Source organism: Dietzia sp. NPDC055877, from assembly GCF_053615975.1.
The window spans coordinates 1-57671 of sequence record NZ_JBSHCV010000004.1; the positions used below are offsets into that span (position 1 = coordinate 1).

Annotated in this window: 47 protein-coding genes and 1 riboswitch (1 of these 48 running past the window's edge); of the genes, 25 read left to right on the plus strand and 22 right to left on the minus strand. The window is 70.6% G+C overall.

All coding sequences use genetic code 11. The features are described 5' to 3' along the window. Positions 1-187 precede the first annotated feature (187 nt). Positions 188-2584, minus strand: coding sequence for a 4-alpha-glucanotransferase (malQ, locus tag ACWGLC_RS06235; protein ID WP_452099079.1), 2397 nt, complete (start codon positions 2582-2584; stop codon positions 188-190). A 134-nt stretch (positions 2585-2718) separates the two neighbouring features. Between malQ and ACWGLC_RS06240 the strand changes: the two genes are divergently transcribed. The 8 genes from ACWGLC_RS06240 to ACWGLC_RS06275 all read left to right on the plus strand — a co-directional run bounded on the left by ACWGLC_RS06240 (position 2719) and on the right by ACWGLC_RS06275 (position 13171). Continuing rightward, positions 2719-3930 (plus strand): acetyl-CoA C-acetyltransferase, encoded by a 1212-nt coding sequence (locus tag ACWGLC_RS06240; protein WP_452099080.1) that lies wholly within the window; start codon positions 2719-2721, stop codon positions 3928-3930. 42 nt (positions 3931-3972) lie between these two features. Beyond that, the gene (locus ACWGLC_RS06245) at positions 3973-6162 is read left to right on the plus strand and encodes a 3-hydroxyacyl-CoA dehydrogenase NAD-binding domain-containing protein (protein ID WP_452099081.1); all 2190 of its coding nucleotides are present in this window, start codon (positions 3973-3975) and stop codon (positions 6160-6162) included. Positions 6163-6475: 313 nt separating this feature from the next. After that, positions 6476-7603 carry a heme/hemin ABC transporter substrate-binding protein gene (locus tag ACWGLC_RS06250; protein WP_452099082.1) on the plus strand — a complete coding sequence of 376 codons (1128 nt, stop codon included), beginning with the start codon at positions 6476-6478 and terminating at the stop codon, positions 7601-7603. Further along, a complete protein-coding gene (locus ACWGLC_RS06255) occupies positions 7600-8727 on the plus strand; it encodes a FecCD family ABC transporter permease (protein ID WP_452099083.1) in 1128 nt (375 codons plus the stop codon). Before ACWGLC_RS06250 ends, ACWGLC_RS06255 begins: the two co-directional genes overlap by 4 nt. Then, entirely contained in the window at positions 8724-9593 is an 870-nt protein-coding gene (locus tag ACWGLC_RS06260; protein WP_452099084.1) for a heme ABC transporter ATP-binding protein, read from the plus strand. Before ACWGLC_RS06255 ends, ACWGLC_RS06260 begins: the two co-directional genes overlap by 4 nt. Beyond that, the gene (locus ACWGLC_RS06265) at positions 9590-11041 is read left to right on the plus strand and encodes a hypothetical protein (RefSeq protein WP_452099085.1); all 1452 of its coding nucleotides are present in this window, start codon (positions 9590-9592) and stop codon (positions 11039-11041) included. Before ACWGLC_RS06260 ends, ACWGLC_RS06265 begins: the two co-directional genes overlap by 4 nt. Further along, positions 11038-12465, plus strand: a complete 1428-nt coding sequence (locus tag ACWGLC_RS06270; RefSeq protein ID WP_452099086.1) for an HtaA domain-containing protein — start codon at positions 11038-11040, stop codon at positions 12463-12465. Before ACWGLC_RS06265 ends, ACWGLC_RS06270 begins: the two co-directional genes overlap by 4 nt. 1 nt (position 12466) lies before the next feature. Beyond that, on the plus strand, positions 12467-13171 hold the full coding sequence (locus ACWGLC_RS06275) for a hypothetical protein (protein ID WP_452099087.1): 705 nt from the start codon (positions 12467-12469) through the stop codon (positions 13169-13171). A gap of 157 nt (positions 13172-13328) precedes the next feature. Here the strand turns inward: ACWGLC_RS06275 and ACWGLC_RS06280 are convergent, their stop codons facing one another. From ACWGLC_RS06280 to ACWGLC_RS06295, 4 genes are all read right to left on the minus strand, one after another. Next, positions 13329-14075, minus strand: coding sequence for a biliverdin-producing heme oxygenase (locus ACWGLC_RS06280; protein ID WP_452099088.1), 747 nt, complete (start codon positions 14073-14075; stop codon positions 13329-13331). A gap of 104 nt (positions 14076-14179) precedes the next feature. Next, on the minus strand, positions 14180-14980 hold the full coding sequence (locus ACWGLC_RS06285) for an HtaA domain-containing protein (protein ID WP_452099089.1): 801 nt from the start codon (positions 14978-14980) through the stop codon (positions 14180-14182). 364 nt (positions 14981-15344) lie between these two features. Next, the gene (locus ACWGLC_RS06290; RefSeq protein ID WP_452099090.1) at positions 15345-16493 is read right to left on the minus strand and encodes a MalY/PatB family protein; all 1149 of its coding nucleotides are present in this window, start codon (positions 16491-16493) and stop codon (positions 15345-15347) included. A gap of 60 nt (positions 16494-16553) precedes the next feature. Further along, complete coding sequence (locus ACWGLC_RS06295; RefSeq protein ID WP_452099091.1) at positions 16554-17114, minus strand: hypothetical protein; 561 nt, start codon at positions 17112-17114, stop codon at positions 16554-16556. A gap of 169 nt (positions 17115-17283) precedes the next feature. Between ACWGLC_RS06295 and ACWGLC_RS06300 the strand changes: the two genes are divergently transcribed. The 4 genes from ACWGLC_RS06300 to ACWGLC_RS06315 all read left to right on the plus strand — a co-directional run bounded on the left by ACWGLC_RS06300 (position 17284) and on the right by ACWGLC_RS06315 (position 23626). Continuing rightward, on the plus strand, positions 17284-18720 hold the full coding sequence (locus tag ACWGLC_RS06300) for an MFS transporter (protein ID WP_452099092.1): 1437 nt from the start codon (positions 17284-17286) through the stop codon (positions 18718-18720). Next, positions 18717-20873, plus strand: a complete 2157-nt coding sequence (locus ACWGLC_RS06305; RefSeq protein ID WP_452099093.1) for a molybdopterin oxidoreductase family protein — start codon at positions 18717-18719, stop codon at positions 20871-20873. Before ACWGLC_RS06300 ends, ACWGLC_RS06305 begins: the two co-directional genes overlap by 4 nt. Then, complete coding sequence (locus ACWGLC_RS06310; RefSeq protein ID WP_452099095.1) at positions 20870-22393, plus strand: FAD-dependent oxidoreductase; 1524 nt, start codon at positions 20870-20872, stop codon at positions 22391-22393. Before ACWGLC_RS06305 ends, ACWGLC_RS06310 begins: the two co-directional genes overlap by 4 nt. Before the next feature lie 66 nt (positions 22394-22459). Then, positions 22460-23626 carry a uroporphyrinogen-III synthase gene (locus ACWGLC_RS06315; RefSeq protein ID WP_452099096.1) on the plus strand — a complete coding sequence of 389 codons (1167 nt, stop codon included), beginning with the start codon at positions 22460-22462 and terminating at the stop codon, positions 23624-23626. A gap of 230 nt (positions 23627-23856) precedes the next feature. On the opposite strand, the gene ACWGLC_RS06320 is transcribed toward ACWGLC_RS06315, so the two are convergent. From ACWGLC_RS06320 to ACWGLC_RS06340, 5 genes are all read right to left on the minus strand, one after another. After that, complete coding sequence (locus ACWGLC_RS06320) at positions 23857-24294, minus strand: nitrite reductase (NAD(P)H) small subunit (RefSeq protein ID WP_452099097.1); 438 nt, start codon at positions 24292-24294, stop codon at positions 23857-23859. Between the two features lie 118 nt (positions 24295-24412). Continuing rightward, complete coding sequence (gene nirB, locus ACWGLC_RS06325) at positions 24413-27052, minus strand: nitrite reductase large subunit NirB (protein WP_452099098.1); 2640 nt, start codon at positions 27050-27052, stop codon at positions 24413-24415. A gap of 166 nt (positions 27053-27218) precedes the next feature. Next, positions 27219-27968, minus strand: a complete 750-nt coding sequence (locus ACWGLC_RS06330) for a DUF3239 domain-containing protein (RefSeq protein ID WP_452099099.1) — start codon at positions 27966-27968, stop codon at positions 27219-27221. A gap of 98 nt (positions 27969-28066) precedes the next feature. Further along, positions 28067-29734 carry a DNA repair helicase XPB gene (locus ACWGLC_RS06335; protein WP_452099100.1) on the minus strand — a complete coding sequence of 556 codons (1668 nt, stop codon included), beginning with the start codon at positions 29732-29734 and terminating at the stop codon, positions 28067-28069. Between the two features lie 599 nt (positions 29735-30333). Further along, on the minus strand, positions 30334-32865 hold the full coding sequence (locus ACWGLC_RS06340) for a helicase-associated domain-containing protein (protein WP_452099101.1): 2532 nt from the start codon (positions 32863-32865) through the stop codon (positions 30334-30336). Between the two features lie 116 nt (positions 32866-32981). Here ACWGLC_RS06340 and ACWGLC_RS06345 point away from each other — a divergent pair, with 116 nt between their 5' ends. Next, positions 32982-33179, plus strand: a complete 198-nt coding sequence (locus tag ACWGLC_RS06345; RefSeq protein WP_230930117.1) for a hypothetical protein — start codon at positions 32982-32984, stop codon at positions 33177-33179. A gap of 132 nt (positions 33180-33311) precedes the next feature. Here ACWGLC_RS06345 and ACWGLC_RS06350 read toward each other — a convergent pair whose 3' ends face one another. Together ACWGLC_RS06350 and ACWGLC_RS06355 are read right to left on the minus strand one after the other, a co-directional pair. Further along, positions 33312-33944: a transglycosylase family protein gene (locus tag ACWGLC_RS06350; protein WP_452099102.1), complete on the minus strand. Its 633-nt coding sequence runs from the start codon at positions 33942-33944 to the stop codon at positions 33312-33314. A gap of 13 nt (positions 33945-33957) precedes the next feature. Beyond that, a riboswitch (cyclic di-AMP (ydaO/yuaA leader) is annotated at positions 33958-34112 on the minus strand. Between the two features lie 180 nt (positions 34113-34292). Beyond that, the gene (locus tag ACWGLC_RS06355; protein ID WP_230930119.1) at positions 34293-34595 is read right to left on the minus strand and encodes a hypothetical protein; all 303 of its coding nucleotides are present in this window, start codon (positions 34593-34595) and stop codon (positions 34293-34295) included. A gap of 129 nt (positions 34596-34724) precedes the next feature. Here ACWGLC_RS06355 and ACWGLC_RS06360 point away from each other — a divergent pair, with 129 nt between their 5' ends. Next, the gene (locus ACWGLC_RS06360; RefSeq protein ID WP_452099103.1) at positions 34725-35132 is read left to right on the plus strand and encodes a cold-shock protein; all 408 of its coding nucleotides are present in this window, start codon (positions 34725-34727) and stop codon (positions 35130-35132) included. 86 nt (positions 35133-35218) lie between these two features. Here ACWGLC_RS06360 and ACWGLC_RS06365 read toward each other — a convergent pair whose 3' ends face one another. From ACWGLC_RS06365 to ACWGLC_RS06375, 3 genes are read right to left on the minus strand one after another with little or no spacing between them, the layout of a single operon-like run. Beyond that, complete coding sequence (locus tag ACWGLC_RS06365) at positions 35219-35761, minus strand: DUF2771 family protein (RefSeq protein WP_452099104.1); 543 nt, start codon at positions 35759-35761, stop codon at positions 35219-35221. Then, a complete protein-coding gene (locus tag ACWGLC_RS06370) occupies positions 35758-37284 on the minus strand; it encodes an MFS transporter (RefSeq protein ID WP_452099105.1) in 1527 nt (508 codons plus the stop codon). Before ACWGLC_RS06370 ends, ACWGLC_RS06365 begins: the two co-directional genes overlap by 4 nt. After that, a complete protein-coding gene (locus ACWGLC_RS06375) occupies positions 37277-38209 on the minus strand; it encodes a glutaminyl-peptide cyclotransferase (protein WP_452099106.1) in 933 nt (310 codons plus the stop codon). Before ACWGLC_RS06375 ends, ACWGLC_RS06370 begins: the two co-directional genes overlap by 8 nt. Positions 38210-38266: 57 nt before the next feature. Between ACWGLC_RS06375 and ACWGLC_RS06380 the strand changes: the two genes are divergently transcribed. Further along, positions 38267-39232, plus strand: coding sequence for a DUF3027 domain-containing protein (locus ACWGLC_RS06380; protein ID WP_452099107.1), 966 nt, complete (start codon positions 38267-38269; stop codon positions 39230-39232). 153 nt (positions 39233-39385) lie between these two features. On the opposite strand, the gene ACWGLC_RS06385 is transcribed toward ACWGLC_RS06380, so the two are convergent. Next, the gene (locus ACWGLC_RS06385; RefSeq protein WP_452099108.1) at positions 39386-39760 is read right to left on the minus strand and encodes a DUF2530 domain-containing protein; all 375 of its coding nucleotides are present in this window, start codon (positions 39758-39760) and stop codon (positions 39386-39388) included. 76 nt (positions 39761-39836) lie between these two features. Here ACWGLC_RS06385 and ACWGLC_RS06390 point away from each other — a divergent pair, with 76 nt between their 5' ends. Both ACWGLC_RS06390 and ACWGLC_RS06395 read left to right on the plus strand, forming a co-directional pair. Beyond that, positions 39837-41306, plus strand: coding sequence for an NCS2 family permease (locus ACWGLC_RS06390; protein ID WP_452099109.1), 1470 nt, complete (start codon positions 39837-39839; stop codon positions 41304-41306). Positions 41307-41358: 52 nt separating this feature from the next. After that, positions 41359-42195 (plus strand): TrmH family RNA methyltransferase, encoded by an 837-nt coding sequence (locus ACWGLC_RS06395; RefSeq protein ID WP_452099110.1) that lies wholly within the window; start codon positions 41359-41361, stop codon positions 42193-42195. 31 nt (positions 42196-42226) lie between these two features. On the opposite strand, the gene ACWGLC_RS06400 is transcribed toward ACWGLC_RS06395, so the two are convergent. From ACWGLC_RS06400 to serC, 4 genes are all read right to left on the minus strand, one after another. Then, positions 42227-42556, minus strand: coding sequence for a YnfA family protein (locus ACWGLC_RS06400; RefSeq protein WP_452099111.1), 330 nt, complete (start codon positions 42554-42556; stop codon positions 42227-42229). Beyond that, entirely contained in the window at positions 42553-43527 is a 975-nt protein-coding gene (locus tag ACWGLC_RS06405; protein ID WP_452099112.1) for a DUF6928 family protein, read from the minus strand. The genes ACWGLC_RS06400 and ACWGLC_RS06405 overlap by 4 nt, the downstream gene beginning before the upstream one ends. A gap of 9 nt (positions 43528-43536) precedes the next feature. Next, positions 43537-44583 carry a septation protein SepH gene (gene sepH, locus ACWGLC_RS06410; RefSeq protein WP_452099113.1) on the minus strand — a complete coding sequence of 349 codons (1047 nt, stop codon included), beginning with the start codon at positions 44581-44583 and terminating at the stop codon, positions 43537-43539. A 154-nt stretch (positions 44584-44737) separates the two neighbouring features. Beyond that, a complete protein-coding gene (serC, locus tag ACWGLC_RS06415; protein WP_452099114.1) occupies positions 44738-45862 on the minus strand; it encodes a phosphoserine transaminase in 1125 nt (374 codons plus the stop codon). An 86-nt stretch (positions 45863-45948) separates the two neighbouring features. Here serC and pdxH point away from each other — a divergent pair, with 86 nt between their 5' ends. The 3 genes from pdxH (at position 45949) to ACWGLC_RS06430 (ending at position 48596) form a co-directional block, all read left to right on the plus strand. Further along, a complete protein-coding gene (gene pdxH, locus ACWGLC_RS06420; protein WP_452099115.1) occupies positions 45949-46671 on the plus strand; it encodes a pyridoxamine 5'-phosphate oxidase in 723 nt (240 codons plus the stop codon). A 154-nt stretch (positions 46672-46825) separates the two neighbouring features. Beyond that, positions 46826-48115 (plus strand): citrate synthase, encoded by a 1290-nt coding sequence (locus ACWGLC_RS06425; RefSeq protein WP_452099116.1) that lies wholly within the window; start codon positions 46826-46828, stop codon positions 48113-48115. 124 nt (positions 48116-48239) lie between these two features. Further along, the gene (locus ACWGLC_RS06430; protein ID WP_230930133.1) at positions 48240-48596 is read left to right on the plus strand and encodes an FKBP-type peptidyl-prolyl cis-trans isomerase; all 357 of its coding nucleotides are present in this window, start codon (positions 48240-48242) and stop codon (positions 48594-48596) included. 446 nt (positions 48597-49042) lie between these two features. Here ACWGLC_RS06430 and ACWGLC_RS06435 read toward each other — a convergent pair whose 3' ends face one another. Beyond that, positions 49043-50965, minus strand: coding sequence for an acetate--CoA ligase (locus tag ACWGLC_RS06435; protein ID WP_452099117.1), 1923 nt, complete (start codon positions 50963-50965; stop codon positions 49043-49045). A gap of 63 nt (positions 50966-51028) precedes the next feature. After that, complete coding sequence (locus tag ACWGLC_RS06440; RefSeq protein WP_452099118.1) at positions 51029-52585, minus strand: carboxyl transferase domain-containing protein; 1557 nt, start codon at positions 52583-52585, stop codon at positions 51029-51031. A gap of 120 nt (positions 52586-52705) precedes the next feature. On the opposite strand from ACWGLC_RS06440, the gene ACWGLC_RS06445 reads away from it, so the two are divergent. The 5 genes from ACWGLC_RS06445 to ACWGLC_RS06465 all read left to right on the plus strand — a co-directional run. After that, positions 52706-53452, plus strand: a complete 747-nt coding sequence (locus tag ACWGLC_RS06445; RefSeq protein WP_452099119.1) for an enoyl-CoA hydratase — start codon at positions 52706-52708, stop codon at positions 53450-53452. 180 nt (positions 53453-53632) lie between these two features. Next, positions 53633-55270, plus strand: coding sequence for a substrate-binding domain-containing protein (locus ACWGLC_RS06450; protein WP_452099120.1), 1638 nt, complete (start codon positions 53633-53635; stop codon positions 55268-55270). Positions 55271-55560: 290 nt separating this feature from the next. Continuing rightward, positions 55561-55851, plus strand: a complete 291-nt coding sequence (locus ACWGLC_RS06455; RefSeq protein ID WP_452099318.1) for a DUF485 domain-containing protein — start codon at positions 55561-55563, stop codon at positions 55849-55851. Beyond that, on the plus strand, positions 55851-57470 hold the full coding sequence (locus tag ACWGLC_RS06460) for a solute symporter family protein (protein WP_295649163.1): 1620 nt from the start codon (positions 55851-55853) through the stop codon (positions 57468-57470). The genes ACWGLC_RS06455 and ACWGLC_RS06460 overlap by 1 nt, the downstream gene beginning before the upstream one ends. Before the next feature lie 138 nt (positions 57471-57608). After that, positions 57609-57671: the 5' end (the start) of a hypothetical protein gene (locus ACWGLC_RS06465; RefSeq protein WP_295649165.1), read on the plus strand. 498 nt of this gene lie beyond the right edge of the window; the window shows 63 of its 561 coding nt (coding positions 1-63); the start codon lies at positions 57609-57611; its stop codon lies off the right edge, out of view.

Genomic DNA, 57671 nt, shown 5'->3' on the forward strand with positions numbered 1-57671 from the left:
GCCGATGGTACTGCACTCGCGAGGGTGTGGGAGAGTAGGTCACCGCCGAACACAACTTCACACGCGAGAACCCCAACCCCTCACGGGTTGGGGTTCTCGCCATTTCACCACCCCGCCTCCAACCACCCCCAAAACCCGCATCCCACCGGCACCAGCCCACCGGCACCAGCCCGCCAGCCCCGGACCACTACCCACCACCCACCACACCCACAGCGGCGAACACCCGCTTCGGCAAGCTACAGCGCACCACATCCTCCAACAACAGGGCCCGTCCATCCCCATCCGCCAGAGGTACCGACCAGTTGGGGTACTCGGTCGAGGTACCGGGCATGTTCACAGGTCTGCGGTCGCCCACCAGATCCGCGAGCGAGACAGTGAGCAACAGAGACGGCGACGTCGCTAGGAAAGCGTGCAACGCGACGATGAGGTCGTCTGGGGAGTCGCCCTCGAGTAACCCGCGCTCTCGAACCGCGGTGACGAACCCATCCACCTCCGCGGCCGCGTCCCGGCGCTCGTCGGCCACGTCGCGGGTGAGTTGGCCGAGCTCGTCACGGATATCGACATGGACGAGATCGATGTACCCGGCGGTCGGCGCCAGGTCATGGGTGGTCACGGACGCCATGCACAAGCGGCGGTATTCCTCCGGTGGCAGTGGCCGAGCGGGAGCGTTGTCGTCGTCAAACTCGTCTCCAGCGTGTCGGGCGCCGCCGGAGATGCCCGGGTCGTGGGCGTCGTCGGTATCGCCGGCGTCGTCGGTCCGTTCAAACCACATCACCGACGTCCCCAGCACGCCGCGCTCGGACAGGGCCTCGCGCACGCCCGGGGCAACGGTGCCCAGGTCTTCGCCCACCACCACCGCACCGGCACGTGACGCTTCGAGGGTGAGGACGGCGAGCATGGCGTCACTGTCGTAGTGGACGTAGGTGCCGTCGGTGGGTGGGGACCCGGCGGGGATCCACCACAGACGGAAGAGCCCGAGGATGTGGTCGATGCGCACGCCGCCCGCATCGCGCAACGCGGCCCGGACGATATCGCGGAATTGTCGGTAGCCGTTGTCGGCCAACGCGTCCGGGCGGAGCGGAGGTTGCGACCAGTCCTGCCCCCGTTGGTTATAGATATCCGGGGGAGCGCCGACCGACACCCCGCGCGCCAGCGAGCGCTTGAGCGACCATGCGTCGGCGCCCGAGGGATGCACGCCCACCGCGAGGTCATGCAGGATACCCAGTCGCATCCCTGCATCGAGTGCCGATCGCTGCGCGCGCGCCCGCTGCTCGGCGGTCACCCACTGCAGCCACTGGTGGAAGTCGATCTCCTCGGTGTGGGCTGAGGCGAAACGCTCGACCGCTTCGGACTCGGGATCGCGCAGGTCAGTGGGCCAGTTCACCCAGTCCGGCCCGTACTCCCCGGCCAACGCGCACCAGGTGGCGAAGGATCGGAGTCCGGGCCCTCCTTCGCGAATGAAGCGTTCGAACTCTGCGGCCTGGTCGGGCGTCCGGGGTACTGCGTACAACAGGCGTAGAGCTTCGATCTTGGCGGCCCACGAGGCGTCGCGGTCGAGGGAATCCGACCTGTTGGCCTCGGTGCCGGCGGTGAGGCCGGCGAGCTCGTCGACGCGGGTCCGCTCAGTATCGGGAAGGTCGGCGTACTCGGGCAGCAGCTCGGGGTGCAGGTACAAGGGCGAGGCGAAACGACGCGTCGTGGGAAGGTACGGCGACGGGCTCACCGGCGGGAACGGCTCGCCGGCGTGCATCGGGTTGACCAGGACGAAGTCGGCGCCCAGCTCGCGGCCGCCCCATGTGGCGAGGTCCATCAGGTCGGCGAGATCGCCCATGCCCCAGGACGTCGCCGACCGCACCTGGTAGAGCTGTGCCGCCAGCCCCACCGCGCGGCGCTCGTCCAGGCCGGCCGGGACGGGGATGCTCGCCGGCGCGACGAGAAGCGTCGCCGTGTAGGTCGCGCCGGGGTGGGTTCCGTCGGGGCGGGAGGCGTCGGTGGCGCCTGTCCTCGCGGTGTGGGTGGGGGATACGCCGGGGTCGACGACGACAACACGCAGTTGATGCCACCCCGCCGGCAGATCGCCGGGCACACTCACGGAGATCTGCTCCATCGGTGTTCCGTCGACCTCCCGCTGGATGCGGTCGCCGCTGAGAGGGAGCAGGGGAATCGGATCGGCGGACCCGGCGGTGGCGGAGGGCGTCTCCTCGAGGTGGACCGAGACTGTCACGTTCGCACCCAGCGGGACATGGATCGGGACCACACGGGTGGCGCCCTCGGTGGCGACCACGGTCGGCGCGAGCACACGACGCCACGGCGCGAGGCGCACCTCCTCGAGGGCGGCCCGGTCGTCGGTGTCGGTGGCGCGGGTGGCGGCGTTGTCGTCGTCGTGGTCGTCATCTTCCGCGGCGAGGTCGGCGCGACTCCCGGCGCCGACGCCCATCGCGGCGAGGACGGCGCGCACGGTGCGCTTGGGGACGTCGCGGTGGACGCCGTGCGCATCGGTGTACCCCGTGGCCACACCGCATTCCGCGGCGAGTTCGGCCAGGGCTTCGGGAAGGGCTGGGGGAACGGCGGATGTCGCGGTCACACCCCCACTGTGCCAGCCCGCGAAAGGCCGCGCGGGGCAAAAAACGGACCGCACTCCACGGCGTGTGAGGGGCGACACGTACCCTAGCCGTGAACACGTACCAGTTCCGCCCAGAGAAAGGCCGTGGACCACCCATGACCGAGGCATTCATCTACGACGCGATCCGCACACCGCGGGGTAAGGGCAAGCCAGGCGGCGCCCTGCACGGGGTCAAGCCCATCGACCTGGTCGTCGGGCTCATCGACGAGACCCGTCGCCGCTTCCCGGATCTCGACGAGAACCGCATCTCGGACATCATCCTCGGGATCGTCAGCCCGCTCGGCGATCAGGGAATGGACCTGCCCCGTATCGCCGCGCTCGCCGCCAAGATGCCCGACACCGTCGCCGGCGTGCAGATCAACCGCTTCTGTGCCTCCGGCCTGACGTCCATCAACATGGCTGCTCAGAAGATCCGCTCCGGCTGGGACGAGGTCGTCCTCGCCGGCGGCGTCGAGTCGATGTCGCGCGTGCCGATGGGCAGCGACGGCGGCGCCTGGGCCATGGACCCGGCCACCAACTATGACACCTACTTCTCGCCGCAGGGCATCGGTGCCGACCTGATCGCCACCCTCGAGGGCTTCTCCCGCGAGGATGTCGATCGCTACGCCGAGCGCTCGCAGCGACTCGCGGCGCAGGCGTGGGAGGAGGGCCGCTTCGACAAGTCGGTCGTGCCCGTCAAGGACATGAACGGGCTGACCGTCCTGGACCGCGACGAGCACATGCGTCCCGGCACCACCGTCGAGTCGCTGGCCGGCCTCAAGCCCTCGTTCGCCATGGTCGGCGACATGGGTGGCTTCGACGCCGTGGCGCTGCAGAAGTACCACTGGGTCGAGGAGATCAACCACGTCCACCACGGTGGCAACTCGTCCGGCATCGTCGACGGCGCCGCGCTGGTGGTCGTCGGTTCGGAGAAGGCCGGCAAGGAGATGGGGATGACCCCGCGCGCCCGCGTCGTGGCCGCCGCCACCTCCGGCGCCGACACCACCATCATGCTCACCGGACCCACCCCGGCCGCCCGGAAGGCGCTCGCCACCGCCGGCCTCACCGCCGACGACATCGACCTGTGGGAACTCAACGAGGCGTTCGCCTCCGTCGTCCTCCGCTTCCAGAAGGACATGAACATCCCCGACGAGAAGCTCAACGTCAACGGCGGCGCCATCGCCATGGGCCATCCGCTCGGCGCCACCGGCGCCATGATCACCGGCACCGTGCTCGACGAGCTCGAGCGCACCGGCGGCAAGCGCGCCCTCGTCACCCTCTGCGTGGGCGGCGGCATGGGCGTGGCCACCATCATCGAGCGCGTCTGATCCAGCCCACCGACACCACAGCCATACAGGAGTAGAAAACCAGTGAGCGACAACATGTTCCGGTGGGAGCAGGACGGCGACGGCATCGTCACCCTCACCATGGATGACCCCGACCACGGCGCCAACACGATGAACGCCCGGTTCATCGAGGACTTCGCGCAGACCGTCGACCGCATCGAGGCCGAGAAGGAGTCCATCAAGGGCGTCGTCCTGACCTCCGCCAAGAAGAGCTTCTTCGGCGGCGGCGACCTCAAGTCCATGATCAAGGCCGGCCCCGCCGACGCCGAGGACCTCTACACCCGGTCCCTGGGCATCAAGGAGCGCATGCGCGCCCTCGAGACCTGTGGCGTGCCGGTCGTGGCGGCCATCAACGGTGCGGCCCTCGGCGGGGGACTCGAGCTCGCGCTCGCGACCCACCACCGCGTGATGGCCGACGCCCGCGGCGCCAAGGTCGGACTCCCGGAGGTCACCCTCGGCCTGCTGCCCGGCGGCGGCGGCATCGTCCGTACCGTCCGCATGTTCGGCCTGGCCCAGGCAGTCCCGAACATCCTCATGTCCGGCAAGTCCTTCGCCCCGGCCAAGGCCCTCGAGGCGGGGCTGGTCGACGAGGTGGTCGAGCCCGAGAAGCTGATCGATGCCGCCAAGGCGTGGCTGGCCACCGGGCCCGAGGCCTCCCAGCCGTGGGACCGCAAGGGCTGGAAGCTGCCCGGCGGCACCATCAGCGATCCGGCTCTGGCCGGCGTGCTGCCCTCCTTCCCGGCCAACATGCGTAAGCAGACCAAGGGCGCGCCCTCCCCGGCGCCGCGCGCCATCATGGCCGCGGCCGTCGAGGGCTCGCAGGTGGACTTCGCCACGGCCGAGAAGATCGAGGCCCGCTACTTCGTCGAGCTCGTCACCGGCCCCATCGCGAAGAACATGATCCAGGCGTTCTTCTTCGACATGCAGCACTGCGCCTCCGGCGGCGCCCGCCCCAAGGCCGCCGACGGCTCGGAGATCCCCCGCACGGAGTTCAAGAAGGTCGGCGTCCTCGGCGCCGGCATGATGGGCGCGGGCATCGCGTACGTGTGTGCCAAGGCCGGCATGGAGGTCGTCCTCAAGGACGTCGAGATGGCCGGCGCCGAGAAGGGCAAGGCCTACTCCGAGAAGATCGAGGCCAAGGCGCTCGAGCGTGGCCGCACCACCCAGGAGAAGTCCGACGCTCTCCTGGCCCGCATCACGCCGACCATCGACCCGCAGGATCTCGCGGGCTGCGACACGGTCATCGAGGCCGTGTTCGAGTCTCCCGAGCTGAAGAAGAAGGTCTTCCAGGAGATCGAGGGCATCGTCAACCCCGACGCACTGCTCGGCTCCAACACCTCGACCCTGCCGATCACGGACCTGGCCACGGGCGTCCAGCGCCCCGAGGACTTCATCGGGATCCACTTCTTCTCCCCGGTCGACAAGATGCAGCTGGTGGAGATCATCAAGGGCGAGAAGACCACCCCGGAGGCGCTGGCCCGCGCGATCGATCTCACGCTCGCCATCCGCAAGGTGCCGATCGTCGTCAACGACTCGCGCGGCTTCTACACCTCGCGCGTCATCGGCACGTTCGTCAACGAGGCGATCGGCATGCTGGACGAGGGCATCGAGCCCGCGACCATCGAGCAGGCCGGCCGCATCGCCGGTTACCCGGCCGCCCCGCTGCAGCTGTCGGACGAGCTGAACCTCAACCTCATGGTCAAGATCCGTCAGGCCACCCGTGAGGCCGAGGAGGCCGCGGGCAAGGAGTACGTGCCGAGCTCGTCGGACCGCGTGGTGCTCAAGATGGTCGAGGAGATCAAGCGCTCGGGCCGCGCCGCCGGCGCCGGCTTCTACGAGTACGCCGACGGCAAGCGCACCGGTCTGTGGCCGGGCCTGCGCGAGGCGTTCACCACCTCGCCGGACAACGCCCCGCCGCTGCAGGACCTGATCGACCGCATGATCTTCGCCGAGGTGCTCGAGACGCAGAAGTGCGTTGACGAGGGCGTGATCGTCGACGACGCCGACGCCAACATCGGCTCGATCATCGGCATCGGGTTCCCGGCGTGGACCGGCGGCACCCGCCAGTACGCCAAGAACTACTCGGAGCCGGGCGCCAAGGAGGCCTCGGGCTACAAGGGCTTCGTCGCCCGCGCCGAGGAGTTGGCCGCGAAGTACGGCGAGCGCTTCGCGCCCACCGAGTCGCTGAAGAAGCTGGCGGCCGAGCAGGGCTGATCGGCAGCTCGCGTAGTGCGAGAGGAGACGGCGGCCGCTCCGGGGACGTGTTCCCCGGGGCGGCCGCCGTCGTCGGTCTTGTCGGCCCCACCGCGGTCGATTCGGCTTGCCACCGCAGTGCTGCAGACATTTCTCGCAGTGAAGTAGACAGTTCGGGTGAGAAGGTTCCGGCTGGGCACCCGGTATGTGACCGGGGCTATCTTTTCGGTCGCGCAACGAACGGAAAGCGCTGTGAACTGCGGGTCTATAAATTAGGTAAGCCTTGGCGAACCTAGGTTAGGCTTGCCTCAATTCAAATGCTACTGTTCTGCCCATGCTCAGACAGCGCACAGGATCGGCTCGCGGAGCCGGCGCCCGCGGAACGTTTCGCCTGGCCGCAGCAGCGGTCCTCGTCGCCTCGCTGACCGCCTGCGGCGTCGCGGCCGGGGGCGGCGGAGACATGGCGAAGGTCTCCGGTATCCCGCTGGCCTCCGAGGTCACCGCGATCGATGATCCTCGTTCGTATCAGGGCGAACTATCTCTTCAGCTCGTCGACGACCCGGTGGCGCCGGTCGCGACCGACCCCGTGCCGCAGTTGCCGGCCGTGGTCACGGACAACCAGGGCACCGAGGTCGAGGTGGCCGACGTCTCGCGCATCCTGCCGTTGGACATCTACGGCACACTCTCGCGGATCGTCTACGAGCTGGGGCTCGGGGACAACGTCATCGGACGCGACGTCTCGTCCTCGTTCCCCGAGATCGCCGACCGTCCACTGGTCACGACCGACGGCCACCAGCTCAACGCCGAGGCGATCCTTGCGCTCAACCCCAGCGTAATCATCACCGACACCTCGCTCGGACCGTGGGATGTGGTGCTTCAGCTCCGGGACGCCGGAGTGCCCGTCGTCGTCGTCGACTCCCACCGTTCACCCGAGAACGTCGAGGCCCTCACCGAGGCTGTCGGCGCGGCGTTGGGCTTGCCCGACCAGGGGCGCGAGCTCGGCGCGCGGACCCGCGCGCAGATCACCGAGGCGGAGGAGTCGATCGCGACGATCACGCCGGACAGTGAAACCCGCCAGCTGCGCACCGTGTTCCTCTACGCCCGTGGCAGCGCCGGTGTCTACTACATGTTCGGCGAAGATAGCGGCGCCGACGCACTCATCACCGCCGCTGGCGGCTACGACGTCTCCTCGGAAGTCGGCTGGAAGGGCGCCAAGCCCGCCAACGACGAGGGGCTCATCGCCGCGCAGCCGGACGTGATCATCATGATGAACAAGGGCCTGGAGTCGGTCGGCGGAGTGGACGGGCTGCTCGAGAAGTTCCCGGCCATGGAACAGACGCCGGCCGGCGCGAACCGTCGGGTGATCTCGATGAACGACGACCTGCTGCTCTCGTTCGGCACCCGCACTCCGGCGGTGCTCAACGCGCTCGCCGTGGCGCTCTACGCCCCCGACGCGCTGTGACCGTCACCGAGGAGCGGCCCACCGCGGCACGCGCGGCGCGACGGTACACCACGGACGGTCCGGTCAAGGGGGCGGCGGGCTCGGCGAACCGGCTGCTCACCGGGGGACTCTTGGTTGCGGGCCTGCTGATTGCACTCCTGGTGCTCGCGGTGGTCGCCACGGCCTCGGGGCAGCTCGCGATCCCGCCCGCGGAGGTGGCGTCGGGGTTCCTGCGGGGCCTCGGCCTGGACGTGGGGCCCGTCGAGAGCCACCCGCGCGCCGACGCGACGCTGTGGAGTGTGCGCTTCCCGCGTGTGGCGATGGCGATCGTCGTGGGGGCGGCCCTGTCCGTGGCGGGTGCGCTCATGCAGGGCGCGTTCGGGAACCCGCTCGCCGAGCCGAGTGTGGTGGGCGTGTCCGCGGGCGCCGCCGTGGGCGCCGCGTCCGCGATCGTGTTCGGACTGACCGCCTTCGGCGCGTGGACCAGTGTGCTGTGCGCGTTCGTGGCCGGCATCATCACCACGGCCGCCGTCTACCTTTTCAGCCGTAGTAACGGCCGGACGGAGGTCGTCACCCTCGTCCTGACCGGCATCGCCGTCAACGCGGTGGCCGGCGCCGCGCTCGCGTTCCTCATGTTCCTCGGCGACACCCAGGCGCGCGAGGAGATCGTGTTCTGGCAGCTGGGCAGCCTCAATGGCAGTCGGTGGGACCACGTGTTCGTGGTGGCGCCCCTGGCCCTGCTCGGGGTGCTGCTGGCCGCACGTCTGGCCCGCCCGCTCGACCTGTTGTCGCTGGGGGAGCGGCCCGCCCGCCACCTCGGCGTGAACGTGGAGCGACTGCGCATCTTCTCCATCGTGCTGGTGGGGCTGCTCACGGCCGCCGCCGTGAGTTTCTGCGGCATCGTCTCGTTCGTCGGACTGGTGGTGCCGCATCTGATCCGCATGGTCGCCGGCCCCGGGCACCGACTGTTGCTGCCGGCGTCCGCGCTGGGAGGGGCCGTCTGCCTGCTCGCCGCCGACATGGTGGCGCGCACCGCGGTCAATTACGCGGAACTGCCGCTGGGCATGGTCACCGCGGCGGTGGGCGGGCCGTTCTTCTTCTGGCTCCTCCACCGGACGCGCCGCACGGCAGGAGGCTGGGGATGAGTGCACAGGAAGCCCGGTCGCCGGTGCTTTCGGCGGAGGAGGTCACGGTTCGGATCGGCGGCCGGGTTCTGCTGGACAATGTTCGCCTGGATGTTCGCGCCGGCGAGGTGCTGGCGCTGGTCGGCCCCAACGGCGCCGGCAAGTCGACGCTGTTGGGCGTGGTCGCGGGCGACACGGAGCCCGCGTCCGGACGCGTCGTGGTGGACGGCCGGGACCTGCGCCAGTGGAAACTGGGGGACCTGGCGCGCCGCCGCGCACTGCTGACCCAGGCCAACTCGGTGGCGTTCCCGTTCACCGTGCGGGAAGTGGTGGCCATGGGCCGCGCCCCCTGGGCGGGGCATCCCGAGGGCGACGACGACGAGATGATCATCGACGAGTCGATCGCCGCCACCGACACCACGCATCTCTGCGACCGGACCTTCCCGACGCTGTCGGGCGGCGAGAAGGCTCGGGTGTCCCTGTCGAGGGCGCTGGCCCAGAGCACGGGCATCCTCCTACTGGACGAGCCGACGGCGGCCGTGGATCTGCGTCACCAGGAGCTCGTCCTGGGCCGGGCCCGCGATATGGCCGACGCCGGTGGCGCGGTGGTCGTGGTGCTCCACGACCTGGCGTTGGCGGCCGCGTGGTCGGACCGGATGGTGATGATCTCGAACGGTCGGGTCCGTGCGGAAGGGCCGCCCGCCTCGGTCCTCACCGCCGAGTTGATCGAGGAGGTCTACCACCAGGCGGTACTCATCCATCGGCACCCCGTGACCGGCGACCTGCTGGTCACGCCGGATCGACGCGGTCTGCGGCTGCCGGGATCCCAGGGGCTCGAGGTTCCTGTTCCCGATTCCGATCCCGCTCTCGTCAAGGAGTTCTCGTGACACACCCCAGAGTCCGTCCGGCGCAGGAACTGGCGCGCCGGCTCGTGGTGGCCGCCGTGGTGGCGCTGTTCGGTGCCGGCATCCTGACCGTCGCGACCGCGGCGCCCGCGCAGGCCGCGGCCCGGTTGAGTGTGTCGAGCTCGCTGGGCGGTGCGGTCGCATCGAGTTCGGGTCCCACGACCTTCACCGTGTCCGGGTCCGGTTTCCAGGCCATCGACGGTGGCTTCGGTGGGGTGTACGTGGGCTTCGGCTGGGTCAACGGCTCCAGCTGGGGCCCGTCGAAGGGTGGAACCACCGGGAACGCCTACGACTACGTCCCCGACGATCAATCCAAGAACAACAAGGGCTACCAGGCGTTCGTGGCGTTCCCCGGCTCGTCCACGGCCGGGGAGGCCCAGGGCACGATGGGAAGTGACGGGTCGTTCCGGGTCCAGCTCACGGTTCCCGGCCCCACGTTCACCGGTGCCGGCGGCAAGCGCATTGACTGCCTCAAGATGACGTGCGGTTTCTTCACCTGGGGCGCGCACGGCGTGCGCAACGGGGCCAACGAGTCCTTCACGCCGGTGACGTTCCAGGGCGGGGCGGCACCGGCCGCCGACGAGGGGGCTGCGGCCCCCGCGGGCGAGGCGCCGGCAGCGCGGGCCGACAACGGCGGACAGTCCGGGCGCTCCGCCGCGGCCGGGCGGGCCTCGGGCCGGGCGCAGGGCTCGGTGTCGGTGCGAGGATCGGTTTCCTCGGGCTCCGCGGATGCCGGGGTGGGCCAGGCCAGCGGCGATGGTGACGCGGTCTCGCCTGAGGGCGAGGCCGCAGATGGCCCAGTGGACGCGACCGGCGGAACGCAACTGAGCGGGGCTGCCGTGGTGGAGGTCGACCGCAAGTCGGCCCGCCCCGGTGGTGCGATGGGCTTCGCCGCTGCCGGCTTCTGGCCGGGGGAGCAGGTGTACGTGGTGCTCGGTGAGGGAGACGCGGCGGTCGGCCCTGTGATCGCGGGCGTCGACGGCGAGGTCGCCGGCGTGATCGTTCTGCCCGAGGATCTCGAGCCGGGCACCCATGAGATTCGCGCGGCCGGTGCCGGATCCGCCCTGGAGGCCGTGGAGCGGTTCCCTGTCCGGGTGGCCATCGCCCCTGCGGCATCGTCCTCGGGGCTGCAGAGCTCGTTCAAGTGGATCTTCCTCGCACTGGCGGCGCTGATGTTGCTCGCAGTGGGCGCGTTGGTCATCAAGCGTCGCCAGGCGGCGGCCGATTCCGAGTCGCCGGATGGCGACAACGATGACGACGACAACAACGCCTCCGACCCGGATCTCCACACCAGGCCGGACGGCAGTCCCGAGGCTGCAGGCTCTGCATACGAGGCGTATCCGCCCACGTCGACCCCGTTCCCGCACCCGGCGATGGCCGGCGGCGCCGACAACTCCACGACCGAATTCGAGAAGAAGGATCTGCGATGAACCGGCAATCACAGTCGGCCCTTCGGCACGGCTTCGCCCTGGCAATGGTGCTTGCGCTGGTGCTGAGCGTGCTGCTCGGTGCCCCGCTCGCCCGGGCTCAGGACGGTGGTGACGGCACCTCAGCCTCTGAACTGAAGCTGGAAAACGCCGAACTCCGATGGGGACTGAACCGTGAGAGTTCGGGAATAAAGAACTTCATGGGTCACAACTTCTTAACCGCCGGAGATGCCACCGAGGTCATCAAGGGTGAGGCTGATCGCATCACCGCGACGGAGTGGAAAAACTCAGAAGGTGAAGTCCAGATCGAGAAGACCCCGGGGATCAAAGCCAATTGGCGCGATGCTGCTCCGGACAGTAAGACTTCGTCCGAAATGCAGTTCGTCTTCACGGGCGGGGAGGGAACCGTTGATCCGGACCAACAGACCGCTTCAGTGAAATGGACTGGAACTGCAAGCGTAATCTATTACTCGGGAATGTCTTTTTTCACAATTAGCGATCCGGAGTTGAAGATTGAAAAGGGGCGCGCAAAGCTGTCCGCAACCCTGGGCGGGGTGGCGTCGAGCCGAGATGGCGGGGTATGGAACCCCCTGCCTGACGAAGCTGGCGTTACGATAGCTGAACTTTCGTTAAAGGACTTGTTCAAAAAGGAGTCCGGGTTCTCGGTCGAGCCAGAATACTTTGGTGTCGTCTATTCTGCGGGCAACCAAACAGGCGGAGATTCCTTTGGGTCATTTCCGCCGGATTTTGTCGATTTCCTGCAGGAGGTCGGGATCGGCGACTACTTCTACTCGACAGGTCTGTCTGCCGATCCACGTAAGCCACCGTTGCCGCTCACAGTTAGCTGGGATTCAGACGACCGGACCGACATCGATGACGGCGGCAGCTCCAAGGGCATCCTCGGCCAGGTCTTCGACGACACGGTTGAGGACATCCTCCGCTCGGCCGGAACCGACGTCTCCGACACCGCCGCCGCCTGGATGGACGAGGCATGGAAGCCGCTCCAGCCAGGCGCGGCCAACGCTGACCAGGGGGCTCAGGGCGCCTGGGGTGAGACCGCGGTGGTCGACTCCACCGTTGACAGCGAGCTGGTGGTGGACGAGGAGTTCGCGTACGAGTACGAGGAGTACTACAGCGCTGGAACCTCGATGACCGCCGGCACGGTGGGCGCAGTGGCCGCGAACTCGAGCGGTGGTTCCGCTGGGGGCAGCACCCCCGCGGCGGCGAGCGCGGCGCCTACTTCTGTCGCGGACCCGGGCACCATGCCGGTCGCTGCGAACCTGCCGCTGACCGACGTCGTCTACTCCAACACTTCCGCCTCGTCAGACGCGGGAAACACCCTCCCACAGTGGCAATGGTGGGTCGGTGGGGTCCTGCTCGCGCTCGCGGCAGGCCTCTTCTACCAAGCAGTTCTCAGAAAGGACTGATGTGAAGTCTTCCTCCGATAGGTTCGCCCGCGCAGCTCGGCGGAGCACCGCGCTCGGCGCCGCCGCGTTGATTGCTGGCGTCGCACTGGCCCCCGCGGCCAACGCCGACAACGCGACCACCGGCACACTGGCGGACACGCTCCTGCAGATCATCGCCTCCGCCTCCGCGGCGGGCTCCGGCGAGGCCCCACAGGACGAATCTCAGCAGGCAGAGGGTCCGCGGGTGACCCTCTCGCAGTCGGTGATCAGCGCGAACGGCGAGCACGAGATCACCGTCACCGGGACTGGTTTCAAGGACGATTCGGTCGTAGGGGCCCGGCCGCCGCTCGCAGGCAAGGCCCCCGGTGTCTACGTGATCCTTGGCAAGTTCGCCGACGAGTGGAAGCCGTCCGAGGACGCAGCCTCCTCCGCTCGAAAGATCATCACGCAGCATTGGGCCGTCAACGCCGAGGACGTCGAGACAATCGGCGGTGCCGAGGACGGCGCGATCGTGCTGGGCGCCGACGGCAGCTTTACCGCGACCTTCACGGTGTCCAAGGCGCTTGTCGAGGACAAAGCTGGCGACGCTAACGGCAATCTCGGGATCTACACCTACGCAGGCAGTGGCGCGAAGCACGCAGCGTGGGAGACCTATCAGCCGATCAGCTTCGCCGAGCCCGCGACCAGTCCGCTCGGCAGTCTGACAGGGCTGTTCCCCATCTTCTGACCGGGACGCCGGTCAGATCGCACTCGGCCCCGACACCTCCTGAGTTGGTGTCGGGGCCGTGGTGTCTCTGCAGATAGTGGGTGGTGAAGGAACCAAGTACGACGACGACAACGCCCCGGGTCCGCTCACCGGACCCGGGGCGTTGCCTCGCGAAGCGTCACTTGACGCCGGCGGCCTCCAGGTCGAGGAAGATCCGGTGATTGAGGTCGAAGGCGCGGGTGGCGGCGTCGAGCGCCTCCTGTCGGTCCTCGTCGCTCAACGGGAGCGAGTTGAGCGCGCTGCGGTAGTTGTCCTTGTAGACCTTGGGCTTATCGATGTCGAACTCATAGAAGCTCAGTCCGTCCTCGAGCCCGTAGTGGCGGCGGACCATGGTCTTGATGATCTGCCCGCCCGACAGGTCGCCGAGGTAGCGGACGTAGTGATGCCCTATCAGCGCGGCCGCGTTGCCGGCGCATGCACTCAGTTCGGTCACGTAGTCCTCGACGGCGGGCACGATTGCCTCGAATGTGCGGCCCTCGACCCGATGGAACTCAAGGTCAGCTCGCAGCGCCGCCGTGCGGTCGAGCCGAGAATCGAGAATCGGTGTGATTCTTGGATCTGGGCCGACGTCTCGGCACGCGTTCTCCAGTGCCTCATAAACGGGCAGCGACTGCCGAAGGAGGGCCACCAGGCCGACCGGCGAGCCTTCCCCGCCCATCAATCGCGTGATGAAGGTGGCTGTCTCGGCGCGCTCATGTGCGTCCATCGTGGAATCGTGAAGCGCGGCGGACAGGGGGGCGGGAATTGTGGTCTCCATTGATTCTCCATGCTGGTGAGGTTTGCCTAATGAGAGTACTTCATCGGCGGCCATGAATTCATAGCGAAATTGCCGGTCGGAATCGTCGATCGACGGGTGTTCAGACAATATGGATCGGCCTCCGAATGGGGTGAATCCTCTCTCGAGTCCACTCCTCATTCGGAGGCCGTTCTAATGCGCGCGGAAAAGCGCGTTACGTCATTCGTCAGGCGTCAGAATCCAAGTGAGCCGAAGATGGTGCCGAGCGAGCCGAAGATTCCGCCGCCGTTGTTGTCATCGCCGTCACCGTCGTTATCGCCACCGCCGTTATCGTCGCCCCCCGGCTCGGTGGTGCAGGACTCGGTCACGTTGAGGACGAGGGTGACATTGTCGACCTCCGCGCCCGCGCCGTAGAAGTCGCCCATCGCATCGTTGAGCTCTGCCGAGAGTAGGGCGTTGGTAGTCGTCACTGTGACCTCGCCGGCCCGCGTGAAGTCCTGGGCTGCATCGAGCGAGAAAGTAGCGCCGGTGCTCTGGGTGCCCTCGACCCACTCGAAGGGCGCCGTGGGGGTGAATCCCTCGGGCTTCTTGGCACGGTAGTCCACCTTGATCTCGCCGGCTGTGCCGTTGATCGCAACAGTGGGGTTGGACAGGGTCGTGTCCAGAACGTTTTCATGCCCGTGCATCCGGACGCTTCCGGTCCCGGAGGCCGAGGCGGAGCCGTCCTCCCCGATGGTGCCGGCTCCGTCGGCGATCGGCCACACGAACTGTCCGTCAGCGCCGCGCTCGCTGCCTTCGAAGGTGGTCCCGTCCAGCTCCCAGCCGCCGTGGGCAATCGGGCCAGCGAGGTAGCTGCGGAACGACTGCTTGACGCCCCACTTTATGGCGCCGCCATCGACGGAGTAGGTCACGTCCTCGGGGGCACAGGTGGCATCGTCAGCGACGGCGACGGCGGGGATGGCGAGAGCGGACAGGCCCATGAGGGCGGCCGAAGTCAGTGCGACGGCGCCGGAGCGAGAGGCGGAGCGGAGCATGGATGGATCCTTCGTGTTGGTCGTACCGGGCATCCGATGCGCCCGGATCGGCAACCTCAACTGAGGCGAGCCTAACCTTATCCATAGAAGGGGAGCCTAACCTTAACTAGCGATGTGTGATTTGCAACACATGGCGGTCTGGGCGGGGCGCATCCACGCGGGCCGAGAGATCGATTCGGTCGGCGTTTTGGCAGGTGGTCGGCATGAAACCCGCGCAGGAACGGACCGGCAGAGGAACCGGCCGCTGTCGAGAAAGATCCGCAGAAGTTACTCAACAGGGAGTTGCGAGAAAGTTGAAACTCTCGCGAATCCTGTTGAACAATCTCCGTGCGAGCGGGCGCGATGGCTGGGTGGTGGTGGCGGGTCAGTGGGCGGCGGCGACGCGCCCCATCCTCACGAAGGCTTCCGTGAGGATCTCCTCGGAGCACGCGAAATTGATGCGAACGAAGCCCTTGCCCTGGGCGCCGAACGCGGGCCCGGGGCTCAGCGCCACGCGGGCCTCGTCCAGGAAAAGAGCGGCCGGGTCGTCGCCGAGGCCCGGGTACGCGCGCAGGTCGATCCACGCCACGAATCCGGCGTCGGGCCGACGCCACCGGGCGCGGGGCAGGTGCTCGGCCAGCAGCCGCTCCATGAGGTCCAAGTTCGAGGCGAGCGCCGCCCGCATCTCGTCCAACCAGTCGAGGGAATCCACCAGTGCCGCCTCGCCGGCCAGCGCGCCGAAATGCCCGACCGCGCCCGACAGTGCCGAGCGCGGGACCGCGAACTTGCCGGGATTCCCGTTGATCACGAACGCGCACTTGAGCCCCGCCAGGTTGAACGCTTTGGACGCCGACGAGATGGCCAGCCCCACCTCGCGGGCGGTCTCGGACACTGCGAGGAACGAGCGGAAATCGACCCCGGGCATGGCCAGCGGTGCCCAGATCTCATCCGAGACCACCACGGCGTCGTACCGCGCGGCCAGGTCTGCGAGCTCGGCCAACTCGGCATCGGAGTGCAGCACGCCGGTGGGATTGTGCGGGTGGCTCAGCAGCACGGCACGTGCGCCATCGGCCAGGGCCCGCTCGATGCCGGGGAGATCGAGGCGGGGGTTGTCGTCGTCGTGGTCGATCAGCGGCACCGCCACCGGCGACATCCCCACCCGCCGGATCCACGGCCCGAACGGCATGTACACCGGCGGCGTGTACACGACGCCGGCGCCCACCGGCAGGGTCCGCGCCAGCGTCTCGCGCACCCCCACGCCCACGTCGTTGACCGGCACCACGGTCTCCTCGGGCACCTCGTAACCGAACCGCGAGTAGAAGCGCGCGCAGACCCCGGCGAACCGTTCGATCTCGGTGAAGTACCCGGTGTCCCCGTCGGCGACCGCGGCGGTCAGACGCTCCTGAATGGCGGGCGCGAGAAGCACGTCGGTCTCCGCCACGAACAGCGGCAACACGTCCTCCGGATAGGCCTGCCACTTCTGACTCCGCCGGTTGCGCAGCACGGACTCGGGAACATCCAGGGGAAATGGCATGTGGGGTCCTTTCGACCGGGGCGGGCAGGACCTCCAGGCTAGTTGCCGGTTCGCGGTCCGTCAGCTCCCGGGAATCACGCCCGGTGCCACCCACACGTCCGCGTCGTTGTACGGGCTGCCCAGCGGCATCATCGTGGAGTAGGTGGTCCCGGACCCGGTGGGGACGAAGATCCCGCCGGAGGTGTAGTCCCAGCCGTTGTCGATCGCGATCTGGTACCCGGCCCGGTAGGCGGCTCGCCCCCACGGGTCCGACGACCCGTTCCAGGCGTCGCTGAACAGGGAGAACCGTCGCAGTTCCACCGCCTGGCCGACTGGGCTGACCTGCCAGCAGCGGGTGCCGGGGACGGCCCAGTACCCGTCACACCACGCCGGTGAGTCGGCGGGGTCGTGCGACACCACCCGCATCGGAGTGGAGCCGAGCTGCCAGAACCCCGGGTCGTCGAGGCCGACGGTGGCCTGGGTGCCCACATACTGCGCATCGGCGGGGATCGGTGCGGGCGGCGGGAAGGGTGGGCCCATCAGATCGGCCGGCTGCCCGGAGGCGGCGGGGGCGAGGCCCACCGCGAGGGCGAAGGCGGCGGCAGCGGTGCCGAGGGCGCGGGGTGTGAACCGTGGAGACATGTCCCCAGTCCACCACGACGGCGGCCCCCTCACGGCCCGAACGCGTCCAGGTGAGCACACCGTGACGGCGCCGTCATCGCCCGTATCGCCGGGGAAACAGCGGCTCCCTACTGTCAGCGGACACAGCGCGCCGGGACAGGCGCCGACGACGAGCGGGAGGGGTTGCGACATGACGCGTTCACACGTCATCGGGAACTGGGATCCGGAGGACACCGGCCAATGGGAGGCGGGCGGGCGGCGCATCGCCATGCGCAACCTGCGTTGGTCGGTGTTCGCCGAGCACGTCGGCTTCTCCGTGTGGACGCTGTTCGCCGTGCTGGTGCTGTTCATGCCCGAGGACGTCTACGGCCTCGGCGCCGCGGACAAGTTCCTCGTCTCCGCGGTGGTCACCCTCACCGGCGCGGTGTTGCGAATCCCGTACACGCTGGCCACGGCGGTGTTCGGCGGCCGCAACTGGACCATGTTCTCGGCGTTCGTGCTGCTCATCCCGGCCACGGCGATGCTGTGGATCATGGCCAACCCGGGCCAGCCGCTGTGGGCGTACCTGGCGGCCGGCGCGATCGCTGGCCTGGGCGGCGCCAACTTCGCCTCCTCGATGACCAACATCAACGCCTTCTTCCCCCAGGGCCAGAAGGGCTGGGCGCTGGGCCTCAACGCCGGCGGCGGCAACCTGGGCGTGGCGACGATCCAGGTGATGGGGCTGATCGTGATCGCGCTGGCGGGTAACCGGTCGCCGCACTGGGTGATCGGCCTGTACCTGCTGCTGTTGGCGGTCGCGGGTATCGGCGCGGCGCTGCGGATGGACAACCTGCCGCACCAGCCGGTCGACGTGCAGTCCATGAAGGACGTCGCGCGCGACCGGGACGGCTGGGTGCTCTCACTCCTCTACATCGGTACCTTCGGCTCGTTCATCGGCTTCAGCTTCGCCTTCGGCCAGATGCTCACCATGACGTTCATCGGTAACGGTCAGACCCCGGGCCAGGCCGCCCTCCACGCCGCCCAGCTCACCTTCCTCGGTCCGCTGCTCGGCTCGCTCACCCGAATGGGCGGCGGCCGGCTGTCGGACCGGCTCGGCGGGTCGCGCGTGACGTTCTGGACGTTCTGCGCGATGGCCGTGACCACCCTGGCGCTGGTGTACACGTCGACGCTGCAGGCGGGCGGCGACGGCACCCTGTCGGGTGGCGCGCTGGTCCTTTTCTTCGCTGCGTTCCTGACGCTGTTCGCACTGACCGGGGTGGGAAACGCCTCGGTGTACACGATGATCCCGGCGGTGTTCGAGGCGCGCAGCCGCGGCCTCGGACTGGTCGAGTCCGAGCGAGCCGCGTGGTCGCGAGCGCACGCCGGCGCGTTGATCGGGGTCGCCGGGGCGGTGGGTGCGCTCGGCGGATTCGGCATCAACATGACGCTGCGCGCGTCCTATCAGGCGTCGGGGTCGGCCACGACGGCGTTCGGGGTGTTCGCGGCGTTCTACGTGATCGCCGCGCTGGTCACCCGGGCCGTGTACCTGCGCCGGCCCGGGGTGGGCGAGGTGCCGATCACGATGACGACGACGACGCCGTCGACCGGGTCCCCGCTCACCGGTGACGAACCGGCGGCGATTCGATGACGCGAATCGCGGAGCTGCCGACCACTCCCACCGAGCACACCCACTGCCCGTACTGCGCGCTGCAGTGCGCGATGACGGTCAACCCGCGCGCCGGGCACGCGCCCGCCCAGGTGAGCCCGGCGTGGTTCCCCACCAACCGCCGTGGGCTCTGCCGCAAGGGGTGGACGGCGGCCGAGTTGCTCGACCACCCCGACCGGATCACCACCCCGCTCGTGCGCGTGGGCGGTGAGCTCGAGCCCTGCGACTGGGACACCGCGCTCGAGCGGGTCGCGGACGGCATCCGCCGTGCGCAGGCGACCGGCGGCCCGGACGGAGTGGCCGTCTTCGGCGGCGGCGGGCTGACCAACGAAAAGGCCTACCAGCTCGGCAAGTTCACGCGACTCGCGCTGGGCAGCCGGCTGATCGACTACAACGGCCGCTGGTGCATGTCGAGTGCTGCTGCCGCCGCCAACCTGAGCTTCGGCCTGGACCGGGGACTGCCTTTCCCGGTGACCGACCTTTCCCACGCGCGGGCCGTGCTGCTGATCGGCGCGAACCCCGCCGACACCATGCCGCCGTTCCTCCAGCACCTCGACGGCGCGGCCGCCGCCGGTGGCCTGGTGGTGGCCGACCCGCGGCTCACCGCGACCGCCCGGCGGGCCCTCGACGGCGGCGGGGTGCACCTTCGTCTGCGACCGGGCACCGACGCGTCGCTGCTCCTGGGGTTGCTGCACCTCGTCGTCGTCGGCGGACACCTCGACCCCTCCTACATCGCGGCACGCACCAGCGGCTTCGACGAGGCGTGGGGCCACGCTGCCGCGTGGCTTCCGGAGCGCACCGAACGGGTGACCGGCGTGTCCGTGGCACAGCTCGAGCGGACCGTCGCGCTGCTCGCCGAGGGGAAACGGGACCACGGCGACCCGGCCTGCAGTGATCAGCGCTGCGACGCGCACGGCGGTTCATACGTCCTCACCGCGCGCGGTGCGGAACAGCACGCGGACGGCAGCTCCGTGGTGAGCGCGGCGATCGCGCTGGCGCTGGCGCTCGGACTACCGGGACGGCCCGGCAACGGATATGGCACGCTCACCGGGCAGGGCAACGGGCAGGGCGGCCGCGAGCACGGGCAGAAGGCCGACCAGCTGCCCGGATACCGGTTGATCACGGACCCGGCTGCCCGCGCGCACGTCGCCGACGTGTGGGGCGTGGACTCAGCGGAGATCCCGGGGCCGGGGTTGTCCGCCTTCGAACTGCTCGACTCGCTCGGTACGCCCGGAGGGCCCTCGGCGATGCTGCTGCACGCCTCCAACCCGGTGGTCTCGGCGCCCGACGCGGACCGGGTCGTGGCCCGGCTGCGGGCGCTCGACACCTTGGTGGTAGCCGATTTCGTGCTCTCGGAGACCGCGGCGCTCGCTGACGTGGTGCTGCCGGTGACGCAGTGGGCCGAGGAGGAGGGCACACTGACCAATCTCGAGGGGCGCGTGCTGCGCCGGCGCCGCACCGTCACCCCGCCGGCCGGGGCGCGTGACGAGCTGTGGATCTGGCACGAGCTCGCCCGGCGGCTGGGCCGCGGGCCGGAGCGGTTCCCGGTCGACCCGCGGGAGGTGTTCGACGAGCTCGCCCGCGCCTCCGCCGGCGGTCCGGCCGACTACTCGGCGATCGACTGGGACCGGCTCGATGCCGGCGAGGTCCTTCACTGGCCCTGCGGCGCCGACTCGCCCGGCGGCACCCCGCGGTTGTTTCTCGACCGGTTCGCCACCCCCGACGGCCGTGCCCGCTTCGCGCTGGACGGCGTGCGGCCGCCCGCCGAGCCGCCGGATGCCGAGTTCCCGCTGCTGGGGACCACCGGCCGGCTACTGGCGCACTACCAGTCCGGCGCCCAGACCCGGCGCGTGACCGAACTCGTCGCCGCCGAACCGCGGATGTGGGTGCAGGTCCACCCGGTGGTCGCGCGGGCGGCGGGCCTGGACGACGGCGATCCCGCGCAGGTGGTGTCCCGCCGGGGGAGCGTCCGGGCCGTCGTGCGCTGCGACGAGGACATGCGCACCGACACCGTGTTCCTGCCCTTCCACTTCGGCGGCGACGGGCGGGCCAATCGGCTCACCCTGCCCGAGCTGGATCCGCGGAGCCGGATGCCCGAGTTCAAGGTGTGCGCGGTCCGGTTGGAGGCGGCATGAGCGCGCCGACGAAGCCGCAGCCGCAGGTGCCGAAGCCGGCGCCGACGCAGGTACCGACGATGGCGCCGAAGTCGTTGCCGACGCCGCAGTCGCCGCCCACTCGGGTCGTGGTGGTGGGCGCCGGGATGGCCGCCGCGCGCCTCGCCGAGGAACTGCGTGCGGGGCAGCCGGACCCGCGCCGGCTGGCGGTGACTGTGCTCGGCGCCGAACCGGAGGAGCCGTACAACCGGATCATGCTCACCCAGGCCGTGATCGCCGACCGCGTCCACCTGGCCCGACTCAAGCCCGCCGGCTGGTGGGCCCGCTCGCACATCGGAATGCGTACTTCTACGTCCGTTGTGGCGATCGATCGGGTGGCGCGTCAGGTCGAGCTCGCCGGCGGCGAACGCGTGGACTACGACCACCTCGTCCTGGCCACCGGCGCCGCGCCCCGGATCCCGCCCATCGACGGCATCCGCGGGCCCGACGGTCGGCTGGCCGCGGGAGCGTTCGTCCTCCGGGACGCCGCCCACTGCCGCGAGCTGATCGCCCATCTGGCCGCGCACCCCGGCCCGGTCGCCGTGGTCGGAGGGGGTTTCATCGGTCTGGAAGTGGCCTGCGCGCTGGCCGCGGCGGGCCACGACGTCGTCGTCGTCCATCCCCGCGCGTGGCCCATGAACGGGTGCCTCGACGCCGGCGCCGGCGCGGTCCTCGTCCGCGCCCTGGGCGCGCTGGGCGTGCGCGTGGTGACCGGGGCGCGCGCCAGCAGGTGGGAGGGGGCGTCGCTCGTGCTCGACGACGGCGAGGTCCGCTGCAGCACAGTGGTCCTGGCCACCGGGTCGGCGTCTCGTGCCGAGCTCGCGCTGGCGGCCGGGCTCGAGGTGGGCGACGGCGTGGTGGTCGACGACGAGCTGGCGACGAGCGACCCCGCGATCAGCGCGATCGGCGACTGCGCAGAGCACCGGGGAGTCGTGAGCGGGCTGGTGGCGCCGGCGTGGGACCAGGCGGTCGTGCTGGCCGCGCGGTTGACCGGCTCCGATCCGTCGGCGCGATACCTGGGCGCAGCGTCCGTGACCAGGCTCAAAGCCGACGGGATCGACGTGGTGGCCCTCGGCGAGCTGGCCCCCGACCCGGTCGCCGCCGACACGGCGGTCACCACCATCAGCGAACCCGCCCGCGGCCGCTACGCTCGCGTCGATGTGGCCGGCGGACGCATCGTGGGCGCGGTGCTGGTGGGGCATCCCGAGCCGGTCGGCGTGCTGACCCAGCTGTACGAGAGCGCGCTACCGGTGCCCGACGACGTGGTGTCGGTGGTTCTCGGTCGGGCCGAGGCGGTCCCGGCCGCGTCCCCGGCGACCATGCCCGCCGGGGCCGTGGTGTGCCGCTGCAACGGGGTGAGCAAGGGAGACCTCGTGGCGGCGTGGCGGGACGGCGTGCGGGACCGGGCCGGGCTGGCCGAGCGAACGCGCGCGGGGACCGGCTGCGGCGGATGCTCGTCGGCGGTCGAGGGGATCTGCGGGTGGCTGCGCGAGGCCGGCTGAACTCGCGCAACAGGCCGGCGAGTCGGGTGAAACACGGCGGAAATACAGGTGGGCCATGATGGGGGCGTGACCGACGCAGATGACAACGCTTCCGAGCCCCGCCGACCCGCAGCCGACCCGGTTGGCGAGCAGCCGCTGCTGGGGCGCACCATCGCTGTCACCGCCGCGCGGCGGTCGTCGGAGCAGCGCACCCTCCTCGAGCGTCGCGGCGCGACCGTGCTGCACGCGCCCGCGATGCGGATGATCCCGGTCGCCGAGGACCAACTGGTCCGCGAGGCGACCGAGCGCACCTTGGCCGCCCCCGCCGACATCATGGTCCTGACGACGGCGGCGGGGGTGCGCTGGTGGATGCAGGTCTGCGAGGAGTGGGGCCTGGCGGACGACCTGCTCGAGCTGATGGGCCGGATCCCGCTGTACTCACGCGGACCCAAGACCACCGGCGCGATCCGGGCCGCGGGCCTGCGCGAACACGCCTCCGCCGCCAGCGAGGCCAGCCCCGAACTGCTGGAGATGCTGCTCGAACGTGGTGTTTCCGGCCAGACGGTCTGCGTCCAGGTGCAGGGCGCCGGCTCGGGATGGAACCCCATGTCCGTCCTGCTCGACGGGCTGCGGACGGCGGGCGCAGAGGTGATCGAGGTGCCTGTTTACCGCTGGGAGCTGCCGGAGGATCTCGACGCGCTGGACGATCTCGTGCGCACGATCGCGCGGGCGGGCGTCGACGGCGTGACGTTCACCGCGGCGCCGGCGGTCATCGCCGTGCTCGAGCGGGCCGGGGCGATGGGTATTCACGACGATCTGCTGGACGCGCTCAACGGGCCGGTCGCGGCGCTGTGCGTCGGCCCGGTGACCGCGGCCCCGCTGATCGAGCTCGGGGTGGATTTCACCGCGCCGGACCGGATGAGGCTCGGCTCGCTCATGCGTCACACGACCGAGGTGGTCGCCGAGGTGACGGCGCCGATCATTGTCGCCGGCCACGAACTGTCGGTCTGCGCGGCCGCTGTGCTGGTGGACGGCCGCCCGGTCGAGATGTCCCCGGCGCAGTTGGCGCTGATGCGGGCGTTGGCCCGCCGGCCGGGGGCGTGCGTGAGCCGCGCGGAGCTGCTGGAGGCGCTGCCCGGCGACGGAACGGATCCGCACGCGGTGGAGACCTCGATGGGCCGATTGCGCCGGGCGCTCGGCGTCGCGGACATGGTGTCCACGGTGGTCAAGCGAGGCTATCGCCTGAACATCTGATCGGCCGCCCGGCGGAAGGTGCCCCCCGAGGTTTGGTGGCACCACTGCGAGGAGGGGCCGGTTTTTTCGCCGTGGTGTCGGCGAGAATCGCAGTGATGTCGTCAAGGTGGAGGGTCGGCGCTCGCACCCCGGGTTCACGGCGGAGAGGCAGCGTATCCGTAGCTGGATGCGCTGCCTCTCGGCCGTGGTGGGCGGCGGAGTTCAGGGCACCGCCGCCCAGGGGAAGCGGCTCAGGCCGCGATGGAATACCGGACGGCGGCCTCGGTCGCGATGACCACCGTGCCGTCACTGGCCACCCGGGCCGGGAAGACCGAGATGCCGCGCGAGGGGTCGTCGAGTCCGCGACCGTCCGCCAGTGCGTAGGCCTGCTTGCCGATGGGCGAGATCACCGCGGGAACACCGGCGCGGTCGCCGACCAGGCCGCGGCTCATCACAGCGGCGCGCGCGACCGGGTCGATGTTGCAGAGGGCGTGAACCTCGCCGTCGACCAGGTACACCGCCACCTGGCGACCGTCGGGCAGCAGCGCGGCGACACCGCGCCCGCAGAGGAGGCGGTCGACCGGGCAGACCGGGATCTCGATGGCGTCGCGGTCGGCGCGGTCGGCGCGGTCGGCGCGGTCGGCGGGGTCGGCGGACGCGGCGGTGATGCGGCGTAGGGAAGTGGTCATCGGGAGTCTCCTCGGGTAGTCGGGGGATCGAAAGTCAGCAGCGGGCGGCCATAGGGCGTGCGGCCACCGCGCGGGCGGCCGCGGCCCGGGTCGTCTCGGGCGGGAGCCGCAGGTCAGGTCAGGCGGGCGCCGGCATGGCGGGGGAGCCGAGCAGTACCGGCACCTTGCGGCCGCCGCGCTGTTCGAACTGCACAGTCGGGTCGGGCGCGCCGGGCGCGTTGACGAACGAGACGAACCTGCGCAGCTTGTCGGGGTCGTCCAGCACGGCCGACCATTCGTCCCTGTACCCGGCGACGTGTGCCTCCATCCGTCCCTCGAGTTCGGCGGCCAGGCCCAGGGAGTCGTCGCACACCACGTCGCGCAGGTGATCGATCCCGCCCTCGAGCGCCTCGAGCCACGGCGCGATGCGCTGCAGCCGCTCGGCCGTGCGGACGTAGAACATCACGGTCCGGTCGATGTGTCGGATCAGCTGGTCGTCGGTGAGATCGCCGGCCAACAGGACCGCGTGGCGGGGCGTCGCGCCGCCGTTCCCACCGATGTAGAGGTTCCAGCCGGTCTCGGTGGCGATCACCCCGACGTCCTTTCCGCGGGCCTCGGCGCACTCGCGGGCACAGCCGGACACGCCCATCTTGATCTTGTGCGGCGCGCGCAGCCCGCGATATCGCGTCTCGAGCAGCACCGCCATGCCCACCGAGTCCTGCTGCCCGTACCGGCACCACGAGGTGCCCACGCAGCTCTTGACCGTGCGCAGCGACTTTCCGTACGCGTGCCCGGACTCCATGCCGGCGTCCACGAGCCGCCGCCAGATCGCGGGCAGCTCGTCGACGCGCGCGCCGAACAGGTCGATGCGCTGGCCGCCTGTGACCTTGACGTACAGGTCGTGGTCGCGGGCGATCTCTCCGATCACGATGAGCTGGTCGGCCGTCACCTCGCCGCCGGGCATCCGCGGTACCACGGAGTAGGTGCCGTTCTTCTGGATGTTGGCCAGGAAATGGTCATTGGTGTCCTGCAGCGAGGCCTGCTCGCCGTCGAGGACGTGGTCCGAACTGGTCGAGGCGAGGATCGACGCGACGGTGGGCTTGCAGACGTCGCAGCCGGCGCCGCGGCCGAACCGTTCGATCAGGCCGGCGAACGTCCGGATGCCGGTCACGGTGACGATCTCGAACAGCTCCGAGCGGGACTGGTCGAAGTGCTCGCACAGCGCGGTCGACTGTTCCACGCCCTCCGCCTCGAGCACCTGCCGCATCAGGGGCAGGCATGAACCGCACGAGGTCCCGGCGCGGGTGCACGACTTGAGCTCGGCGACGTCGCAGGCCCCGCCGCAGATCGCCTCGCGCAGGTCGCCCTTGGTGACCGCGTTGCACGAGCAGACCTGGGCGTCGTCGGGCAACGAGTCCACGCCCACCCCGTCCGCGCCCGAGGAGCCAGGGGTGAGAAGAGAAAGGGGCGACGACGACGGCAACGCCCGCCCCAGCAACGGCTTGAGCAGCTGATACGGGCCCGCGTCTCCCACGAACACCCCGCCGAGCAGCGTCCGGGTGTCGGGGCCCAGAACGAGTTTGGAGTAGGTGCGGGCAACGGGATCGTCGACCTTCACCTCGAGGCTGCCCGGCGTGCGCGCGTGGGCGTCGCCGAAACTGGCCACGTCCACGCCCATCAGCTTGAGCTTGGTCGCGAGGTCGGCGCCCGTGAACTCGGGTCCGTCATCGGTGCCGTCGTCGGTGCCGGGCGCGTCGGGCCGGCTGCCGGCGGAGTGACCTTCAACCTCGCGGACGATGCGGGCGGCCGCGACCTCGGCGGAAGCGTAGCCGGGGCCGACCAGGCCGTAGCAGGTGCCCTCGATCGCCGCGCACTCGCCGATCGCCCACACCCGCGGGTCCGAGGTGCGGCACGCGCTGTCGGTGAGGATGCCGCCCCGCTCCGCGAGGGTCAGGCCGGCATCGCGGGCTAGTTCGTCGCGGGGCCGGATCCCGACCGAGAACACCACCACAGCGGCGTCGACGGTCTCCGTCCGGCCCTCAGTGGTCAGGTGGACGCGCAGTGCGTCGGCGCGGGTGGCGGCATCACTGCGGGTGTGGAGATCGTTGTCGTCGTCGTTGCGGTCATCCTGCTCGATCACCGTGTCGGTCACGCCCGGGTGCACGGTGATGCCGCGGTCGTGGATGAGGTCGCCCAGCAGCGCGCCGCCACGCGCGTCGACCTGCACCGACATGAGGCGATCGTTGCGCTCCACCACGTGCGGCGTCAGGCCGAGTTGGCTGAGCGCGTTGGCCGCCTCGAGTCCCAGCAGCCCACCACCGATCACCACGCCGTGGGCGCCGGGCCGAGCGCGTTCGGCGTCGGCGCGGAGGGCGTCGAGGTCGTCGAGCGTGCGGTAGACGTGGCATCCGGGCAGGTCATGACCGGGGACGGGCGGCACGAACGCGCGCGACCCGGTTGCCAGGACCAGGGTGTCGTAGGGCAGGCACTCGCCCGAGTCGAGCTCGACGGTCCGGGCGGCGCGGTCGATCGCGGTGACGAGCCGGCCGGAGCGGACCGTCACGCGCGGGTCGGCGCTGTGGAGGGCGTCCTCCATGTGGAGCGAGGGACGATCCCAACTGCCGATGTAGGCCGACAGCCCCACCCGGTCGTAGGCGGGGTCGGCCTCGTCGCCGATCACGGTGATGGCGACGTCCGCGTGGGCGTACCGCGTGCCGAGGGTGGAGACGAAGCGGTGGGAGACCATCCCGTGTCCGACGACGACAATGTGCTCGCTCATGTGTGGGTCCTCCTCCGGGCCTGTGCGGATCAGGCTAGGAAGACCGTGTTGCGCCGATGTGGCGCCCGATCACGGGTCCGTGACGTTCCGTTCACACCGCCGCGGGGCCGGGGTGAGGTAGGGACGGGTGGCGCACGCGGGGGCCACGTCGGCGTAGGTGTGACGTTCAGTCGAGCGGGAGCATCCGCGTGACCTCGGCAGAGACGTCCCCGACCTTGTCGACGTTCTGACGCAGCGTCTCCCACTCACCCTCGGGGATCTGCTTGGCGGCGTCGCGCCAGACGGCCTTGTCCGGGGTCGCCCACGCGACCGGCATGGGAGAGACGAACTGGTAGAGGTTGTCGCGCCCGCGGGCACTGCGGTTACCCACCACGGCGACGCAGGCCACGCGCTCGCCGACCTTCGACGGGATGCCCTCGATCGGTGCGCACGGCCTGGCCACCAGGACCGGGATCTTGCCGGCCGAGCGCTCGACCGCCTGGTCGGCCAGCGCCAGCAGGGTCACGCCACGCGGCCGGACCTCGGCGATCACTGCGGGGATCAGCTCGGAGGTGTCGTAGGTGGACTGTACCGAGCCCATGCGGCGGGGGATGTAGATGATCATCGCCAGGCAACCGATCGCGAACGCGATCGCAACCCCGCCCACGATCCAGCCCCACGCCGCCATTTCGGAATAGATGAGGACTCCGGCGCCGGCCGCCATGACGATCAGGCCCAGGATGGCGGCCGACCACTGCAGCCGCCGCACCTCACCGAGGTTCTGGTTGTGCTTGCGCGCCCAGGCGTCATCGACGGGGATCCGGGCGAGCCGGTACGTCTCGTGCGGGTTGCGCGGGGCGCCGCGCTTCTTGCTCGCCTTCGCGGGGCGGGCATTCTTGCTGGAGGTGTTCTTGCGGGCTTTACCGTCGGCGGCCATGCCCGCCAGTATCCCAGGCCCGGGATCGTCGGGGGATCGGGCGGGGTGCCCCGGTGGGCGAGGCCAGGGTTCCCCGGTGGGCGCCTCGGTCGAGCGGCTCAGCCGACCTCGGGGATGGGCGGGCCGAGGATGTCGTCCGCGTCGACGATCCGGTAGGCGTAGCCCTGCTCGGCGAGGAAGCGCTGCCGATGGGCGGCGTACTCGGCGTCTAGGGTGTCGCGAGAGACCACCGAGTAGAAGTGCGCCTGCCCGCCGTCGGACTTGGGCCTCAGCAACCGGCCGAGCCGCTGCGCCTCCTCCTGCCGCGAGCCGAACGTCCCCGACACCTGCACGGCCACGCTGGCTTCCGGCAGGTCGATCGAGAAGTTGGCCACCTTGGACACCACCAGCGTGGTGATCTCGCCGGCGCGGAATGCCGCGAACAGCTTCTCGCGCTCCTTGTTGGACGTCGAACCCTGGATGACGGGCGCGTCGAGCTCCTCGCCGAGCTCCTCGAGTTGGTCCAGGTAGGCGCCGATGACGAGCGTCGGCGCACCGGCGTGATTGGCGAGGATCTTCTTGACCACGGGAATCTTGGTGCGCGCGGTCGAGCACAGCTTGTACTTGTCCTCGGCCTCGGCGGTCGCGTATAGCATCCGTTCGTTCTCGGTCAGGGTCACGCGCACCTCGACGCAGTCCGCGGGCGCGATCCAGCCCTGCGCCTCGATGTCCTTCCACGGGGCGTCGTAGCGCTTGGGGCCGATGAGGGAGAATACATCGCCCTCGCGCCCGTCCTCGCGGACGAGGGTCGCCGTGAGACCGAGACGACGACGAGACTGCAGATCCGCGGTCATTCTGAACACCGGTGCGGGGAGCAGGTGCACCTCGTCATAGATCATCAGTCCCCAGTCGCGGGAGTCGAAGAGCTCGAGCGCCCGGTGTACGCCCTTCGTCTTGCGGGTGATCACCTGATAGGTGGCGATCGTGACGGGGCGGATCTCCTTGCGCTCGCCCGAGTACTCGCCGATCTCGTCCTCGGTGAGCGAGGTTCGGGCGAGCAGCTCACGCTTCCACTGTCGGCCCGCGACCGTGTTGGTCACCAGGATCAGAGTGGTGGCCTTGGCCTTGGCCATCGCGGCGGCCCCGACCATGGTCTTTCCGGCGCCACAGGGCAGCACGACCACGCCCGAGCCGCCGGCCCAGAACGAGTCGGCGGCCATCTGCTGGTAGTCGCGCAGTTCCCACTGCTCTTCCTCGGTCGACAGCGCGATCTCATGCGCCTCGCCGTCGACGTACCCGGCGAGGTCGTCGGCGGGCCAGCCCACCTTGAGCAGTTCCTGCTTGAGACGGCCGCGCTCGGAGGGATGCACGACCACGGTGTCGGCGTCGATGTCCGCTCCGAGCATGGGGGCGATCTTCTTGTGCCGCTTGACCTCGGCCAGCACCGCCGGATCGAGCGAGACCAGGGTCAGGCCGTGGACGGGGCTCTTGACCAGCTGCAGCCGGCCGTACCGGTCCATGGTCTCGGCGATGTCCACGAGCAGCGGCTGCGGCACGGGGAAACGCGAGTAGGTGATCAGCACGTCGACGACCTGCTCGGCGTCGTGTCCGGCGGCGCGTGCGTTCCACAGCGCCAGCGGGGTGATCCGATAGGTGTGCACGTGCTCGGGGGCGCGCTCGAGTTCGGCGAACGGCGCCAGCGCCTGGCGGGCGTCGGCGGCCTGATCGTGGGCGATCTCCAGCAGCACGGTCTTGTCGGACTGGACGATCAGCGGTCCACCACTCACTTCGGGCCTCCTCGATGACTCTCGCCGGGTCCGCGTGGGCCCGACCTATCCAGTGTCCTGGAAATCGCGGGACCGCGTCGGGGCCGACCGAATCGGCCTCCCGCACGAGTTCCCCCGCCCCGGTTTGGACGACCACACGCAGGGATTTCACTCGTTTCTCGCGACTGGTGTCGTCCAAGCTCTGCCGCCTGCCGCCTGCCGCCTGCCGCGTGCCGCCTGCCGCCCGCAGTTCGCTGCCCCGCCACCGCAACGGGGGCTGCGCAACGCGGCACGCGCCACCTATCAGGTTTTCGCGCCGCCTATTGCATCGTGTGCCACCCATTGGATCCGATGGGTGGCGCGCATCCTGATAGGTGGCGCGAAAATCTGATAGGCGGCGAGGTGTAGAAGGGCGGTTCCGCGATACGGATCGGCTTCCGGCGGTGGGCGCGGTCGCAGACAGCGGCATGGCAGTGGACGCAGACGGCGGCAGGGCAGCGGGCGCAGACGGCGGCAGGGCAGCGGGCGCAGACAGCGGCAGGGCAGGGGGCGCAGACCGCGGCGGGGCAGCGGGCGAAGGCGCAGGCATCGGCCACCGCCGCAGGCGCGCCCTGGCCGGCTCAGCGCGTCGGGTCGACGTCCGCCACGGAGATGACCCGGTGCAGCGGCAGGGTGACGGCCTCGGCGGTGTCGGGCTCAATGCCCTCGACGCGCCCTCCGCCCACTGACGCCGGCACGATCAGCCGCGCGGTGGACCGGCCCTGCGCGTCGACCACCGAGACGGTCACCGCGGTTCCGGTGGAGGCGGCCTCGTGCAGGCGGGCGATCGCGGCCTCGCCGGTGTAACCGCCCGCGCCGCCGGGGCCGCCCGCACCGGTGCGGGCGGCGCGGACCCGGTCGGCCGAGCGCATCGCGGCCACGGCGGCACGCAGGTCGGCGGGCCCGGGAGCGCGGGCGGGGATGCGGGGTGCGCGCCCGGGGCTGGAGGCGTGGACTCGCGCGACGGGCCGGCTCAACGCCACGACCGCCCCGGAGGTGTCCTCGACGACCGGCGCGTACCCGTCCTCCCGCAGCGCCTCGACCAGGTCGAGCGGCCGAGCCTGCGAGATGAGCACGGTCGGGGCCACCATCCGCAGGGCGCATTTCTCGGCGGCGGGCGAGCCGAGCACCTGGGCGACGAGCGACGGGTCGTCGCAGCGTACGAACGACAACGCCGTCCCCACCCGCAGTCGCCCGTGCCGGCGCGCGACGTCCTCGACGAGGTAGTCCAGCGACTGCGGCACCGGCGTGACGGAGGTGCGGGTGAGGAGGTCGCGGACCCCGGAGGCGGTGCGCCCGGCGTCGAGGGCGCGCCGCAGCGAGGACTCGGTGACGCGGTAGGTGGTGGCGGCGCCGGCTGACTCGACGTCCGCGAGCAGCGCGAACTCGGCCGCGAGCTCGGGAACGAGGGGCCCTGGCGCGAGGATCGTCAGGTCGGCCTGCACGATCACCTCGGAGACCGGGTCGGGCAGCGCCGCCGCGAGGACCGGCTCGAGTTCCTCGACGGTCGGTGCCGCGCCGGGCGCGCCGGCGGTGGTCGCGGCGGGGGAGCCGTCCACCAGCATGCGGGCGGCGCTGGTGGCGGTGGTGACGACGACGAGGCCCAGCCGCCGTGCTTCGGACACCGTCTCGGTGACCGGCGACCCGCCGGCCCGGGAGAACCACACCGGCGAGAACCAGCGCACCACCTCGGGCAGCAGTGTGTCCCCGGGTTCGGCGGCCGGGTCGAGGCGCGCGAGGGCGCCCAGGACACGCGCACGTTCGGCGGCGGGAGGCGGGCCGACGGGATCGCCGAGTGCCGGGACGGTGCCGCCGCCTTCGAGTTCGGCGCCCACCCGCCACGGTGCGCGCGGCATGGACCACCACGCCAGGACCAGTTCGGCCCAGCGCCGGGCGGGCTCCCGGGCGGACCAGATGTCGGCGGCCTCGGTGGGAGCCCACACGGAGTCGTAGGCGATGTCCCCGACCTCGGTGTCGCCCACGGCGATGAGTCCGGCCGCCGCCAGGATCTCCAGCAGCAACGGGAGCTCGGACTCCTCCAGCTGCGCGGCCCGGGCGACGCGGCGCAGCTCGCGCACACCCACGCCGCCGGCCTTGAGCGTGGTCAACGGGATCGTCGACAGGGCGGCGAGGACGGAATCGCAGCGGTGCAGCAGGTCGAGCGCGGCCACGCCGCCCGAGGCATCGGCGTTCTTGGCGGCCTTGCCGGTGCGGCCGTCCACCGGGTCGGCCCACGCGGGCAGGTCCAGCAGTGACGGGCCGCTGGTGGCGCCGATCGTCGCGGACGCGGAGGCGGAAGCGGTGCCGGAAGCAGTCGCTGCGGAAGCGGTGGCGGGACGCGCGCCGTGGCGCGCCCGGTCCAGGGCGTGGGCGCGCGGGATGACCACCTCGCCGGGGCCCGACCCGGCCCGGTCGCCGGCCGGGCCCCGGCCGCTGGGTCCGCTGGCGCCTGCGTCCCCGCCGGTGGTGATCTCGGCGAGGCCTGCGGCGGCGAGCTCGGCGGCCGCGGCCCGGACGGACTCGGACGCGCCGGATCCCAGCGCACCGACCGGGGAACGGCCGCGGGCGATCGCCTCGAGCACACCCGACGCCGGAGCGGACAATCCCGCCCACGCCTCCTCGAGCGAGGTCCCGGCGGGTTCGCCCGGGTGCGGCGCCACCACAGGTGCGGCAGAGATTGCCGACGCGGTGACCGGAACCAGCCGGGCACCGTCCTCCTCTCCCCAGATCAGGGCGAGGTCCCGGAGACGGGCGACGGCGGTGGGGAATGGGGCGGTGTCGTCGTCCTTGCGGTTTTTCTTTGACTTGTTGCTGCCGACCCCGAGACGTTCCGCGACCGCCGACAGGGGGACGGCCCCGGAATCGGCACCCAACGCGGCGGCCGTGGCCAGCACCAGTAGCTCCGGCCACGACAGCGTGCCCATCGCCCGCGCGGTGGACGCAGGCAACCGCAGCCGCGAGGCCAACACCTCCAGCGACGCGGGGGCGGGCGTGGCCACGTCCGGGCGCAGGGTGCACATGCGCACGAGGGCGTCGTCGGACTGCTCGGCGAGCCAGGCGGGAAAGCCCGGTTCGCCGGCGCTCGGGCGGGACGTGGCGCGGGAGGTCGACATGATCCGTCCCAGCCTAGTGACGTCGGCGCGGGTGTGCGCGCGTGCGCCGGGCGAGGGCCGTGACGGTATCCGACCCACTTGCTGACACAGTGCGCCCGAGGTGAGAGACTTGCAGCGTGGCTGCCAAGAAGAAACTGACCTATGACAACCCGGGATGGCCCGACGCCTCGTTCGGCGAGCACCCGGTCACCGAACTCGCCGCGCTGGTCGCGGGCGGACTGTCGCCGTTCGGCGAGGAGCGCTTCCCGCTCCCGCACGAGCGTCTGCACTACGTCCACCCGGAGACCGTGGTCAACAAGACCGTCCGGGCCTGACGCGGCGCCGACACAGCGGACAACGAAGGGCCGCCACTCCCTGGAGGGGGTGGCGGCCCTTTCGTGTGCGTCCGAACTAGGACGCGAGGCCCGTCGCGCCGTGGGTCGGTGGCCGACCCACGGCGTTGAGCATCAGTTCAGGTAGGTCGCGAAGAAGTTGTCGACCGCGTCCTGGTTGGCGGCGTAGGCGCTGTCGATGGCGTCCTGGTTGGCCTCGTAGGTCGGCAGGACCGGCAGCGCGATACCGCGGGCCACGGCCTCGTCGTGCAGCGTCTGGGCATGGTCGGAGGCGGTGACGGCCTCGGGGGCCTCCTCGGCCGCGGGAGCGGCCGGGGCCGGAGCCGGGTTCGGGGTGAGGTTGTTCACGTCACGCGGGGTCGGCGCGGAGTTCAGGCCCAGCTTGGACGAGCAGGCGGGCCAGGCGCCCCAGCCCTGGCCGGCCAGCGTCTTCTCGGCGATCGCGATCTGCTGCTCGCGCGAGGCCTGGTTGGCGGTCGGCGCGAACTGGGTGCCACCGTAGGCGGCCCAGGTGCCCTGCGAGAACTGCAGGCCGCCGTGGTAACCGTTGCCGGTGTTGATGCCCCAGTTGCCGCCGGACTCACACTGCGCGAGGCGGTCCCAGTCGGAATCCGGGGCGGCGTTGGCGCCGGGCGCGAAGGCCAGGCCGGCGGCCGAGAGGGCGGTGCCCGCGATGACGGCCTTGACGGCGGTCTTCGGCGCGGAGGAGGTGGTGGCGGCGCGGTGGCGTCCGGTGTTCGAGGTCATGTACGCGTCAGTCCTTTTCACTCTGTGCCTACGGGGTGAGCTGTCGGGTTCGGACGAGTGTGTCCGGCCGCCGCTGGCGGCTTCACCCCAAGGCGACCGTCTGGCCGCCGGGCCCGGCGTGGGCCCTGTCGGGTCCCCCGTCTCCGCCCGGTTAATGGATTGGTCACATCGGCCGCAGGGCGGAGTTCGGGGGTGCGTCCGATGCCAACTCGCTGACGAGTCTGGAAAGAACTGTAGCGGTTCGATGCGGGATCGTCACCATTCTGAAATAAAACCTGGTGGGACGGCGCGAATCGGTGAGTTGTTATCCCCCCGTTACCTGGGGCGTTACCACAAAGGTGCCGTTTGTCACACCTTCGGCGGACGTGAACCCAGAATCGCGTACAGGAGTCCCAGGACGAATCCGGTCGGTGTGAACAGCATCGCGACCAGGTAGAGGATGGTCGGCGCGTCCCGGCCGAGGATCAACGGGGTGCCCGCAGCGATGATCGTGAAGATCACGCCGATGCTGAAGATCACCATTGCGGTGATGAAGAGACCACGACGACGAGGCGCCGTGCTGCTCGCCCCGGTCACGGAAGGGGCGGCCTCGGACCCGGCCGGGGCCCAGGGGTCGGTGGCATCTGTCGGGCGCTGGTCGTCGGAGCTCACAGGGGGCAGGGTACCGCCCCCGCCGGGACGGGTACCAACGCGGATGGCTATGTGGGTAGGGGTATTGTCGGAGCATCAGTTGAGGTCGTGGTCGCGCAGGTGCGCGCCTGTGTCTAGAGGGGGATCGCGGTGCCCAGCGGCAAGGTAAAGTGGTTCGACGCGGAGAAGGGCTTCGGCTTCCTGTCCCAGGAGGGCGGGGAAGACGTCTACGTGCGCGCCGACGCGCTGCCCGCCGGGGTCGAGACGCTGCGCCCGCGTCAGCGCGTCGAGTTCGACATGGTCTCCGGCCGCCGCGGCCCGCAGGCACTGCGCGTGGTGGTCCACGACGAGCCCGCCACCGCCGGCGCCGAGGAGCGAACCCCGCGCACCGGCCCCCGCCGCTCGGCCGACGAACTCCACGGCATGGTCGAGGACATGATCAAGGTGCTCGAGTCGACCGTGCAGCCCGAGCTGCGCCGAGGCCACCGGCCCGACGCCAAGGTCTCCGGCCGGGTCGCCTCCGTGCTCCGCGCGGTCGCCCGCGAACTGGAGCCGTAGCTTCCGGCCGGATGGCAGTCAGATAGCTGAACACAGATGCCGTGACGGCGCCGATCGAGATGATCGGCGCCGTTTCGCGTGCCGGGTCAGTCGGCCGCGGTACCGGCGCTGGCGCCGGCTGCGTCGGCGTAGAGGAAGCTCATCGACCACTCGCCGTTGAGGATGGTCGGCTCGCCGGCGGCGTCGTAGACCACCGGGACCGAGCGGATGGCCAGGCCCTCGATGCGGCCCTCCTCCTCGGTCTCCACCGGGATCAGCAACTCGCTGGCGCTGTTCGCCTCGACCGTGAAGTCGCGGGTGCCACCCTCGCGCACCTCGTAGACGTTCAGCGTGGAGTCCTTCAGTTCGGTCGGCAGACGCACCGTCAGCGTGTGCTCGCCGTGGATCAGGAACTCGGGCACAGGGTTGGTGTATGAGTTACCGTCCAGGTCCGTGGCGGTGAACGGCAGCGCCGACTGCTGCCCCCGGTCGGTGGCCACGGTGATCTGCGGCAGCACCCCGAACCGCGCCTCCGACCCCTTCCACGCACCGACGATCGCGGAGATCATGATGATCACCCACGCCAGGATCGCCCAGGTGATCGGGCGGACGCGGAGGCCGGTCGATTCGGAATCGCTGCTGGAGGTCACGGCTCTATTCTGCCGACTTCGTCGTCGTCGGACTCATCGGGGTCACCAGGGGTGGGGTCCCCTGGGGCGTGGGGGACGCCGGGCTCGCGGGGTGAGTCGGGCGCGCGAGGTGCGCGGGGCGCGCCGGGACCGTCGGCGACGCGCGGCTCACCGGGGAAGCGGGGCCGGTTGCCGCCGAGGCCGGGCACGAGGGTCGAGCCGCGCGCGGTGAGCAGCGACTGGGTGAACATCACCGCGGACACCACGGCGACCACCGAGAAGCCGATCGTGAAGTCCGGCGGCAGCAGCACGCCCAGCGCCCCGCCGAACACCCAGGCCAGCTGCAGCGCCGTCTCCGAACGGCCGAACGCCGACGAGCGGGCGGCGTCGGGGATGTCGGTCTGGATCGAGGAGTCGAGAGCGACCTTGCCCAGCGCACTGCCGATCGCCGCGACGAGGGCGAACACCGCCGCCATCCAGAGGGAGCCCAGGAACGCGGCCACGACCGCCGTCGACAGTGCGGCACCCGCGGAGACGGTGGCGATCCGGCCCGGTCGGCCCAGCGGCAGACGCGCGCCCACGGCGTTGCCGGCGAAGGTCCCCAGGCCGCCCGCGGCGCCGGCGATGGCCAGCAGTCCGGCCTGCTCGATGGCGGAGGCGTTCTCCTGCGCCTTGGCCACGAACGCCAGGAACAGGGTGAGGAAGCCGGTCATGAACCGCATCAGCGCCTCGGCCCACAGAGTGGCCAGCACGCCCCGGCCCAGCGGGCGCGTGAGCACCGCCTTGAGCCCGCGCGTCAGCGAGCCGCGCTCGACGCGCAGGGTGGCCGACTCTTCGTCGTGGGAGGCCTCGGCGCGCGGGGGGATCGTCATGGCGACGTACGCGGCCACCAGCGCGACCGCGGCCAGCAGCCACAGCGCGGCCTGCGAGTGCCAGATCCACGCCACCGCCGCGGCGGCCGCGCCCGCCACGACGCTGCCGCAGACGTGACCCAGCACGGTCAGCCGCGAGTTGGTGCGCACCAGGTCCAGTGCGGGCGGCAGCACGTGCGGCGTGATGGACGCCTTGACCACCCCGAACGTCTTGGACAGTACGAGCATCCCGAGCGCCAGCGGATAGAGCAGCCACGAGTCGAAGTTCAGTGCCAGGATCACCGCGAGCACCGCGCGCAGGGTGAACGTCAGCGACACGGTCAGGCGGCGGCCGCTGCGCAGCCGGTCCAGGGCGGGCCCGATCACCGGTGCGATGAGCGCGAACGGCGCGACCGTCACCAGGAAATACAGGGCGACGTTGCCGCGCGACTCGGCGGTGGCGGCGGAGAAGAACAGGGTGTTGGCCAGCGCCACCGCGAGGATCGCGTCACAGGCGAAGTTCGCGACCGTGACGTAGCTCAGTGGTGCGAGCCCGGAGCGGTCGGCGCCGTCGGCGTGGAAGACGCGGCGGGCGCCCCGGCCGACCGAGCCGGCGGCGCGGCGCGTCGAGGCGGCGGCCCGCCGGGAGTTGCCCGCGGCGCGGCTGTCCGGGCCGGTGGCGGCCTCACGCACCGAGGCGCACCTCGTACATCGTCGGCCACATCTTGCCGGTCACCAGCAGGTTCTCCGAGTCGGGCAGTGCGGCGATGCCGTTGAACACCGCGTCGGTGTGGTCCGGCCGGGGCTGCTGCAGGTGCGAGGCATCGTAGATGTCGGTGACCACGCCCGTCGCGGGGTCGATGCGGATGATCTCGCTGGTCATGAACACGTTCGCCAGCACGGAGCCGTTCACGCACTCGAGCTCGTTGATCCACGGCACCGGCTCCCCGCCCGCGGTCACGCTCACGGCCCCGGTGGGCTCGAAGGTCACCGGGTCGCGGAACGTCAGCTGGTCGGAGCCGTTGCTCATGATCAGCTGCTCGTCGTCGTAACACAGGCCCCAGCCCTCGCCCTCGTACCGCATCTCCTCGCGCACCTCGAGGGTCTGCGGGTCGCGGTCGTGCGCGACCTGGTTCTTCCAGGTCAGGGTCCACAGAGTCTCGGGGGTCAGGGCCAGGCCCTCGCCGAACTCACGGTCCGCCATCGGCACGGACACGGAGACGTCCCCGCCATCCAGCGGCCGGCGCTGGACCTGGGAGCCGCCGTAGGTGCCGGTCGACTCGTAGATCTGTCCGTCCGCCACCTCCAGGCCCTGGGTGAAGAGCCCCGGATCGTGGGGCATCTCGCGCACGACCTCGACGGTGCCGCGGTTCGGCTGCGGCTCGACCTGGCCCACCACGACATTGGGCGGCCAGGGTGAGACTGCCTCTCCGCCACCGCCACCGCCACCGCCACCGCCACCGCTACCGCTGCTGCCGGCGCCGGCGGGCGCGCTCGACGACGCGAGCGAGGCCTCGGTCTCGGCGGGAGCGGGCTCACCAGACGAGCACGCCGTGAGGCCCCCGACGAGGGCGAGGGACAGCATGAGCGGACCGACGGGGCCGAGGAACCTGCGCATGACCCCAGGATGCCGCACGACGGGCCGGAACGTGACGTCCCGCCGCGGATGCGCATAATGGGAGGGGTGAACACCGAGGTAAGCACGGATCAGGAGGCGGGCGTCGTGGGCGTCGACGACCAGTCGGACGCCGCGGGCACCGACCCGGAGTCGGGCTTCGATGCGGCGCTGCGTGAGCGGCTGTCCTCCGGCGTGGAGGTGGCCCGCGCGGCAGTCGAGGAGTTCGCCGGCGCCGGCGTGGGGGAGCACCTCGGGTCCGAGGTCGAGGCCGCGTTCACCACCACCCATCGTTTCGGTGCGGATCTGTCCGGGTACCGCGGGTGGTACTGGGCGTGTGTGCTGGCGTTGGTGCCGGGCGGGGAGCTGACGGTCGACGAGATCGCGTTGCTGCCCGGGGACGAGGCGCTGATCGCGCCCGAGTGGGTGCCGTGGGATCAGCGGGTGCGTGCCGGCGACCTCGGTGCGGGGGACCTGCTCCCGCCTGGTGACGACGACGAGCGGCTCGTACCCGGACACACGCTCACCGGTGACGATGCCCTGGACGAGCTGGCCGGACCCATCGGTCTCGGTCGTGAGCAGCACCTGAGTCGGGAGGGCCGCGCCCTGGCGGCCGAGCGGTGGTCGGCCGTTCGCGGGCCGGACGCCGAGATCGCCCGCAGCGCCAAGTACCACTGTGGGAGCTGCGGTTTCCTGGTGCCGGTGGCGGGCTCGCTGAGCACCATGTTCGGGGTGTGCGCCAACGAGTTCTCGGCCGACGGCCAGGTGGTGCACCTGCAGTACGGCTGCGGCGCCCACAGCGCGGTGGAGAAGCCGAAGGACACGAGTCCCGCGATCCCGGACGCGTTCGACGACGCCGCCGTCGACGTGGTGGTCCTGCCGCAGCAGCTCAAGGCCGCCGCACAGGCGCGCGCAGAGGCCGATTCCGACCGGTCCGCCGGCGCCGATGCCGATCGGCCTGCCGGCGCCGACTCCGAGCAGCCTGACGAGAAGCCGACCGGCCAGGACTCCGAATCCGCTTCCTGAGCTTCGGCCCCCGCCCGTGTGGTGGACGTACTGCTCGAGGATTCGCGGATTGTCGAGCTGGATGTCGAGTGAATCCGGGGCGACTGCTGAGCGGTGAGTGGCCGGGATGGGCGATGGCGTTGTCGTCGGAGCGGCGGTGAGCGGCGCGTGAGGTCAGTTGGCGGCGGGCTGGTCGGCGACGCGGTCGAAGTCGAGGCCCTCCTGCGCGCCCGCACTGCCCGCGATCACCGCGCGGCGCTGGAGTGCGTACACCGCGGTGCCGACCGCGCCCACGCCCACACCGACCGCGCACAGGATGACCGTGCGCATGTCACCGTCGAAGAAGAGCATCTGCGCCAGTAGCGCGATCGTCCACGCCAGGGTGCCGATCAGCATCGGCGGCCGCGGATCCAGCAGGTACGACGGGATCGGCGGCACCCGACGCTCTGGCCGGGGGTGTTCGGGGGCGGGGGACGCCTCGGACGCGGACGGGCCGTGGGGCTGCTGAGGCACATGGTGCGCCTGAGGCTCCGCTGAGTCGTCCGTCATGACCGCGACGCTACCGCAGGCCGACGGACGGTTACTCTATGACGGTTCCTCAACTCCTCGCCTGGAAGGCCGTCAGATGTCGCAGAGCACCGGGGCCCCCTCACAGCCCCCCGCGCAGATCGGCGCGCTCGATCGCTATTTCAAGATCAGCGAGCGTGGCTCGTCGGTGTCGCGCGAGGTGCGCGGTGGCCTCGTCAGCTTCTTCGCGATGGCCTACATCATCATCCTCAACCCGCTGATCCTCGGATCCGGGACGGACGTTGAGGGTAACCAGCTGTCGATCGTCGAGATCGCGGCCGTCACCGCTTTCACGGCCGGCGTCATGACGATCGCGTTCGGCGCCATCGCGCGGTATCCGTTCGCGTTCGCCACCGGCCTCGGCATCAACTCGCTGGTTGCCGTGACCATCGCGCAGCAGGTGACCTGGGCGGAGGCCATGGGCCTGGTGGTGATCGAGGGCATCATCATCGTGATCCTGGCGATCACCGGGTTCCGCACGGCCGTGTTCAACGCCGTGCCGCCGGAGCTCAAGGCGGCCATCGCGGTGGGCATCGGTCTGTTCATCGCCATGGTCGGCGTGGTGGACTCCGGGTTCGTGCGCCGCATCCCCGACGCCGCCGGCACCACCGTGCCCGTCGGACTGGGCATCGGCGGCTCCATCGCCTCCTGGCCGACCTTCGTCTTTGTGGTGGGTCTGCTGCTGTGCGGCGTGCTCGTGGCGCGCCGGATTCGTGGCGGGCTGTTCATCGGCATCGTCGTGACCGCGATCTTCTCCGTGATCGTCGAGGCCATCGCCGGCGCCGGGCCGTCCTTCGTCGACGGCGAGCCCAACCCCACCGGCTGGAGCCTCGCGGTACCCGCCATCCCCGACTCCCTCGGCGGGATCCCCAACCTGTCACTGATCGGTGAGGTCGACCTCATCGGTGCGTTCACCCGCATCGGCCCGCTGGCCGCCGGGCTGTTCGTCTTCACCCTGCTGCTCGCCAACTTCTTCGACGCGATGGGCACGTTCACCGGCCTCGGCAAGGAAGCCGAGCTCATGGACTCCAAGGGCAACCTGCCCAACATGAAGGCCGCGCTGGTCGTCGAGGGCTTCGGTGCCGTCGCCGGCGGTCTGACGTCGTCGTCGTCCAACACGGTTTTCCTCGAGTCCGCCTCGGGCATCGCCGAGGGCGCCCGGACCGGCCTGGCGAACATCGTCACCGGCACGCTGTTCCTGCTCGCCATGTTCTTCACGCCGCTGTACGAGGTCGTGCCCGTCGAGGCGGCGGCGCCCGCGCTGGTGATCGTCGGTGCGCTCATGATCTCGCAGATCAAGCAGATCGACCTGACGAACTTCGCCGTGGCCCTGCCCGCGTTCCTCACGATCGTCGCGATGCCGTACACCTACTCGATCGCCAACGGCATCGGCATCGGGTTCATCGCCTGGGTCGTCATGGCCACCGCGACCGGGAAGGCGCGAACCGTGCACCCGATCCTGTGGATCGTCGCGGCAGCGTTCGTGGTGTTCTTCGGCATCGGGCCGATCACCGACGCGCTGGCCTGAGGGACTGAGTGACTGAATTACCGAAGGTCTCGGCGGGGTTGGAGTGACCGGGATGCGAGTCGTCGACGTCACCGACCCCGCCGACCCACTTCTGGATGACCTGCGGGATCTCAACAAATCCGACCGCCGGCCCGATCTGCCCGGCGGCCGCGGCCTGGTGATCGCCGAGGGCACCTACGTCGTGGGGCGGATGCTGCTCTCGCGATTCGACCCGCACGTCATACTGGGAACCGACTCGCGACTGGCGCAGCTGCGACGCGAGGCGGCCGCCGAGGGCTGGGACGCCGACGAGCGGGCCGGCGACGCGATCTACCTGCGGGCGTCGAAAGATCTGATCAGTGAGGTGATCGGGTTCCGGTCCAGTCGCGACATCCTCGCCGCCGCCGACCGGCCCGAGCCACTGTCCGTCGAGTCCGTGGTGGACGGGGCGCAGACGCTCGTCGTGCTCGAGGGCGTCAACGATCCCGAGAACCTCGGCGCCATCTTCCGCAACTGCGCGGCCCTCGGCGTGGACGGCGTGTTGTTCGGCGCCGCCGCCGGGGACCCGCTGTACCGTCGGGTGGTCCGGGTGTCGATGGGGCACGTGCTGCGGCTGCCGTTCGCGCACCTGCCGGGTACCCCCACCACGTGGCAGCGATCACTCGAGGGACTGCACGAGCAGGGATTCAGGACCGTCGCGCTGACGCCCTACGCCGATACACCGCTGTCCCGGGCCGTGGACGCCGAGAAGGTCGCGTTCCTGCTCGGCGCCGAGGGGCCGGGGCTCACCGAGCACGCGATGAAGGCCTGCGACGTGCGGGCCGCGATCCCGATGGCCGACGGGACCGACTCGCTCAATGTGGCCACGGCGGCCGCGGTGGCGTTCTACGAGCGGGCGCGCGAGGGCTGACGAGGCCGGCTGGGGCTGGGCGGGCCCGGGGTCAGCGGGGGGCGTACATGATCACGCCGACGCCGATCAGGCAGAGGAGCGCACCGGAGATGTCCCAGCGATCGGGCCGGAAGCCGTCCATGGCCATCGCCCAGATCAACGAACCGGCCACGAAGACGCCGCCGTAGGCCGCGAGGATCCGTCCGAAGTTCGCATCAGTCTGCAGCGTCGCCACGAAGCCGTAGGCGCCCAGCGCCGCAACACCCAGGCCGATCCAAATCCAGCCGCGGTGCTCGCGCACGCCCTGCCAGACCAGCCAGGCGCCGCCGATCTCCAGCAGCGCCGCGAAGCCGAACAGCAGGATCGACTTGGCAACGGTCATGCCTGGTCCCGGTCGTCTGGGTGCTGTCCATGGTCCCGGTCGCCGGGGTGACTTCTGCGGTCGCGCTTGCCGGCGGAGGCATCGTTCCTCCCGCGGCGCAGCGGGCTGACGCCCTTGCGGACCACGTCGCCCACGCGACCGGCGAGCCCACCAGCCAGGCCACTCGCGACACCGCGGAGGCCGCGGCCCGAGGAGCGGGCCCGGTCGGCGAAGGGGATGCGCTCGTAGTCGTCGTCGTAATAGGGGGAGGTGGTGGTCTCGTCGTCCTCTCCGGCGTCGCGACGGGCGGCGGCGTGCAACTCCGCGCGGCCCGGGCCGTCGGCCAGGTGCAGGGCGGGGCCCGGCGGCGTGTGCTGGCGGACCTCGCGGCGGCCATCTGTGGCGAAGCCGTCGACCGGCACGTCCAGACCGCCGGGTTCGAGGTCGAAGCCCAGCCAGTCGCGGTGCGCGGCGTGCAGGAGCGCGGACGCGGAGAATGGCAGGGCGAGCGGGTTGTCGTCGGCGCCCTCGAGCGGGAACTCGCCGGCCCAGTACGGGCGCTCGAACGGCAGGGGCATGCCCTCGTCCTCGACGATCCTGTCGTCGGCGGCCGCGAAGGAACGCACCAGCGTGCCCGACTCCCAGCGGCCGAACCCGCTCACGCCCGAGTCGGGATCGTAGGAGAACTCCAGCACGGTGGGGGTGTCGACCAGCCGCAGCCATACCGGGTCGGTCTCCGAGGGCTTGACCGGGTGGCTGATCGGCGTCTGCACCACCGTCAGACCCGGGAACGACCCGATGTAGATCTCGCCCGCGCCCGCCGAGGCCGAGCGATTGAGCGGGAAGTGGCCGAGCGAGGCCACCGTGACCTTGGGATACAGCCGCGACAGCAGACGCCGGGCGAATCCCGGGTCGGAGCGGACGCCCGAGCGGAACAGCGCGGCGGGGACGTCTGTGGACAGGTACCAGAAGGTCGCGACGTGATGGCCCATGGCGCGGCGTCAGTCGTCCTTGCTCCGGACACCGAGCAGGACGTCCTCCCACGACGGCATCGTCGGATGACGGCGCGAGGGACGACGCTCGGGTTCGGTGGGGGTGTGCTGGAGGAAGTCGTCGGCGTCGTCGTCGGACTCCTCGCGGTCCTTGTCGGAGGCGCCGGCGCGCCGGGGCTCGCCCGCGGCGGGTGCGGGACGGTCATCTCGGTCATCCCGCGAGACGGCCGGGCGCGGGGAGTCCGACCGCTCGGATGCGGGGCGCTCGTCGCGGGAGTCCGGCGGTGTCACGGCGGCCGGCGGCACGGCCGCGGGGCTGCCGCCGGCCGACGACATCCGCGGCGCGGCGGGAGGCTCGACGGCGGGGGTGGGCCGATCGGATTCCACGCGGGCCAACGAAGGAACGGAGCGTACGGGCGGCGGACCGGCCGGCAGCGGGGGCCGCGAGGACACGGTGCGCAATGCGGCCGCCTTGGACGGGTCGAGGACCCGCTCGGCCTCCTCGTCGAGCGGGCGAGCCGAACCGCCGTGGGAGTCGGGGACGAAGGACCAGGTGGCGCGGGCGTCGTCCGACAGCCCGGCTGGCCACGAGATGGCCACCACCCAGCCGCCCGAGCGGTCGCGCCAGGCGTCCCACTTCACGAGCTCCGGGTCGATGCCGCGTTGGTCGAGGGCCGCGTCCACCTTGTCCGCGAGCGTGTCCAGCGACGGCCCGTCCGACATCACCGGGTGCGCGGACCGGGCCAGGTCAGCGGCGTTCGAGCGCTCCAGCAACACCGGGATCGCGAACCCCTCGATGCGGGACAGTGACACCCCGGCGTCGGCGGCCACCTCCTCGGGGGAGGCGCCGTGCCGGATGCGGTCCTGGATCTCGCGGGGCCGGAGCGTGCCGGTCACCGGCGCACGATCAGCTCCACCGCCGGCGACGTACTCGCCACGGGCGGCAGCACGGAAGCGGTCGTCGAGCGGAACGGAGAACTTCTCGCCGGAGTCCGGGACCTCGCATTCGACCAGCGATGACTCGGTGTCGACCCCGATGATCCTCAGCTTCCGCATGCCGCCTCCTGACTCCTCACGGCCCCACCGGGGACTCGAACGGTCCACTACCCGGGGCCTGGGCGTTGGACCACATGGTAGGGCAGCGCAGCCCACCCGGCGCGCGGACGGGCCGGGTGGGCTGCGGAAATCTGCAGATCTAGAGTGACAGGCGTCAGGAGAGCTCGCCCACCACGTGGTCGATGCAGCGGGTCAGCTGCGTGACGTCCTCGGGGTCGATGGCCGGGAACATGCCGATGCGCAGCTGGTTGCGCCCGAGCTTGCGGTACGGCTCGGTGTCGAGGATGCCGTTCGCGCGCAGGGTCTTGGCGACCTTGGCGGCGTCGATCTTCTCGTCGAGGTCGATCGTGCCCACGACCTGCGAGCGGTGCGCCGGCTCCGTGACGAACGGGGTGGCGTACTCGCTGGCCTCGGCCCAGTCGTACAGGCGCGAGGAGGAGTCCTTGGTCCGCGCGACGCACCAGTCGAGGCCGCCCTGGGCGTTCATCCACTCGACCTGGTTGGCGAACATCAGCAGCGTGGCCACCGCGGGGGTGTTGTACGTCTGGTTCTTGGCCGAGTTGTCCACGGCGGTGGGCAGCGACAGGAAGTCGGGGCACCAGCGGTCGGTCGCGGCGATCTCGGCCACGCGCTCGAGCGCGGCCGGGCTCATGATGGACACCCAGATCCCGCCGTCGGAGGCGAAGCACTTCTGCGGGGCGAAGTAGTAGACGTCCGTGTCGGCGACGTCGACGGGCAGCCCGCCGGCGCCGGAGGTGGCGTCGATCGCGAGCAGCGCGTTCTCCGAGCCCGCCGGGCGCGACACGGGCAGCATGACGCCGGTCGAGGTCTCGTTGTGCGCCCAGCCGATCAGGTCGACGGACGGGTCGGAGGTCGGCTCGGGGGCGGAGCCCGGGTCGGCGGAGATGACGATCGGGTCCGCCAGGAACGGCGCGCCGCCGGTGACCTTGGCGAACTTCGAGGAGAACTCGCCGTAGGTCAGGTGCAGCGACTTCTCGCGCACGAGCCCGAACGCGGCGGCGTCCCAGAACGCCGTGGTGCCGCCGTTGCCCAGGACGACCTCGTAACCCTCTGGCAGGGAGAACAGCGACGACAGTCCATCGCGCACGCGGCCCACGACGTCCTTGACCGGCGCCTGGCGGTGGCTGGTGCCCATCACGGTGGTGGCGGCCTCGGACACGGCCTCGATCTGCTCGGGGCGGACCTTGGACGGGCCGCAGCCGAAGCGGCCGTCGGCGGGCTTCAGGTCGGCGGGGATGGTGGGCAGCTGATCGCTCATGCTTCTGGGGTGCCGTTCCTTGTCGAGGGTTGGGATAGGGACATCGTAGTCGGGGGTCGCCCCCGCGCCGAGTAGCGTCTGAGGGCATGGAGGAATCCGCCCCCGATCGGGTCGCCGGAGACGACGTCGTCGTCGTCACTCCGGAGGCCCCCACCGACGTCCTCGAGCCCACCGACTTCGACACGATGCGCGTCGGGTACGGCCTGCACGAACGCCTGGACGTGGCCGACCTGCACGGCGGGTGGTTGCCGCTGTTCACCGACTGGCTCGACGAGGCCGGGCGCCGCGGCGTGCGCGAGCCCAACGCGATGGTGCTGGGCACCGTCGCGGACGGACGGCCGTCGACCCGCACCGTCCTGTGTAAGGGCGCCGACGAGCAGGGGGTGACCTTCTTCACGACGACGACGTCGCGCAAAGGCGCCCAGTTGGCCGTCTCGGGGTTCGCGTCCGTGACGTTCCCGTGGCTGGTCGCCGAACGGCAGGTCCACATGGAAGGGCCCTGCCATCGGATGAGCCGTGTGGACTCGCTCGCGTACTGGCGCACCAGGCCGCGCGGGTCGCAGGTGGCGGCATGGGCCTCGGAGCAGTCGCGGCAGGTCGGGTCGGTCGCGGAGTTGGAGGCGCGGTTCGCCGAGGCCGAGCGGAGGTTCGCGGGGCACGAGGAGATCCCGATGCCCGACAGGTGGGGCGGCTACCGACTCGAGCCCGAGCGCGTGGAGTTCTGGCAGGGCGGGCGCGACCGTTTCCATGATCGCGTGGAATGCCGGCTCGACGGCGGGCGGTGGGTGGTCGCGCGGCTGCAGCCGTGAAGACGCGGGTGTAACGGGTGGGGCCCCTGTGGCGATCGGGGGGAATGCGTGCCAACGCTCTTCGAAGGGTGGGTAGGCGTCACGGTAGGGTGTGGCACAGCACATTCGTGGCGGGACACAGGCCGCCGGGACCAGTCGTCGGAGAGGTAATCGCGTGACCGCAGGCTCGAACGGTTCGGACCGCAATGCAACACTGTCGTACCCCGGCGGTGAGTTGGAACTTGACGTGGTCGATGCCACCTGCGGGAGCGATGCCGTCCAGCTCGGCCCGATGCTGGCCAAGACGGGGATGACCACCCTGGACGTGGGTTTTGTCAACACGTCCTCGTGCACCTCGTCGATCACCTACATCGACGGTGGCGAGGGCATCCTGCGCCACCGCGGTTACCCCATCGACCAGCTGGCGGAGAAGTCCTCGTTCCTCGAGGTCTCCTACCTCCTCATCTACGGCGAGGACCCCACCGAGGCCCAGCTCGCCGAGTTCACCGAGAAGATCATGGGCGAGACGGCCCTGCCCGGTCAGATGATGCCGCTGCTCAAGGCCTTCCCGCTGGACACCCACCCCATGCCCGTGTTCTCGGCCGGCGTGAGCCTGTTCGGCACCCACGGCGACGACCTGGACATCGATGACCCGAAGGCCGTCGACCTGGCGACCGCGCGCCTGCTGGGCCGCGGCCCGACGCTGGCCGCCGCGACCGAGCGGATCCGTACCGGCAACGAGGCCATCGACCCGGATCCCTCGCTCGGCTACGTCGGCAACTTCCTTCGCATGACCTTCGGTCCGGAGTACGAGATCACGGACGAGGTCGTCAAGGCGCTGGACATGCTCCTGCTGCTGCACGCCGATCACGAGCAGAACTGCTCCACCTCGACCGTCCGCATGGTCGGCTCGTCCGAGGCACCGCTGTACGCCTCCATCACCGGCGGCGTGAACGCCCTGTACGGCCCGCTGCACGGTGGCGCCAACCAGGCCGTACTCGAGATGCTCGAGCGCATCCAGTCGGAGGGCGGTGACGCCACCGATTACATGGACCGCGTCAAGAATAAGGTCGACGGCGTGAAGCTCATGGGCTTCGGTCACCGCGTCTACAAGAGCTACGACCCGCGTGCGGCGATCGCCAAGAAGCACGCGCACGCGCTGCTGTCGAAGAGCAACGATCCGCTGCTCGAGATCGCGCTGAAGCTCGAGGAGACGGCGCTGGCCGACGACTACTTCGTCGAGCGCAAGCTCTACCCGAACGTGGACTTCTACACGGGCCTGATCTACCGCGCGATGGGCTTCCCGACCGACATGTTCACCGTGCTGTTCGCGCTCGGTCGCATGCCGGGTTGGATTGCGCACTGGCGCGAGATGCGCGAGGATCCTTCCACCAAGATCAACCGCCCGCGCCAGGTCTACACCGGCCAGGACGAGCGGAACTTCACCCCGATCAGCGAGCGCTGACCGGACTTGTGTCCGGTCGGCCAGAAGCCGGGCGGACCACGACCCGGTCGGCCTGGCGTCGATCGGACATGATCCCGGGCAGTTGACGCTGACCTCGGGACCCCGGACTCCAGGAGGAGAGACCATGGAGAAGCCCGAGATCGACATGCCGGAGGGCCCCGCGCCCACCGAGCTCGTCACTGAGGACATCACGGTGGGCGAGGGCAACGAGGCCGTCGCCGGCGGAAACGTCACCGTCCACTACGTGGGTGTCGACTTCGAGAACGGTGAGCAGTTCGACTCCTCCTGGGATCGTGGTGAATCCATCACCTTCCCGCTGAACGGCCTGATCCAGGGCTGGCAGGAGGGCATCCCGGGAATGAAGGTCGGCGGTCGCCGCAAGCTGGTGATCCCGCCGGACAAGGCCTACGGCACCTCCGCGGCCCTGCACCCGCTGGGCGGCAAGACGCTGGTCTTCGTGATCGACCTGCTCGACGCCTGACCTGCCGGCTGCTGTTAGCGGCCGGGACCGGCTCGTCTGGCCACCGCTGGTTTCGCCCAGCCCCCGCACGACACGACGCCCCGCTTCCTTCCGAGGAGGCGGGGCGTCGCGCATGTGCCGAGCACAGATCCCGTGACGCCGAAACACCGGGCCGCAGCGCGAGATACTCGGGACCCACGTGCGTGCAGCCCGCGCAGCCTCCTGGGGATCCGCTGGCTCTGTGCCGCGGCGTGGACTCCCGCCGGGAAGATGCGCGCCGGGCGCGCCCAGCAGTACACCGAGCCAGCGCATCCGGCCGCAGATGTGCTGGCGCTGTGGCCTGCGCTGGCTGAGCGTACGCAGATGGGGCACTTGCGCTGGGGAGCTGGACCACCGGGGCAGCGCAAGACACCGAGCCAGCGCATCCGAGCCGGCTTGCGCTGGCCGACTGACCACCCGGCGTCCGGCTACTTCTCCCCGCGGAGGAACGGCGCGAGGACGTCCAGCACGGCCGGGTCCTCGATCGTCGACGGCACCGCCACGTCGTCCTGGCCGTCCGCGATCTGCCGCATCGTCTTGCGCAGGATCTTTCCGGAGCGGGTCTTCGGCAGCCCCTGCACCACCGTGCAGTCCCGGAACGTGGCCACGGCGCCGATCTCGTCGCGCACCATGGCGACGAGCTCCGCACGGAGTTCTTCGGGATCGCGCACCTCGCCCGACTTGAGCACGACGTACCCGACCGGCCGCTGCCCCTTGAGCTGATCCTTCACGCCGATCACCGCGGCCTCGGCCACGGCCGGATGCTTGGCGATCACGGCCTCCATGGAGCCGGTCGACAGGCGGTGGCCGGCCACGTTGATCACGTCGTCGGTCCGTCCCATGACGAAGACGTACCCGTCGGAATCGATGTACCCGCCGTCGCCGGTCGCGTAGTAGCCCTCGAAGGTCGACATGTACGAGCTGATGAACCGCTCGTCGTCGTTCCACAGTCCGGCGAGCGTGCCCGGCGCCATCGGCAGCCGGATGGCCAAGTTGCCCTCCTGCCCGGCGGGCACCTCGATGCCCTCCCCGTCGAGCACGACCAGCGCGTAGCCGGGCACGGGCACGGTCGGCGACCCGGGCTTGATGGGCATGGGCTCGAGTCCGCGCAGGTTGGAGGCGATGGGCCAGCCGGTCTCGGTCTGCCACCAGTTGTCCACGACGGGCACGCCCAGCTTGTCGGTGGCCCACTGGTAGGTGTCGGGATCGAGCCGCTCGCCGGCGCAGAACAGGGTGCGCAGCGCGGACAGGTCGTACTTGCCCACCTCGACGCCCTCGGGGTCCTCCTTGCGGATGGCCCGTACGGCGGTGGGGGCGGTGAACAACGCGGTGGCCTTGTGCTCGGCGGCGACCCGCCAGAACGCGCCGGCGTCGGGCGTGCCGACGGGCTTGCCCTCGTAGATGATCGACGTGGCGCCGACGAGGAGCGGGGCGTAGACGATGTAGGAGTGGCCCACCACCCAGCCGACGTCGGAGGCGGTCCACCACACGTCACCGGGCCGGACGCCGTACACGTTGCCCATGGACCAGGCCAGGGCCACCGCGTGGCCGCCGTTGTCGCGGACGACGCCCTTGGGCAGGCCGGTCGTACCGGAGGTGTAGAGGATGTAGAGCGGGTCGGTGGCGGCGACCGGCACGGGGTCGGCGGGGGAGACGCCGACGACGACGTCGTCCCAGTAGCTCCACGTGGTTCCCGGGGTCTCGGGCAACGTCTCGTCCGGGAACTGCTCGTGCCGTGGCGCCACGATGACAGAGCCCGGGGTGTGGCTGGTCAGCTCGAGTGCCTTGGTCACCATCGGGAAGTAGGGCACCTTGCGGGTGGGCTCGATCCCACCGTGGGAGGTGACGATGACCTTGGGCCGGGCGTCGTCGATGCGAATCGCCAGCTCGGGGGCGGCGAACCCGCCGAAGACGACCGAGTGCACGGCGCCGAGGCGGGCGCAGGCGAGCATCGCGATGGCGGCGCGGGGCACCATCGGCATGTAGATCACCACGCGGTCGCCCTTGCCCACGCCCTCGGCGGCCAGGGCGCCGGCGAACGCGGCGACCTGCTCCTGCAGCTGGGCGTAGGTGATGGTCTCCTTGACGCCGGTCACGGCGGAGTCCCAGATGTAGGCGGCCTGGTCGCCGCGGCCGGCGGCCACGTGCCGGTCGACGGCGTTGTAGCAGGTGTTGAGTTGGCCGTCGGGGAACCAGTGGTAGAAGGGTGCCTCGCTACCGTCGACGGCCCGCGTGGGCGGGGTGGTCCACTGGATCTCCTCGCGGGCGACCCCGAGCCAGAACGAGTCCGGATCGGTGATCGACTGCCGGTAGGCGGTGGCGTAGGCCGACGAGGCGGTGGTGTCCGACATCGCGTGTTCCCCTCACGTGCGCGGGTGCGGCCGCCGACTACGTCGACGGTCTTGTGACGAGCTTCACTCTAGTGGCAGTCCGAGGCCGCGATAGCGGGAGATCCGTTCCGCGTACCTCCGCTCAGGGGGACGCCGGCGCACCTCCACGACGGCGTTCGCCACGGCGTCGGCCAGGCGGTCGCAGAAGGCGTCGGGCTCGTCGGCGGCGTCGGGGAGCTCGGGCACCACGACGTCCACGATCCCGGCCTCCTGCAGGTCGGCGGACGTGATGCCCTGCGAGCGCGCGACCTCGGGGGCGCGGTCGGTCTCGTGGTACAGGATCGCGCTGGCGCCCTCGGGCGGGAGCGGGGCGAGCCAGCCGTGGCGCGCGCAGAGGACCCGGTCGGCCGGCAGGAGCGCGAGAGCCCCGCCGCCGGTGCCCTGGCCCATGATCACCGAGACGGTGGGGGTGGGCAGCGTGACGAGGTCGGCAAGACTACGGGCGATCTCCCCGGCCAGGCCACCCTCCTCGGCCTCGCGGGACAGCGCGGCGCCGCGGGTGTCGATGAGCAGGACCAGAGGGACGCCCATCTCCGCGGCGATCCGCATGCCGCGGCGAGCCGACCGCAGGGCTGAGGGGCCGAGCGGGTTCTTCTCGCTCTCGGCGTCGCGGTCCTGGGCGAGCACCACGGCTGACTGGCCCCGGAAGCGGGCCAACGAGAGCAGAAGTGCGCCGCTGTCCTCGCCCTGGCCGGTGCCCGAGAGCGGGACGCGGTCGGGGGCGACGCGGGCCAGGAAGTCACGGGCGCCGGGGCGGTCGGGGCGGCGGGAGCGGGTGATGGCGTCCCAGGCGTCGGGCCGGGCGGGTTCGTCGGCTGCGGCGGCCCCGGCAGGCGCGGCCTCGGCGGTCGGGCCGGTGAGCGGGCCGCGGGGAGGGGCGGGCTCGTCGTCGCTCGGTGGGTCCTGGCACAGCACGCGCAGCGCGCGGGCGGTGAGGTCGCGGACCCCCTCGGGCGGCAGGACGCCGTCGATCATCCCGCGCTCGGCGAGGTTCTCCGAGACCTGAACGCCCTCGGGGAACGGCGCGTCGTACAGGGCCTCGTAGACGCGGGGGCCGAGGAAGCCGATGAGCGCGCCGGGCTCGGCCACCGACACGTGCCCGAGCGAGCCCCAGGAGGCGAACACGCCGCCGGTCGTGGGGTGGCGCAGGTAGACGAGGTACGGCAGGCCCGCGGTCTTGTGGCCGGCCACCGCGGCGGAGATCTTGACCATCTGCAGGAAGGCGACGGTGCCCTCCTGCATGCGCGTGCCTCCTGAGGTGGGGGAAGCCAGGATCGGCAGTTCCTCGGCCGTTGCGCGCTCGATCGCGCCCACGATCCGCTCCGCGGCGGCGATGCCGATCGACCCGGCGAGGAAGTCGAACTCGCACGCGATGATCACCACCCGCCGGCCCTCGAGCGTGCCCTCGCCGGTGATCACGGACTCGTCGACCCCCGACTTCTCCGCCGCGCGCTCGAGCGACTCGGAGTAGCCGGGGACCGAATCGACCTGCGCGGAGCGCAGAGGCGGGCCGTCCCAGGAGTGGAACGAGCCGTCGTCGAGGACCAGGTCGAGGATCTGCCGCGCACCGATACGAGCCATGTCCACAATCGTACGGCGGCGCCCCGTCACCAGCGCCGACGGTCGATCCGCCGCTCGTGCCACCAAATCCGATTCGCGGCCTGTCCCGCGGCGCCGCTCCGCCGAAGTATCGTTTCGGTCATGATCGTCTCCCGCCGAGATGGCGCCGTCGTCGTCGTCACCATCGACCGTCACGAGTCCCGCAACTCCCTCGACGCCCGGGTCTGTACCGCCCTACGCGAGGCCGTCGAGGCGGCGGCCGCCGAGGCCGACGCCGAGGATCCGGTGCGGGCGATCGTCATCACCGGGGCCGGGACCGCATTCTGCGCGGGCGCGGATCTGTCCGGCGGCGTCTACAACTCGGACTTCGTCGACGCCCACGCCGCCATGCTGCGGGCTGTCGAGGCGGTGCCGGTGCCGGTGATCGCGGCGGTCAACGGGCCGGCGATCGGCGCGGGCGTCCAGTTGGCGCTGGCCGCGGACCTGCGCGTTGTGGTGCCCGGCGCGGTCTTCGCGGTGCCGGTGGTCAAGGTGGGGCTCGCGCTGGACAACTGGACCATCAAGCGCCTGGCCAACGTCGTGGGTGGCGGGCACGCCCGCTCGGTGCTCATGACCGCGCGCCCGGTGGGGGCGGAGGAGGCGGCCCGGATCGGGCTCGCCAACGAGATCGGCGACCTGGACACCGCGATGGAACTCGCCGCGGAGCTCGCGCGCTCCGCGCCGCTGAGCCTCCGGCACATCAAGACCGTGATCAATGACGACGACGCCCGCCTGCTCCCGCGCGACGAGCACACCGAACTGCAGCAGAAGGCGTGGTACAGCGAGGACATGGCCGAGGCGCGGGCGGCGCGGCAGGAGAAGCGGCCGCCGGTTTTCCGGGGACGCTGACCGGCGCGGAACCGTCTTGCGCGGTAAGGGCCGCGCTCGTCCCCTCCGCGCGCGTAGAGAGAGGTGGTGCCTCCGGTGGCGCGGCACGCTGGGTACTATTCCAGCGCCCGACCCGGATCCCCCTGACGTGGGCGAGTGGCACGGCCCCGGGTACCGCGTGATCAGAAAGGCCGCCACCTGATGGCCAGGCACAGTTCGTCGCCGCAGAGCTCCAATCCGACCGCCCGGCGGGTCGTGATCGTGGGGGCGGTGATCCTCGCCGTCGCAGTGGTCGCAGGGCTGCTGATCTCCGGTTTGGCCAAGGCGGGGATCGGCGGCTTCTGTGGCGATTCCGCCACGATCAGTGTGGCCGCGGAGCCGGACATCGCCGAGCATGTGCGCACGCTGGCCGAGCAGGCCGACAGCTGCCACGACTTCCGGGTGGAGGCCCTGAGTTCGGCCGATATCTCCGCCCGCGTCGCTGACCGCGGGGAGCTGCCCGACCTGTGGGTGCCCGATTCGGCGGTGCGGCTGTCCCAGGTCTCGCACGAGGTTCAGGTGCCGTTTGTCACCGTCCTCAATTCCGTGGCTGCCACGCCCGTGGTGATCGCCGCCCGCGACACCCCGCTCGACTCCTCCACGTGGGCCGCCGCACTGGCCACCCCCGGCCTGACGATGGGCGACCCGGTGCGCTCCGGAATCGCCGACGCCCCGATCCTCGCCGCCACCTCCGAGGTCGAGGCGATGCGCTCGACCGACGACGCCCTGGGGGCGTCCATGGCGGCGCTCGCCCAGGGACAGGCCGGCCGTATGGAGGTGCCGCCGTCCCAGCGCGAGATGCTCGACGCCGTGGTGGCCGACGGCGGGGCCGCGGTGGTGAGCGAGCAGCAGGCGGTGCTGGTGCAGAAGGACGCCCCCGACGCCGGGCTCGAGTTGGTGGTGCCCAGGACCGGCGCGGTGTTCCTCACCTATCCGATGGCCGTGACGGTCCAGGACCCCACCCGTCGCGACGAGGTGACCGGTGCGGCCGAGGCACTGCGTGCGGCCACCACCTCCGAGGAGCACCTCGAGGCCCTGTCCGCGGACGGGTTTCGCACCGCCGACCGCGCTCCGCTCGCCGGCGGCGCCGGGGTGGGCGAGGTCGACGCGCTCGTGGTCCGCGACCCCAACCGTGTGCACACCACGTTGCAGCGATGGCGGCTGCTGTCCATGCCGGGCCGCTCGTTGGTGTTGGTGGACACCTCCGGCTCCATGGACTTCGTGATGCCCGGCACCGACCAGACCCGCATCCAGGCGCTGGTGGGCACCGCCACCGCCGGGCTGGGGCAGTTCCCCGACGACGCCGCGCTGGGCCTGTGGGCCTTCGGCGGGGCCGCCGGCCGGAACGGGCTGCCGTATTCCGAGGTGGCGCCGCTCCAACGACTGGACGTCCCGGTCGACGGGGGTGGCACGTACCGCGACACACTCGCCGGCGCGCTCGGCACGCTGCCGGGCCTGGTGGGCGGGGAGACCGACCTCTACCGCACCGTGCTCGATGCCCACGACATGGTCCGGGACTCCTACGACCCCAACATGATCAACTCGATCATCGTGATCTCCGACGGCGCCAACGACGCCACGTCCTCGCTCGGTCGGGAGGACTTCCTGGCGCAGCTGCGCGAACGCGTGGACCCCTCCCGCCCGGTCGTGGTGGTGACGATCGGCCTGCTCGAGGACGCCGACCCCGCGACCCTGGCCGAGATCAGCCAGGCCACCGGCGGCAGCAGCCACATCGCCAGGACCCCGGACGAGATCGTCCGGGTGTTCGCCCAGGCGATCGGCCAGAGGGGCGGTGCCTGAGGCAGCCTCAGGTAGCCCTCAGGGCGAGCCCGCCCCCATGTGAGGTGGCCGCATCCCCATGATGGGGGTGCGGCCACCGGGCATTTCGCGACGGTCGGCGGAAACTGTGCGTTTTGTGTGGGCGTCATCATGTGCTGCGTGTCACACTTCCCGGGTCAATGTCTGTGAGTCGCATCACTACCCCGGTGTGGCTTGAGAACCTGAAACGGAGGATCTCCGTGTCCCAACCACAAGACCCGGCGGCCGGGGGCGCCTCACGGCGCACACCGGATGCGGCGGAGTTCGCGGCCATGCAGGCCAGCCCAGAATTCCAGGAACTGCGCAGCAGATTCCGGGCGTTCGTGTTCCCCATGACGATCGCGTTCCTCGTCTGGTACTTCCTCTACGTGCTCCTGTCGATCTACGCGACGGGCTTCATGGGCACCAAGGTGTTCGGCAACATCACCTGGGGCCTGATCATCGGCCTCGGGCAGTTCGTCACCACGTTCCTCATCACCTTCCTGTACATCCGGTTCGCCAACCGGCAGATCGACCCCCGCGCGGAAGCCATCCGCCTCGAGCTGGAAGGTGAGGCTGCCTGATGGACTGGCTGATCAACATTCGTGAACTGGCGCCCGGCGAAGAGGTGGGCAGCACGCTGCTCAACATGGTCGTCTTCGGCATCTTCATCGTGGTGACCATGGCCCTGGTGCTGCGGGCCTCCAAGTCCACAAAGTCCGCCAAGGACTTCTACACCGGCGGCTCGAGCTTCACCGGACCCCAGAACGGCTTCGCCATCGCCGGCGACTACCTGTCGGCCGCCTCGTTCCTCGGCATCGCCGGCGCCATCGCCATCAACGGCTACGACGGGTTCCTGTACTCGATCGGCTTCCTGGTGGCCTGGCTCGTCGCCCTCATGCTGGTGGCCGAGCTCATGCGCAATACCGGCCGCTTCACCATGGCCGACGTGCTGAGCTTCCGTCTCCAGCAGCGGCCCGTCCGCATGGCGGCCGCCCTGGCCACCCTCGCGGTGTGCCTGTTCTACCTGATCGCGCAGATGGCGGGCGCCGGCGGCCTGGTGGCGCTGCTGCTCAACATCAACGACTCCACCGGCCAGGCTCTCGTCGTGGCCGCGGTCGGCGTCCTGATGATCGTGTACGTCCTGGTGGGCGGCATGAAGGGCACCACCTATGTGCAGATGGTCAAGGCCGTCCTGCTCGTCGGCGGCGTGCTGATCATGTGCCTGCTCGTGCTGGTCGCGGTCCGCGGTAACTTCTCGGCGCTGCTGGGTGAGGCCGTGGCCAACTCCGGTAAGGACCTTCTCCAGCCGGGCCAGCAGTACGGCGCCACCGAGACCTCCAAGCTGGACTTCATCTCGCTGTCCATCGCGCTGGTCTTCGGCACCGCCGGCCTACCGCATGTGTTGATGCGCTTCTACACCGTGCCCACGGCCAAGGAGGCCCGTCGTTCGGTGACCTGGGCGATCGCACTCATCGGCGCCTTCTACCTCTTCACCCTCGTCCTGGGCTTCGGCGCTGCCGCCATGGTGGGGCCTGAGGTCATCAGCTCCGCGCCCGGTGGCGTGAACTCGGCGGCCCCGCTGCTGGCCTTCGCCCTGGGCGGCGAGATCTTCCTGGGCATCATCTCCGCGGTGGCGTTCGCGACGATCCTCGCCGTGGTGGCGGGCCTGGCGATCACCGCCTCGGCCTCGTTCGCACACGACATCTACAACGGCGTGATCAAGCACGGTCAGGCGTCGGAGCAGTCGCAGCTGCGGGTTTCGCGGATCACCGTGGTGGTGATCGGCATCCTGTCGATCGTCATGGGCATCGGCGCCATGGGCCAGAACATCGCGTTCCTCGTCGCCCTGGCCTTCGCCGTGGCGGCCTCGGCCAACCTGCCGACGATCCTGTACTCGCTGTTCTGGAAGCGGTTCAACACGACCGGCGCGCTGTTCTCGATGTACGGCGGCCTGATCAGCACGCTGGTGCTGATCGCGCTCTCGCCGGCCGTGTCCGGCAGCGAGAAGTCGATGATCTCGAGCGTGGACTTCTCGATCTTCCCCCTCTCGAACCCGGGCATCATCTCGATCCCGCTGGCGTTCCTGCTGGGCATCATCGGCACGTTCCTCGGGAAGAAGGACGAGTTCCCGGAGAAGCGCGCCGAGATGGAGGTTCGCTCCCTCACGGGTGTGGGCGTGGAGAAGACGATCTCTCACTGATCGCCCACTCCACACGGGGATTTCCCACCGGCCCGCCCGGTCGTCACGAGACGGCCGGGCGGGCCGCGTCATGTCGCGAGGTGGGTGTGAGCGACTACCCTCGGTGAGCACCACAGGAGAATCGGAGGCGGTAAGACGATGTATCCCGGACAGGACGACCAGACCCGACGCATGGGGCACCAGCCTGATTCGCGCGCCTAT

Excerpts from the sequence above, each read along its gene's own strand:
- ACWGLC_RS06445 (WP_452099119.1), top strand. The coding sequence starts at position 52,706 with ATGATCGTCTCCCGCCGAGATGGCGCCGTCGTCGTCGTCACCATCGAC.
- ACWGLC_RS06290 (WP_452099090.1), bottom strand. The coding sequence starts at position 16,493 with ATGCCATTTCCCCTGGATGTTCCCGAGTCCGTGCTGCGCAACCGGCGG.
- ACWGLC_RS06310 (WP_452099095.1), top strand. The coding sequence starts at position 20,870 with ATGAGCGCGCCGACGAAGCCGCAGCCGCAGGTGCCGAAGCCGGCGCCG.
- ACWGLC_RS06380 (WP_452099107.1), top strand. The coding sequence starts at position 38,267 with ATGGGAGGGGTGAACACCGAGGTAAGCACGGATCAGGAGGCGGGCGTC.
- ACWGLC_RS06300 (WP_452099092.1), top strand. The coding sequence starts at position 17,284 with ATGACGCGTTCACACGTCATCGGGAACTGGGATCCGGAGGACACCGGC.
- ACWGLC_RS06460 (WP_295649163.1), top strand. The coding sequence starts at position 55,851 with ATGGACTGGCTGATCAACATTCGTGAACTGGCGCCCGGCGAAGAGGTG.
- ACWGLC_RS06455 (WP_452099318.1), top strand. The coding sequence starts at position 55,561 with ATGCAGGCCAGCCCAGAATTCCAGGAACTGCGCAGCAGATTCCGGGCG.
- pdxH (WP_452099115.1), top strand. The coding sequence starts at position 45,949 with ATGGAGGAATCCGCCCCCGATCGGGTCGCCGGAGACGACGTCGTCGTC.
- serC (WP_452099114.1), bottom strand. The coding sequence starts at position 45,862 with ATGAGCGATCAGCTGCCCACCATCCCCGCCGACCTGAAGCCCGCCGAC.
- ACWGLC_RS06295 (WP_452099091.1), bottom strand. The coding sequence starts at position 17,114 with ATGTCTCCACGGTTCACACCCCGCGCCCTCGGCACCGCTGCCGCCGCC.
- ACWGLC_RS06440 (WP_452099118.1), bottom strand. The coding sequence starts at position 52,585 with ATGGCTCGTATCGGTGCGCGGCAGATCCTCGACCTGGTCCTCGACGAC.
- ACWGLC_RS06320 (WP_452099097.1), bottom strand. The coding sequence starts at position 24,294 with ATGACCACTTCCCTACGCCGCATCACCGCCGCGTCCGCCGACCCCGCC.
- ACWGLC_RS06385 (WP_452099108.1), bottom strand. The coding sequence starts at position 39,760 with ATGACGGACGACTCAGCGGAGCCTCAGGCGCACCATGTGCCTCAGCAG.
- ACWGLC_RS06350 (WP_452099102.1), bottom strand. The coding sequence starts at position 33,944 with ATGACCTCGAACACCGGACGCCACCGCGCCGCCACCACCTCCTCCGCG.
- ACWGLC_RS06340 (WP_452099101.1), bottom strand. The coding sequence starts at position 32,865 with ATGTCGACCTCCCGCGCCACGTCCCGCCCGAGCGCCGGCGAACCGGGC.
- ACWGLC_RS06435 (WP_452099117.1), bottom strand. The coding sequence starts at position 50,965 with ATGTCGGACACCACCGCCTCGTCGGCCTACGCCACCGCCTACCGGCAG.
- ACWGLC_RS06330 (WP_452099099.1), bottom strand. The coding sequence starts at position 27,968 with ATGGCCGCCGACGGTAAAGCCCGCAAGAACACCTCCAGCAAGAATGCC.
- nirB (WP_452099098.1), bottom strand. The coding sequence starts at position 27,052 with ATGAGCGAGCACATTGTCGTCGTCGGACACGGGATGGTCTCCCACCGC.
- ACWGLC_RS06250 (WP_452099082.1), top strand. The coding sequence starts at position 6,476 with ATGCTCAGACAGCGCACAGGATCGGCTCGCGGAGCCGGCGCCCGCGGA.
- ACWGLC_RS06430 (WP_230930133.1), top strand. The coding sequence starts at position 48,240 with ATGGAGAAGCCCGAGATCGACATGCCGGAGGGCCCCGCGCCCACCGAG.
- ACWGLC_RS06375 (WP_452099106.1), bottom strand. The coding sequence starts at position 38,209 with ATGCGCAGGTTCCTCGGCCCCGTCGGTCCGCTCATGCTGTCCCTCGCC.
- ACWGLC_RS06305 (WP_452099093.1), top strand. The coding sequence starts at position 18,717 with ATGACGCGAATCGCGGAGCTGCCGACCACTCCCACCGAGCACACCCAC.
- ACWGLC_RS06240 (WP_452099080.1), top strand. The coding sequence starts at position 2,719 with ATGACCGAGGCATTCATCTACGACGCGATCCGCACACCGCGGGGTAAG.
- ACWGLC_RS06390 (WP_452099109.1), top strand. The coding sequence starts at position 39,837 with ATGTCGCAGAGCACCGGGGCCCCCTCACAGCCCCCCGCGCAGATCGGC.
- ACWGLC_RS06270 (WP_452099086.1), top strand. The coding sequence starts at position 11,038 with ATGAACCGGCAATCACAGTCGGCCCTTCGGCACGGCTTCGCCCTGGCA.
- sepH (WP_452099113.1), bottom strand. The coding sequence starts at position 44,583 with ATGCGGAAGCTGAGGATCATCGGGGTCGACACCGAGTCATCGCTGGTC.
- ACWGLC_RS06395 (WP_452099110.1), top strand. The coding sequence starts at position 41,359 with ATGCGAGTCGTCGACGTCACCGACCCCGCCGACCCACTTCTGGATGAC.
- ACWGLC_RS06260 (WP_452099084.1), top strand. The coding sequence starts at position 8,724 with ATGAGTGCACAGGAAGCCCGGTCGCCGGTGCTTTCGGCGGAGGAGGTC.
- ACWGLC_RS06400 (WP_452099111.1), bottom strand. The coding sequence starts at position 42,556 with ATGACCGTTGCCAAGTCGATCCTGCTGTTCGGCTTCGCGGCGCTGCTG.
- ACWGLC_RS06450 (WP_452099120.1), top strand. The coding sequence starts at position 53,633 with ATGGCCAGGCACAGTTCGTCGCCGCAGAGCTCCAATCCGACCGCCCGG.
- ACWGLC_RS06405 (WP_452099112.1), bottom strand. The coding sequence starts at position 43,527 with ATGGGCCATCACGTCGCGACCTTCTGGTACCTGTCCACAGACGTCCCC.
- ACWGLC_RS06285 (WP_452099089.1), bottom strand. The coding sequence starts at position 14,980 with ATGCTCCGCTCCGCCTCTCGCTCCGGCGCCGTCGCACTGACTTCGGCC.